55 protein-coding genes (1 of these 55 cut by a window edge) are annotated in these 55,738 nt (G+C 73.7%); 28 read left to right on the top strand and 27 right to left on the bottom strand.

Annotated features, from left to right (window positions below; translation table 11 throughout):
• On the bottom strand, nt 1–78 hold the start of the coding sequence (locus AMK11_RS33705; protein WP_073731925.1) for a DUF1707 and FHA domain-containing protein. It extends 474 nt beyond the left edge of the window; 78 of the gene's 552 nt are visible here — the first part of the coding sequence; the start codon lies at nt 76–78; the stop codon falls past the left edge of the window.
• 195 nt (nt 79–273) lie between these two features.
• On the opposite strand from AMK11_RS33705, the gene treZ reads away from it, so the two are divergent.
• Nucleotides 274–2,019: a malto-oligosyltrehalose trehalohydrolase gene (gene treZ, locus AMK11_RS33700; protein ID WP_073731924.1), complete on the top strand. Its 1,746-nt coding sequence runs from the start codon at nt 274–276 to the stop codon at nt 2,017–2,019.
• A gap of 212 nt (nt 2,020–2,231) precedes the next feature.
• Here treZ and AMK11_RS33695 read toward each other — a convergent pair whose 3' ends face one another.
• Complete coding sequence (locus tag AMK11_RS33695; RefSeq protein WP_073731923.1) at nt 2,232–3,185, bottom strand: aminoglycoside phosphotransferase family protein; 954 nt, start codon at nt 3,183–3,185, stop codon at nt 2,232–2,234.
• A gap of 79 nt (nt 3,186–3,264) precedes the next feature.
• The gene (locus tag AMK11_RS33690; RefSeq protein WP_073731922.1) at nt 3,265–4,395 is read right to left on the bottom strand and encodes an aminopeptidase P family protein; all 1,131 of its coding nucleotides are present in this window, start codon (nt 4,393–4,395) and stop codon (nt 3,265–3,267) included.
• Nucleotides 4,396–4,580: 185 nt separating this feature from the next.
• On the opposite strand from AMK11_RS33690, the gene AMK11_RS33685 reads away from it, so the two are divergent.
• The gene (locus AMK11_RS33685; RefSeq protein ID WP_198941523.1) at nt 4,581–5,336 is read left to right on the top strand and encodes a metallophosphoesterase; all 756 of its coding nucleotides are present in this window, start codon (nt 4,581–4,583) and stop codon (nt 5,334–5,336) included.
• 10 nt (nt 5,337–5,346) lie between these two features.
• Here AMK11_RS33685 and AMK11_RS33680 read toward each other — a convergent pair whose 3' ends face one another.
• The 5 genes from AMK11_RS33680 to AMK11_RS33660 form a co-directional block, all read right to left on the bottom strand.
• Nucleotides 5,347–5,949, bottom strand: coding sequence for a PDZ domain-containing protein (locus AMK11_RS33680; protein WP_073731920.1), 603 nt, complete (start codon nt 5,947–5,949; stop codon nt 5,347–5,349).
• A 75-nt stretch (nt 5,950–6,024) separates the two neighbouring features.
• Nucleotides 6,025–8,205 (bottom strand): germacradienol/geosmin synthase Cyc2, encoded by a 2,181-nt coding sequence (gene cyc2 / locus AMK11_RS33675; RefSeq protein ID WP_073731919.1) that lies wholly within the window; start codon nt 8,203–8,205, stop codon nt 6,025–6,027.
• A gap of 101 nt (nt 8,206–8,306) precedes the next feature.
• On the bottom strand, nt 8,307–9,512 hold the full coding sequence (locus AMK11_RS33670) for a damage-control phosphatase ARMT1 family protein (RefSeq protein ID WP_073731918.1): 1,206 nt from the start codon (nt 9,510–9,512) through the stop codon (nt 8,307–8,309).
• A 152-nt stretch (nt 9,513–9,664) separates the two neighbouring features.
• Nucleotides 9,665–10,303, bottom strand: coding sequence for a ScbR family autoregulator-binding transcription factor (locus tag AMK11_RS33665; protein ID WP_073731917.1), 639 nt, complete (start codon nt 10,301–10,303; stop codon nt 9,665–9,667).
• 150 nt (nt 10,304–10,453) lie between these two features.
• A complete protein-coding gene (locus tag AMK11_RS33660; RefSeq protein WP_073731916.1) occupies nt 10,454–11,125 on the bottom strand; it encodes a Tat pathway signal sequence domain protein in 672 nt (223 codons plus the stop codon).
• 583 nt (nt 11,126–11,708) lie between these two features.
• On the opposite strand from AMK11_RS33660, the gene AMK11_RS33655 reads away from it, so the two are divergent.
• The 7 genes from AMK11_RS33655 to AMK11_RS33625 all read left to right on the top strand — a co-directional run bounded on the left by AMK11_RS33655 (nt 11,709) and on the right by AMK11_RS33625 (nt 18,058).
• A complete protein-coding gene (locus tag AMK11_RS33655) occupies nt 11,709–12,410 on the top strand; it encodes a DUF6230 family protein (RefSeq protein WP_073731915.1) in 702 nt (233 codons plus the stop codon).
• The gene (locus AMK11_RS33650; RefSeq protein ID WP_073731914.1) at nt 12,410–12,868 is read left to right on the top strand and encodes a DUF6114 domain-containing protein; all 459 of its coding nucleotides are present in this window, start codon (nt 12,410–12,412) and stop codon (nt 12,866–12,868) included. The genes AMK11_RS33655 and AMK11_RS33650 overlap by 1 nt, the downstream gene beginning before the upstream one ends.
• Nucleotides 12,869–13,222: 354 nt before the next feature.
• A complete protein-coding gene (locus AMK11_RS33645) occupies nt 13,223–14,236 on the top strand; it encodes a substrate-binding domain-containing protein (RefSeq protein ID WP_073731913.1) in 1,014 nt (337 codons plus the stop codon).
• 65 nt (nt 14,237–14,301) lie between these two features.
• Nucleotides 14,302–16,680, top strand: coding sequence for a sensor histidine kinase (locus AMK11_RS33640; protein WP_073731912.1), 2,379 nt, complete (start codon nt 14,302–14,304; stop codon nt 16,678–16,680).
• Nucleotides 16,677–17,096, top strand: coding sequence for a roadblock/LC7 domain-containing protein (locus tag AMK11_RS33635; RefSeq protein WP_073731911.1), 420 nt, complete (start codon nt 16,677–16,679; stop codon nt 17,094–17,096). Before AMK11_RS33640 ends, AMK11_RS33635 begins: the two co-directional genes overlap by 4 nt.
• Nucleotide 17,097: 1 nt before the next feature.
• Nucleotides 17,098–17,457 (top strand): DUF742 domain-containing protein, encoded by a 360-nt coding sequence (locus AMK11_RS33630; protein WP_073731910.1) that lies wholly within the window; start codon nt 17,098–17,100, stop codon nt 17,455–17,457.
• Nucleotides 17,444–18,058 (top strand): GTP-binding protein, encoded by a 615-nt coding sequence (locus AMK11_RS33625; protein ID WP_073731909.1) that lies wholly within the window; start codon nt 17,444–17,446, stop codon nt 18,056–18,058. The genes AMK11_RS33630 and AMK11_RS33625 overlap by 14 nt, the downstream gene beginning before the upstream one ends.
• Before the next feature lie 15 nt (nt 18,059–18,073).
• Here the strand turns inward: AMK11_RS33625 and AMK11_RS33620 are convergent, their stop codons facing one another.
• From AMK11_RS33620 to AMK11_RS33605, 4 genes are all read right to left on the bottom strand, one after another.
• A complete protein-coding gene (locus AMK11_RS33620; protein ID WP_073731908.1) occupies nt 18,074–19,033 on the bottom strand; it encodes an ABC transporter substrate-binding protein in 960 nt (319 codons plus the stop codon).
• An 82-nt stretch (nt 19,034–19,115) separates the two neighbouring features.
• A complete protein-coding gene (locus AMK11_RS33615) occupies nt 19,116–19,781 on the bottom strand; it encodes an ABC transporter permease (RefSeq protein ID WP_073731907.1) in 666 nt (221 codons plus the stop codon).
• Nucleotides 19,778–20,482 carry an ABC transporter permease gene (locus tag AMK11_RS33610; protein WP_073731906.1) on the bottom strand — a complete coding sequence of 235 codons (705 nt, stop codon included), beginning with the start codon at nt 20,480–20,482 and terminating at the stop codon, nt 19,778–19,780. Before AMK11_RS33610 ends, AMK11_RS33615 begins: the two co-directional genes overlap by 4 nt.
• Complete coding sequence (locus tag AMK11_RS33605; RefSeq protein WP_241847135.1) at nt 20,479–21,636, bottom strand: ABC transporter ATP-binding protein; 1,158 nt, start codon at nt 21,634–21,636, stop codon at nt 20,479–20,481. The genes AMK11_RS33610 and AMK11_RS33605 overlap by 4 nt, the downstream gene beginning before the upstream one ends.
• A 123-nt stretch (nt 21,637–21,759) precedes the next feature.
• Between AMK11_RS33605 and AMK11_RS33600 the strand changes: the two genes are divergently transcribed.
• A complete protein-coding gene (locus AMK11_RS33600) occupies nt 21,760–22,503 on the top strand; it encodes a response regulator transcription factor (RefSeq protein WP_073731904.1) in 744 nt (247 codons plus the stop codon).
• Complete coding sequence (locus tag AMK11_RS33595; protein WP_073731903.1) at nt 22,500–23,933, top strand: sensor histidine kinase; 1,434 nt, start codon at nt 22,500–22,502, stop codon at nt 23,931–23,933. Before AMK11_RS33600 ends, AMK11_RS33595 begins: the two co-directional genes overlap by 4 nt.
• A gap of 9 nt (nt 23,934–23,942) precedes the next feature.
• On the opposite strand, the gene msrB is transcribed toward AMK11_RS33595, so the two are convergent.
• The 4 genes from msrB to AMK11_RS33575 all read right to left on the bottom strand — a co-directional run bounded on the left by msrB (nt 23,943) and on the right by AMK11_RS33575 (nt 27,364).
• On the bottom strand, nt 23,943–24,350 hold the full coding sequence (msrB, locus tag AMK11_RS33590; RefSeq protein ID WP_073731902.1) for a peptide-methionine (R)-S-oxide reductase MsrB: 408 nt from the start codon (nt 24,348–24,350) through the stop codon (nt 23,943–23,945).
• Between the two features lie 14 nt (nt 24,351–24,364).
• Nucleotides 24,365–25,762, bottom strand: coding sequence for a UDP-N-acetylmuramate--L-alanine ligase (gene murC / locus AMK11_RS33585; protein WP_073731901.1), 1,398 nt, complete (start codon nt 25,760–25,762; stop codon nt 24,365–24,367).
• 104 nt (nt 25,763–25,866) lie between these two features.
• Complete coding sequence (locus tag AMK11_RS33580) at nt 25,867–26,340, bottom strand: indole-3-glycerol phosphate synthase (RefSeq protein WP_198941522.1); 474 nt, start codon at nt 26,338–26,340, stop codon at nt 25,867–25,869.
• A gap of 217 nt (nt 26,341–26,557) precedes the next feature.
• Nucleotides 26,558–27,364: a pyrimidine reductase family protein gene (locus tag AMK11_RS33575; RefSeq protein ID WP_073731899.1), complete on the bottom strand. Its 807-nt coding sequence runs from the start codon at nt 27,362–27,364 to the stop codon at nt 26,558–26,560.
• A 162-nt stretch (nt 27,365–27,526) separates the two neighbouring features.
• On the opposite strand from AMK11_RS33575, the gene zapE reads away from it, so the two are divergent.
• From zapE to AMK11_RS33530, 9 genes are all read left to right on the top strand, one after another.
• On the top strand, nt 27,527–28,651 hold the full coding sequence (zapE, locus tag AMK11_RS33570; RefSeq protein ID WP_073731898.1) for a cell division protein ZapE: 1,125 nt from the start codon (nt 27,527–27,529) through the stop codon (nt 28,649–28,651).
• A gap of 195 nt (nt 28,652–28,846) precedes the next feature.
• Entirely contained in the window at nt 28,847–29,248 is a 402-nt protein-coding gene (locus AMK11_RS33565) for a hypothetical protein (protein ID WP_073731897.1), read from the top strand.
• 80 nt (nt 29,249–29,328) lie between these two features.
• Nucleotides 29,329–29,910, top strand: coding sequence for a carbonic anhydrase (locus tag AMK11_RS33560; RefSeq protein ID WP_073731896.1), 582 nt, complete (start codon nt 29,329–29,331; stop codon nt 29,908–29,910).
• 8 nt (nt 29,911–29,918) lie between these two features.
• Complete coding sequence (locus AMK11_RS33555; RefSeq protein ID WP_073732009.1) at nt 29,919–31,400, top strand: SulP family inorganic anion transporter; 1,482 nt, start codon at nt 29,919–29,921, stop codon at nt 31,398–31,400.
• Between the two features lie 116 nt (nt 31,401–31,516).
• Nucleotides 31,517–32,317 carry a slipin family protein gene (locus tag AMK11_RS33550; RefSeq protein ID WP_073731895.1) on the top strand — a complete coding sequence of 267 codons (801 nt, stop codon included), beginning with the start codon at nt 31,517–31,519 and terminating at the stop codon, nt 32,315–32,317.
• Nucleotides 32,318–32,405: 88 nt separating this feature from the next.
• Entirely contained in the window at nt 32,406–33,800 is a 1,395-nt protein-coding gene (locus AMK11_RS33545; RefSeq protein ID WP_073731894.1) for a PhoX family protein, read from the top strand.
• A 57-nt stretch (nt 33,801–33,857) separates the two neighbouring features.
• Nucleotides 33,858–35,381: an FAD-dependent oxidoreductase gene (locus tag AMK11_RS33540; RefSeq protein WP_073731893.1), complete on the top strand. Its 1,524-nt coding sequence runs from the start codon at nt 33,858–33,860 to the stop codon at nt 35,379–35,381.
• 96 nt (nt 35,382–35,477) lie between these two features.
• Complete coding sequence (locus tag AMK11_RS33535; protein WP_073731892.1) at nt 35,478–36,344, top strand: polysaccharide deacetylase family protein; 867 nt, start codon at nt 35,478–35,480, stop codon at nt 36,342–36,344.
• A gap of 18 nt (nt 36,345–36,362) precedes the next feature.
• Nucleotides 36,363–36,560, top strand: a complete 198-nt coding sequence (locus tag AMK11_RS33530) for a hypothetical protein (RefSeq protein WP_073731891.1) — start codon at nt 36,363–36,365, stop codon at nt 36,558–36,560.
• On the opposite strand, the gene AMK11_RS33525 is transcribed toward AMK11_RS33530, so the two are convergent.
• Nucleotides 36,552–37,223 (bottom strand): ABC transporter, encoded by a 672-nt coding sequence (locus tag AMK11_RS33525; RefSeq protein ID WP_073731890.1) that lies wholly within the window; start codon nt 37,221–37,223, stop codon nt 36,552–36,554. The two genes, AMK11_RS33530 and AMK11_RS33525, sit on opposite strands and share 9 nt — an antisense overlap.
• On the bottom strand, nt 37,220–38,098 hold the full coding sequence (locus AMK11_RS33520) for an ABC transporter ATP-binding protein (protein WP_073731889.1): 879 nt from the start codon (nt 38,096–38,098) through the stop codon (nt 37,220–37,222). Before AMK11_RS33520 ends, AMK11_RS33525 begins: the two co-directional genes overlap by 4 nt.
• Nucleotides 38,099–38,141: 43 nt before the next feature.
• Between AMK11_RS33520 and AMK11_RS33515 the strand changes: the two genes are divergently transcribed.
• The 6 genes from AMK11_RS33515 (at nt 38,142) to AMK11_RS33490 (ending at nt 43,886) form a co-directional block, all read left to right on the top strand.
• Nucleotides 38,142–38,861 (top strand): peptidyl-tRNA hydrolase, encoded by a 720-nt coding sequence (locus AMK11_RS33515; protein WP_073732008.1) that lies wholly within the window; start codon nt 38,142–38,144, stop codon nt 38,859–38,861.
• Nucleotides 38,862–38,925: 64 nt separating this feature from the next.
• A complete protein-coding gene (locus AMK11_RS33510) occupies nt 38,926–39,207 on the top strand; it encodes a hypothetical protein (protein ID WP_073731888.1) in 282 nt (93 codons plus the stop codon).
• Between the two features lie 70 nt (nt 39,208–39,277).
• The gene (locus AMK11_RS33505) at nt 39,278–39,850 is read left to right on the top strand and encodes a GNAT family N-acetyltransferase (RefSeq protein ID WP_073731887.1); all 573 of its coding nucleotides are present in this window, start codon (nt 39,278–39,280) and stop codon (nt 39,848–39,850) included.
• Between the two features lie 113 nt (nt 39,851–39,963).
• Entirely contained in the window at nt 39,964–41,301 is a 1,338-nt protein-coding gene (locus AMK11_RS33500; protein WP_073731886.1) for a DUF692 domain-containing protein, read from the top strand.
• 95 nt (nt 41,302–41,396) lie between these two features.
• Entirely contained in the window at nt 41,397–42,191 is a 795-nt protein-coding gene (locus tag AMK11_RS33495) for a TIGR04222 domain-containing membrane protein (RefSeq protein WP_073731885.1), read from the top strand.
• 114 nt (nt 42,192–42,305) lie between these two features.
• Entirely contained in the window at nt 42,306–43,886 is a 1,581-nt protein-coding gene (locus tag AMK11_RS33490) for an alpha/beta hydrolase (RefSeq protein ID WP_073731884.1), read from the top strand.
• 109 nt (nt 43,887–43,995) lie between these two features.
• Here the strand turns inward: AMK11_RS33490 and hemQ are convergent, their stop codons facing one another.
• Complete coding sequence (hemQ, locus tag AMK11_RS33485) at nt 43,996–44,727, bottom strand: hydrogen peroxide-dependent heme synthase (protein ID WP_073731883.1); 732 nt, start codon at nt 44,725–44,727, stop codon at nt 43,996–43,998.
• A 4-nt stretch (nt 44,728–44,731) separates the two neighbouring features.
• A complete protein-coding gene (gene hemG / locus AMK11_RS33480; RefSeq protein WP_073731882.1) occupies nt 44,732–46,210 on the bottom strand; it encodes a protoporphyrinogen oxidase in 1,479 nt (492 codons plus the stop codon).
• A 342-nt stretch (nt 46,211–46,552) separates the two neighbouring features.
• Between hemG and AMK11_RS33475 the strand changes: the two genes are divergently transcribed.
• Entirely contained in the window at nt 46,553–47,548 is a 996-nt protein-coding gene (locus tag AMK11_RS33475) for a DUF4349 domain-containing protein (RefSeq protein WP_073731881.1), read from the top strand.
• 27 nt (nt 47,549–47,575) lie between these two features.
• A complete protein-coding gene (locus AMK11_RS33470; RefSeq protein WP_073731880.1) occupies nt 47,576–48,973 on the top strand; it encodes an FAD-dependent oxidoreductase in 1,398 nt (465 codons plus the stop codon).
• Nucleotides 48,974–48,995: 22 nt separating this feature from the next.
• Here the strand turns inward: AMK11_RS33470 and AMK11_RS38280 are convergent, their stop codons facing one another.
• From AMK11_RS38280 to AMK11_RS33435, 7 genes are all read right to left on the bottom strand, one after another.
• Nucleotides 48,996–49,340 (bottom strand): hypothetical protein, encoded by a 345-nt coding sequence (locus AMK11_RS38280; protein ID WP_073731879.1) that lies wholly within the window; start codon nt 49,338–49,340, stop codon nt 48,996–48,998.
• An 86-nt stretch (nt 49,341–49,426) separates the two neighbouring features.
• Nucleotides 49,427–49,963: an AAA family ATPase gene (locus tag AMK11_RS33460; RefSeq protein ID WP_073731878.1), complete on the bottom strand. Its 537-nt coding sequence runs from the start codon at nt 49,961–49,963 to the stop codon at nt 49,427–49,429.
• 53 nt (nt 49,964–50,016) lie between these two features.
• A complete protein-coding gene (locus AMK11_RS33455) occupies nt 50,017–51,228 on the bottom strand; it encodes an MFS transporter (protein ID WP_241847134.1) in 1,212 nt (403 codons plus the stop codon).
• 5 nt (nt 51,229–51,233) lie between these two features.
• Nucleotides 51,234–51,776, bottom strand: coding sequence for a GNAT family N-acetyltransferase (locus tag AMK11_RS33450; RefSeq protein ID WP_079187850.1), 543 nt, complete (start codon nt 51,774–51,776; stop codon nt 51,234–51,236).
• Nucleotides 51,769–52,968 (bottom strand): type III PLP-dependent enzyme, encoded by a 1,200-nt coding sequence (locus AMK11_RS33445; protein WP_073731876.1) that lies wholly within the window; start codon nt 52,966–52,968, stop codon nt 51,769–51,771. The genes AMK11_RS33450 and AMK11_RS33445 overlap by 8 nt, the downstream gene beginning before the upstream one ends.
• Complete coding sequence (locus tag AMK11_RS33440; protein ID WP_073731875.1) at nt 52,965–54,299, bottom strand: DUF6271 family protein; 1,335 nt, start codon at nt 54,297–54,299, stop codon at nt 52,965–52,967. The genes AMK11_RS33445 and AMK11_RS33440 overlap by 4 nt, the downstream gene beginning before the upstream one ends.
• A complete protein-coding gene (locus AMK11_RS33435) occupies nt 54,281–55,336 on the bottom strand; it encodes a phytanoyl-CoA dioxygenase family protein (protein ID WP_073731874.1) in 1,056 nt (351 codons plus the stop codon). Before AMK11_RS33435 ends, AMK11_RS33440 begins: the two co-directional genes overlap by 19 nt.
• Between the last annotated feature and the right edge of the window lie 402 nt (nt 55,337–55,738).

The following is a 55,738-nucleotide window of genomic DNA, read 5'->3' as shown; positions in this document are numbered from 1 at the left end:
GAGCACCCGCAGCGCCTTGTCGCGCTCCGCGTCGGACAACCGCGCGGGGTACGTGTTGAACTCGAAGGACGACGTCACACAGGTGATTGTCGGTCAGCCGGGGTGGAGTGTCCAGAAAACGGGGAACGGCGGCCGCGCGCGCGGGTGCGCCCCGGTCACCGTCACGTGCACCACGACACCGGCCGCGAACGGGGGTTTTCGCCAGCGCGGAGATCGCTTTTGCAGCACGATGGACGGGCTACATCACGGTGAGCAGACGAAGGGGAACCGTCCGTGCAGTTCGAGGTGTGGGCACCGGAGGCCGGTCGGGTGACGCTGGAGTGCGACGGCGTCACGCGCGCGTTGGAGCGCGACGGGGAGCGGCCGGGGTGGTGGTGTGCCGAGGCCGGGGCGCGGGACGGCTCGCGGTACGGCTTCGCGGTCGACGACGGGCCGGTGCTGCCGGACCCGCGCTCGCGCAGGCAGCCGGACGGGCCGGACGGGCTCAGCGCGGTCGTCGACCACGGGACGTACGCGTGGCGCACCGAGTGGGCCGGGCGCCCGCTGCCCGGCGCCGTCCTGTACGAGCTGCACGTGGGCACGTACACGCCTGAGGGCACGCTCGACGCCGCCGCCGGACGGCTCGGCCACCTGGCCGCGCTGGGCGTCACCCACGTGGAGTTGATGCCGCTGTGCCCGTTCCCGGGCCGGCACGGCTGGGGGTACGAGGGTGTCTCGCTGTGGGCGGTGCACGAGCCGTACGGCGGGCCCGAGGCGCTGAAACGGTTCGTCGACCGGGCCCACGAACTGGGCCTGGGCGTGGTCCTGGACGTGGTGCACAACCACCTGGGCCCCTCCGGCAACTACCTGCCCGCCTTCGGCCCGTACTTCACCGACACCCACCACACGCCCTGGGGCGTCGCCGTCAACCTCGACGCCCCCGGTTCGGACGAGGTGCGGGCCTTTCTCGTCGAGAGCGCGCTGGCCTGGCTGCGGGACTACCGGATCGACGGGCTGCGCCTGGACGCGGTGCACGCCCTGGCCGACACGCGCGCGTGCCACTTCCTGGAGGAGCTGTCGACCGCGGTGGACGGCCTCGCCGCCGACCTGGAGCGTCCGCTGTTCCTCATCGCCGAGTCCGACCTCAACGACCCGCGGATCATCACCCCGCGCGCGGAGGGCGGTTTCGGTGTGCACGCGCAGTGGAACGACGACTTCCACCACGCCCTGCACACCGCCCTGACCGGGGAGTCGCAGGGCTACTACGCCGACTTCGCGCGCGATCCGCTCGCGGCGCTCGCCAAGACGCTGACCCGGGGCTACTTCCACGACGGCACCTTCTCCAGCTTCCGGGGCCGCGGTCACGGACGCCCGCTGGACCGGGCCAGGGTCGCCGCACACCGGCTGACCGGCTACAGCCAGACCCACGACCAGGTGGGCAACCGCGCCCGGGGCGACCGTCTGGCCTCGCTGGTCTCCCCCGGCCTGGCCGCCTGCGCGGCCACGCTGACCCTGACGGCGCCGTTCACGCCGATGCTGTTCATGGGCGAGGAGTGGGCGGCGGGCACCCCGTGGCAGTTCTTCACCGACCACACCGACCCGGAGCTCGCCGAGGCGGTGCGGAGCGGCAGGCGGCGGGAGTTCGCCGCGCACGGCTGGAAGGCGGAGGACGTGCCCGATCCGCAGGACCCGGCGACGCGCGAGCGCTCCTGCCTCGACTGGACCGAGCCGGAACGCGAGCCGCACGCGCGCGTACTGGACTGGTACCGGCGGCTGATCGCCCTGCGCGCCGAGCAGCCGGACCTGACCGACCCCGACCTCGCCGACACCAGGGTGGCGTACGACGGCAAGGCGCGCTGGCTGGCCTTCCGGCGCGGAGACATCCGGGTGGTCGTCAACCTCGGCGCCGAGCCGGCGGCGATTCCGCTGGGCGGCCGGCCCGCGCGGGTGCTCGCCGCGTGGGAGCCGGTTCAGGCCCCGGGGGCGGACGGGGTGCTCCGGGTGCCGGGTGAGTCGAGCGTGGTGCTCGTACAGGAGTGACGGGACGCCGTACGTGCGGAGAACTGGGCGATGCCCGTACGTGAACCCGTGGCCCGGCACGAGGCCGCTGGGGCGACGGACCGCGCACGCCGGAGTGGTGGACCGGACGCGCACGGAACGCGTACCCGACCGGCAGGCCGCCGCGCGGGGCGTTGGAATGCCCCCGGTGGTCGCCGGGGCGGCTCGTGCGCCGGGTTGCGGCACGGGCGCGCTCAGGTCGGCGCGCCGTCGTCCGTGCCGTCCTCGCGCAGCTCCGTCACCCGTTCCAGGAGGATGGGCTCCCAGGCACGGCGCAGCCGGGTCCGCAGCACGGGCAGGGGCGCGGGCGCCGGTGCGGGCGGGCGGCCGGCGAGGGCGTCGGCGAGGTGGACGAGGGTGTCGCAGCGGGCCAGCCACAGGCCGCGCAGGCAGGGCCGGGCTCCGTAGCCGGCGAGGGTGGCAGCGCGGACGGCGGCGGGTGAACCGACCGAGCGCGCGAGGGCGGCGATGTCCTCGGCCGGGTCGCCGAGTGCCGCGTCGGTCCAGCCGAGGACACCGCGCACCCGCCCGTCGGCGCCGACGACGAGGTGTTCCCCGGCCAGCCCGTGGTGCACGAGGACCGGCGCCGCCCCGGGCTGGACGCCGAGCTGGGCCGTCGCCGCGCGGGTGAGCCGCTCCGGCCGCGCGGGGTCGAACTCGTCGGCCTCGGCGAGGTGCCGGCCGGCCCGCTCGGCGGACTCCCGCAGGGCCTCCAGCGACCGCGGGGCGGCCCGGGGCACGCCGATCGTCTCGGCCTGGCGGACCGGCACCTCGCGCAGGCCGGTGAGCAGCGCGGCGAGGTCCGCCTCGCCCAGCGCCGACACGTCGTGCTCCTCGCCGGACCCGCCGGGCACCTTGGCGTCCAGCGTGTAGGTCAGACCCGGCGCCCACTCGCCGTGCGCCACGCTGGTCGGCACCGTGACGGAGAGGTGGGGCCGGATCAGCTCCCGCAGCCGCAGTTCGCGCCGCTGCCGCAGGGCGGCCTCGCGGTCGGGGGCGAGGCGCAGCACGTGCCGGGTGCCGACCCACCAGGTGGCGGGCCCGGCGCCGGCCGCGGCGGGCCGGACGTCGGTCTCCGCGCTCTCGCCCAGCAGGGAACGGACCAGTCGGCGGACGCTGTCCGCGGTGGGTGTCGGTGCCTGGGTCATGGTCGCGCCGTCGTCTTCCGGGTCTGCCGGGTCGTTCTGGTTCCGCCGGGGCGTTCGAGGTCCGTCGTCTTCGTCTCGTTCAGTTCACCACGACCAGCTCCCGGGTGGTGTCGTTGAGGCGCCGGCCGCCGTCCTCGGTGACCGTGACGATGTCCTCGATGCGTACCCCGAACCGGCCGGGGAGGTAGACGCCGGGCTCGACGGAGAAGCACATGCCGGGCACCAGGGGCTGCTCCTCGCCCTCGATCATGTACGGCGGCTCGTGCGTGGTGACGCCGATGCCGTGCCCGGTGCGGTGGATGAAGTACTCGCCGTACCCGGCGCCGGCGATGACCGCGCGGGCGGCCCGGTCGACCTCCTGGCAGGCGACGCCGGGCCGCACCGCCCGGAAACCGGCCTCCTGGGCCTCACGGACGAGGTCGTGCACCCGGCGCTCCTCGTCCATGGGCTCGCCCACGTGGACGGTGCGGGAGGTGTCGGAGCCGTAGCCGTCCTTCAGGCCGCCGAAGTCGAGGACGACCATGTCGCCGTCGCCGATGACGCGGTCGCCGACCTCGTGGTGCGGGTTGGCGCCGTTCGGGCCGGAGGCGACGATGGTGAAGTCGACCTGGGAGTGGCCGAAGCGCCGCAGCAGGTCCGCGAGGTCGGCGGCGACGTCGGACTCGCGGCGCCCGCCGAAGCGCACCTTGCGGATCTCCTCGAAGGCGGCGTCCGCGGCCGCGCCCGCCGCCGTCAGGAGTTCCAGCTCGGCCGCGTCCTTGACGGCGCGCAGCATGGGCAGCGCCTCGGTGAGGGAGGCGTACGAGGTGCCGGGCAGGGCCCGCTGGAGGGCCAGCAGGTGCATCGCCCAGGCGTTGTCGCTGATGCCGAACCGGCCGGCGCCGTCGAGGAGGGCGGCGGTGGCGGCGTAGGGGTCCTTGCCGTCGGTCCAGTCGCGCAGGGTCAGGGCGGGCGCTCCGGCGGCCTTCTCGGCGTCGGGGGCCTCCAGCGTCGGGACGACGAGGACGGGATCGCGGCCGGGCGCCAGGACGAGCAGGGTGAGCCGCTCGGTGGCCGCGGTGGGGGCGTAGCCGGTGAGCCACACGAGGTCCGGCCCCGGTGCCACCAGCAGCCCGGCCAGTCCGGCGTCGGCGGCCGCCCGCGCGGCGCGCTCCATGCGCGCCCGGTAGTCGTCGGCGGTGAAGGGAGCAGCGGGCGCGCTGCCGGTCATCCGGGCCTCCTGGGCAACGTGGGTGAAGGGACTACGAGCAGCATCCTGCCCGCAGCGAGGGGGCGGCGCGAGCCGATTGCCATTGATCAGCCGTCGTGGGTAATGGTTAGATTCGGTTCAAGCATTAGATACGTCAGCGACGTCTACGGGGCCCGGTGTCCGAGCGCCCCAAGGAGGCCGGAACCGTGCTCGTACTCGCGCACATCAGCGACCTGCACCTCGACGGGAGCGCGCGGGCCACCGCGCGCGCCGAGCGGGTGCGCGACCGGCTGTGGGAACTGCCCGGGCGGGTGGACGCCCTGCTCGTGACCGGGGACATCGCCGACCACGGCACGGAGGCGGAGTACGAGGAGGCCGCCCGCATCCTGGGGCTGCGGGACGGCGACGCGCCGTTTCCCGTGCTCACCTGCCCCGGCAACCACGACAGCCGCGCGCCCTACCGCAAGGCCCTGCTGGGCCGGCCCGCCGCCGACGGACCGGTCAACGGCGCGCACGTCTTCGACGGTGGCGCGGTGCTGATGTGCGACTCGAGCGTCCCGGGCAGCGACGAGGGGGAGCTGGACGAGGAGACGTACGGCTGGATCGAGTCCGCCCTTGACGGGCTCGGCGGCGACCGCCCGGTCGTCCTCGCCTTCCACCACCCGCCCGCTCCCCTGCACCACCCCCTGCCCGACTCCTACCCCTTGCGCCGCCCCGAGCGCCTCGCGGCGCTGCTGGAACGCCGCCCGGAGGTGGCCGGCCTGATCACGGGGCACGCCCACACACCCGCCGCCACGGTGTTCGCCGGGCGGCCCCTGATGGTCGGGCCCGGGGTGACGTGGACCCTGCGGCTGCCCTGGGAGGGGGAACAGATCGCGGACCGGGACGCTCCGGTCGGGCTGGCCTACCACGTGCTGGACGACACCGGGCGGCTCACCAGCCACTTCCGTACGGTCACGTGACGACGCGGCGTCAGGTGACGACGCCCGGTACCGCCGTCAACTGCTGGTAGCCGCCGCTCTCGTGGCGGACCGTGACCTTGACCGCCTTGCCCGGCCGGGCACCGGCCACGGCCTCGGCGAGGTCGGCCGCCGAGTCGACGCGGGTCTTACCAAACGCGAGGAGCACGTCGCCCCTGACCAGCCCGGCCGCGTACCCGGGGCCGGGCACGTGGACGCCGACGACCAGCGCGCCCGGCTTCTCGTCGTCCACGGCCGCCACACCGAGGGTCGCGGCGGCCCGGGCCGGGGACGGGGAGGCGGACGGGGACGCGGCGGCCGACGGATGCACCGGGGCGGCCCGGCTCCCCGACGGTTTCTCCGCTCCCGGTCCCGGCGCGCCCGCCTGCCGTTGCAGTTCGGCGACTTTGCTCATGCCGATCACCGTGGCGCCCACCGTGCCGAGTCCCACGCCGGCCAGGAGCAGGACGGCGGCGGCCAGCACCCCGAGCAGCAGGGTGGTGAGCCGCCTCCGGCGCCGGTGTCCGCCGGGCTGGGGCCGGTCGCCGTCGGGCGTGGTGCCGCCCCCCGGTTCCTGACCGGGCATCGGCTTGGGTCGCAACGCTGTCTGTTCCATGGATCGCCTCCGGCAGGTGATCTACCCGGCGCACCGGCGCGTGACGAGCCACGAAAGAGTGAGACTGACCGACGGTCAGGGGGTCAGGACGGGGCTGCTCCTGGGGACGGGCACGGCAGGGACGCGGTCCGGGAGGAAGCCGTGGGTGCGGCCAGCCAGGTACTCGGCCTTGTAGCGCGGGACGTTGCGGTGCCAGTTGAGGATGCCCGCCATCCAGTTCTGCAGGTCGGTCACATAGCCCCGCATGATCTCCCGCGCCTCGTCGGTCAGCTGGAAGTCGTCGTAGACGACGGGCAGTTCGTGGGCGGCCACGTGCTCGAACTGCCGCATGCGCTGGTTCATCAGGTCCTGGACGACGCGGAGGGCGGCCGGGTAGTCGACGCCGAAGAAGTTCTGCACGACCAGGACCGCGTTGTGGATCTCTCCCTCGTACTCGATCTCCTTCTGGTACGAGAAGACGTCGTTGAGCAGGCAGGCGTAGTCGATCGCCGCGTTCTCCAGGGAGCGCACGGGCCCGCTGCGGTAGACGTCGGGCGGGACGGCCGGTCCGTGTCCGGCGCGGCACAGGCCGAGGGTCAGGTCGGATCCGAAGGTGGCGCGCCGCATCTCCAGGTAGTCCACCGGGTCGGGGACGCGGTTCTGGATCTGGTTGGCGAGCTCCCACACCCAGGCTTCGGTCATCGCGTCGACGGCCGCCTTCAGGGGGCGCCGCTCCTCGGGCGTCATGCCGGCCGTCGTGCGGACCCACAGGTCGGTCAGGGAGCGTTCCATGGCGTTGGCCGGCGGTGGGACCGGCTCGCCGTCGAGCGGCATGCAGGCGGACAGGCGGGCGGTGGTCAGCCGGGCGGCGGCCAGGTCGCGCCGGTGGCCGTAGACCAGCGGGTAGTAGTCGTCGCCGTAGGTGCCGAAGGCGAGCCAGCCGGAGGCGAGGTTCAACTGCTCCTGAGTCGCGTCCGGGTCGAGGCCCGCCGCACACAGCGGGAGGTCGCAGCTGGCGAGCTTGTCCTCGTCCCAGACGCCCTCGCTGAGGAAGCCGATCGCCTGCGACCACTCGGACAGGTACTGCCGGGCGCCGTCCAGGGCCGGGCTCAGCTCCAGCGGGAACGGCATGCGGATGTCGGGGATGACCGACGGGCCGACCTTCTGGTAGGGCACGTGCGTGTAGGCGCGGCCCCGCTCCGAGGCGGCCCGGGCGAGCAGCGCGCCGACGTCCGCGGCGGAGGTGCCGGGGCCGGCGAGCGCCGCCCAGGGGGTGCCGGGCCGTGCGCCCTCGTTCATGTACCGGCTGGAGCGCATGTGCCATTCGTGGCCGCCGGACTGCCAGTCCTGGAGACCCTTCGCGTACGCCCCGACGGCGGCGGCCTCGGCGGGGGTCAGTCCCTTCTCCAGGGCCACGGCGGGCACTTCGGTGAACGCGGTGTGCTCGAACTGGTGCAGCCGGGAGGTGAGGACGTCGTTGACCAGCTCGGCGGCCTCCTGGGTGGTGCAGTCGAAGAAGGTCTCCAGTACCAGCACGCCGTTGCTCAGCTCGCCCTCGTCCTCGACCTCCCGCTGGTAGGAGAAGAGGTCGTTGCGCAGGTGCACGGCGTCGGAGAAGGTCTCCATCAGCACCCTGAGCGGCCTGGTGCCCGCGACGGCGGCGGGCACCTCGGCGGTCGCGTACTCCACGAGCCCGGCCGACCAGGGGGCGCCGCCGACCTTGCGGCGCATCTCGATGTACTCGACGGGGTTGGCGATCCGCCCCTCGTTGATGTTGGACAGCTCCCACAGGGACTCGTTGAGCAGGTGCTCGGTGGCGACGGCGAAGCGGCGGCGCCAGTCGGCCGACATGGCCGGCACCGTGCGCCTCCACAGGTCGGCGAGGCCGGCCTCGACCGGGTTCTCCGGCTCGGGCATCGCGGCGTCGAGGTCGAGGGGCATGAACCGGGGGAGCCGGTCCAGGTGCGCCTTGCCGCCGACTCGGTCGTTGGTGCGCTTGAACTTCTCCAGGAAGTGGTCGTCGAAGAAGAAGACCCACACGTACCAGTCGGTGATCAGGGAGAGCGCCGGACCGTCGCAGTCGGGGTGGGTGTAGGCGCAGAGCAGGCCGTAGTCGTGTGCGTCAAGGTCGGCCCGGTCCCAGACCCCGGACCCCTCCAGCATGCCCATCTCGCGCGCCCACGTCGTCGAGTGGGCGCGGGCCTCGTCGAGATGCGGGTTCAGCCGCGCGGGGTGCGGCAGGTAGAAGTACGGGAGTTCGAAGGGCTGTTGCGTCATGGCCCGGCACTACCCAGGGCCCGGTGGGCGCATCCGCCCGGGGGGACATGATCACACCATCGCGTGAATCGGGGCGGAGAGGGAACTTCCGCCCGTGGCTCTCAGGGCCTGACCTGGATCAGCGCGTGCGTTCCGCTCGTCCGCCAGCGCGGCTCGCCGCTCGCCTCGAGGGCCTCCTCGGTCTTCGCGGTCAGGCCCGTGATCACGTCCGACTTCAGGGTGCGCAGCGCGGCGACCGGGCCCGGGAAGTACGAGGTGACGTCCGCGAAGGGGGTGGTCGCCGGCCACCGGCGGTCGCCCACCAGGCGGCGGTAGTTCAGGTCGCCCTTGAGCACGGTGACCGTGGCCGCGGCGAACTCCTCGCGCAGGTCGGCGGGCGCGTCGGAGTACGGCAGCGGCGCGCAGGAGAAGGGGTGGGCGCGGACGGTGACGCGGCCGTCGGCCAGCGCGGCCCACAGCCGGTCGCCGTACGCGGCCGCCGCGCCGCCGGCCGCGACGAGCCGCCGCAGCGCGTCGAGCACGTCGGCGTGGGTGGCGTCGGAGACGTAGTACGGGTACGGCTTGACGTGCAGGACCGCCCGGTCGACGCGGCCCTCGGCGAGGAGGTGCGCGACGAGGAGCAGGTCGGGGACGAGTTCCCGGCCGGCGTTGTCGGCGACGAGGCAGAGGGTGGCCGGGCCGCGGGCGCCGGTGCGCGTCGCCGGGAGCAGGGACCAGAGCGCGTCGCCGTCGTCGGCGACGAGCGCCGCCGCTTCGTCCCCGGCGCCGGTGCCGCTCTCGGAGAGGCGGAAGCCGAGGTCCGCGCGGTTGCCCCAGAGCGAGCCGTGCAGCAGCGCCCGGTCCCGCTCGTCGGCGGACAGCGCGTCGAGGCCGTCGAGCGCGGCCAGTTCCTCGTCGGTCTCGCGGGCGCCGAGCTCGGCGAGCTTGGCGGGGCGGAAGGGGTCGATGCCCTGCCAGGGGCCGGGACCGAAGTAGCCGACGGCGTCGAGGAGCCTGCGGTAGAAGTGGCTCTCGGCCCACAGCCAGGGCACGTCGAACCAGGAGCGGCCGGCGTACTCGCCCATGCCCCAGCCGGCCCAGCGGTCGTGGTCGCGGGCGTCGGCCCCGGCGGGCAGTGGCTCGATGACGCCGTCGGCGCAGCTCGCGAGCAGCGCGTCGAGGGCGCGTTCCTGTCCGGGGTCGTAGGGGAACGCCTCCCGGACCTGCCTGATGATGGCCGGGTGCCGCTCGGCCAGCACTCCGTGCGGGAAGGAACCGGGCTCGTCACCGCGGATGACGGGGGCGGACTCGGCGGGGGTGTCGGGCATGCGCCTCACCGTATCGCGCACCCCGGCGCGAGCGGCGAAGCCCGCGCCCCCACGGCAGTCGCGTTCCCCCGGGCGTTGAGGTGCGGCACCTCGTCGGCGCGGGTGAGCGGGGGCGATGGGGGTCCCCCGGCGCGAGCGCAGCCGGCCAGGCCCTACGTCTCGCGCTCCAGGCGGGCGGTCAGGGTGAGGTAGCGCGCGCGTCGGGTGACCGGGACCATGCCCCGGATGATGAGGTACCACATGCCGGCCAGGCGGCGCGGCTGGCGCGCGTCCGGTTCGAGGGTGCCGCTCACGAGGCGGGTGCCGACGATGGAGCAGACGAGGGTGTGGGCGACGGAGTCGACGTCGATGTCGGGGTGCACGTCGGCCTGCCGGACGGCGTCCAGCAGGCGGGACGAGGCGATCTCCCGCCACTCCGTGAAGGGGTGCGGCAGCGGCGGGCGTACCGGCACTCCCCCGGTGGCGAGCCGCAGCCCGGCGCGCAGGACCGGACCCTCCTCGCACAGCCGGGCCATGCCGAACGTGAGGCGCATCAGCGCCTCCAGCGAGGTGTAGCCCCGGCCGTCCAGGTCCGTCGCCAGCCGGCGCGAGGTCCTGGACTGCAACTCCATGATCGCGTGCGCGAGGTCCTCCTTCGCCGCGAAGTGGAAGTACAGGGCCCCCTTGGTGACACCGGCGTGGACGACGATCTCGCTCAGGGTGGTCGATTCGTAGCCCTGCCGGTCGAACAGGTCGGCGGCGGCCCCGAGAATCGTCGCGCGGGTCTGCTCGGCGCGTAGCTGCCTCGCCATCGGCTGAACTCTCCTGGGCTGGAACTCAACAGGCCGTGCCGCCTGTCTTAACCCCCTGTACACGATATCTCACCGTCGGATCAGCCGGCCTGCGGCCCCGCGGTCCTGGGCCCGGCCCGTGCCGTGGCGGCACGGGCCGGGCGGGGTGGTTCAGTTGACGTAGACCGTCTCCGTTCCGTCGGTCACGGGGGCGTAGGTGGCGGTGAAGTAGCCGTTGGCGAAGCAGAGTCCGGAGCCGGACACCTTGGTGAAGTGCTGGTCGGTGAAGGCGATCGAGTTGCCGTCGTTGCTCGCGGTACCGGCGAGGCCGGGTGCCTCGTAGACGCAGTTGATGCTGCCGAGGAGGGTACGCAGGGCGACCGTGGTCCGGACGGTGGAGCCGCTCGGCGGGGTGACGGCGACGGCGCCGTCGGAGGACACGGTGGTGGTGTAGGGCAGGTTCTGGACCGTGATGCCGTTGACGCCGAGGACGCCGGTGACGTTGCTGGTGCAGCTGGAGCTGTCGAAGGTGTGGGCGGTGAGCGTCTCGGTGGCCGTGCCGGGCGCGGTCGGGTTGTCGGTGACCGTGACCGTGAACTGCGAGGACGTGCAGGACACGCCGCTGCTGCCGGTGGCGCTGGAGTGGAACGTGGCGGCGGTGCCACTCGCCAGGGAGGCCGTGAGGACGTCCCCGACGGCGACCGGCGTGCCGCCGGCCGCGCCGGTGGTCAGGACGGGGGTGTCGGCCGCAGCGGCGGGGACCGCGACGGGGAGGGTCAGCGCGGCGACGGCTGCGGTGAGGGTGAGGAATCGGCGGGTGCGGGGAGCGGTACGAGTACGCATGCGGCTGCCTCTTCTCTGAAGTGGGGTTCGTGAAGCAGGGGTGGGCCGGCCGCGGGGAGGCGGCCGGGCCGATGCGACGGGTTTCCGGGCGGTGCCGGTGAGCGGTGGGCGCGTGCGTGGCCCCTGGGGTACGGGCCTTGCCCGGAAGGTGCCGTGTGCCCCGACGGGGGCGAGGTCCGGTGCTGTGAGGTCCTGTCCGGGGATCAGGACCGGGGCCGGGAACGCGGACGGGGCCGCGGAAACGGATCCGGCGCCACGGATCCGGGGAAACAGGGACCGTTGTAGACCTGACGGCCAGTCAACGTCAATGCCTCGGGCAGGAGTTGGCGCGAATCCTCGCACAGCGGCCGGTCCGCCGGGCCGGGGAAGCGGCAGGTGGCACACAACCCCCACTCTTTACTCACACCTTGCTTGACCCTGCGATGTAACCACCGGTAACTTCCCGATTGGCTACTGGTGCGTAACGTGAAAACCCTTGCACCCGCCGGGAGTTGCCGGGAGACGTGCGCATCAGCCGCTGTCCGCGCCAGGACAACGTGCCGCTGAAGCCCGATCCGCATTCACTATGCCTCTGGGAGCAGACATGGCCTCGTCCCCGGACGTCACCCCGTCCGCCGGCAACACCCCCGAGCCCGAGAGCGGCCCGGAAAGCGTTTCCCCGCCCGAAGCCACCGGCGCCGCCCCCGCGAGACGCGGTCGGGTCCGGCTGCGCCGGGCCGCGGTGCTGGCGGTGCCCGCCGCCGCGGTCACCGCGGGCCTGGCGATCCTCACCGCCCAGGGTGCCCTGGGTGTGCAGTTCGCGATCTCCGGCATGCCCTTCACCGTCACCGCGACGGAACTGGACGGCGAGGGTTTCGCCCAGTTCGGCGGCCTCGACAACATGGCCGAGGGCAGCCCCAACGCGGGGGACACCGGCGGGCAGGTACTGGTCGTCACCTCCGTGATCGAGGAGGCCAAACTCACCAAGCTGTGCCAGAGCGTCGACCTGGGCGGCACCAACCTGCTCATCACCGCGGGCGGCGGGGACACCCGGGTCTCGGCGAAGGACCTGACCACCGACTCCACCGAACTGTCGGGCGACGCCGCGTTCGACAACATCGAGATCGGCAACGACGCCAGCACGCTGGACAAGGCCGGTCCGAAGGGCCGCGGTCCGATCGGCGTCTTCAGCCAGCAGGCCGACACCGTGCACATCAAGAACCTGCGGCAGACCAACTACGCCACCACGGCCGGGGTGTTCAAGCTGCCCGGCCTGAAGATGCGCTTCAGCGGGTCGGGCTGCTGATGCCCGGCGACCGGCGCGGGGGCCCGCGCGCCGCCTTCCGGGACTGGCGGTCCGGCCGGCCGTTCTGGGGCGGGCTGCTGCTCGCCCTGGCCGGGGCCGAGGTGCTGCTCACGATGAAGGCGTCGCTGAAGGTCGTCCTGCACGTCGGCATGCAGGGCGTGGCCGGCTACCTGCTGCCGGTCGTCATGCTGCTGTGCGGACTGCTGGTTCTGGTCAACCCCTCCCAGCGGCTCTTCTACTCGCTCATCGGCGTCCTGGCCTCGCTGGGCACCTGGGTCACGTCCAATCTGGGCGGGTTCATCGTGGGGCTGCTCCTGGGCTGCGTCGGCAGCTGCCTGGTCTTCGGCTGGCTGCCCGACCAGGAGTCCCGCCGCGACCGCCGGCGCCGCAGGAAGGCGGCCCGGGCCGCGCGGACGGCTCCGCCACCGCTGGAGCGGAGGGCGGGCGAGCCCGCCTGACACCGGGGCCGTCCGGCATCCGTGCCCCCGGATGCCGCCGGCACGCACCCACTGACTTACGTACACCCACTGATCCACCCGGCGTCCGGCCCCGGCACGCACCCGGGGCCGGACGCCGGGACCACCGGCCCCGGACCGCCCGCGACACCTGCGCGCGGGCCCCACCGGCCCCGTTCATCACGATGCGGCACCGACAACTCACACCTGGTCGCCGGTCACTTGACTACCGGCGCTCACTCACGGTTTGCTCCGGCCAGGCGAGATTCACCCGGTTGGCGCACTGACCCCGCGGCTCCGGTCCCGTCCTCGCTCCGTTCCTCCTGCTCGGCCGTACAGCGAGGTGCCGCACCCCCCATGAGTACAACTCCTCCGTCCGCCCCCTCCCCCGGACGTGCCCGCGCCGCGGCGCTCGTCGCGGCCGCCTGCCTGCTCGCGGCCGGCTGCTCCGCGCCCGGCGGGGACGGGGACGGCTCGGCCCCGGACGCGGCGGGCGGACCCGGCGGCGACCGCATGAAGGTCGTCATGGTCACCCACGGCGGCGAGGGCGACGCCTTCTGGGACCGGGTGCGCAAGGGCGCCGAGGCCGCGGCCGCCAAGGACGGCATCGACCTGACGTACGCGGGGGACGCCGACGCCGCCGACCAGGCCGAACTGGTGCGGGACGCGGTCCGCGACAAGGTGGACGGCATCGCCGTCACCCTGGCCAAGCCGCAGGCGATGAAGGGGCCGGTCGCCGAGGCCCGCAAGGCCGGCATCCCGGTGGTCGGCCTCAACTCCGGCATGGACGCCTGGCGTTCCACGGGGCTCCTCGGGTACTTCGGACAGGACGAGAGCGTCGCGGGCCGTGCCGTCGGCGACAAGCTGAACGACCTCGAGGCGAAGCACGCCCTCTGCGTCATCCACGAGCGGGGCAACGTCGCCCTGGAGGCGCGCTGCGCCGGCGTGAAGAAGACCTTCGAGGGCGAGACCGAGATGCTCTACGTCGAGGGCACCGACATGAAGGCGGTGGGCGCCGCCGTCACCGCCCGGCTGCGGCAGGACTCCAGCATCGACGAAGTCGTCATGAACGGCGCGGCGTTCGCGCTGAAGGCGGTCGAGTCGGCCGACGAGGCGGGCAGCGACGCGCACGTCGCCACCTTCGATCTCGACGAGGAGCTGGTCGCCGCGGTCAAGCGCGGGGACGTGCGGTTCGCCGTGGACCAGCAGCCCTACCTCCAGGGCTACCTCGCGGTGGACGCGCTCTGGCTGTACCGCACCAACGGCAACGTCAGCGGCGGCTCAGTGGCACCGGTGCTGACCGGCCCGGCGTTCGTGACCCGGAGCAACGCCGACGCGGTCGCCGGGTTCGCCGCGGACGGCACCCGGTGACCGCACCCCGCGGGCACGCTCCCCGTACACCCGCCACCCTCCCCCACTGATCGCCTAGGACGACGATGTCTGCACGGAAAGGTGCCCGGCGCCGCCTCGGCTCCATACGTCTCTCCCTGATCCTCCTCGCCCTGGTCCCCGGCGTCACCCTCGCCGCCGTGTGGGGGGTGACCACGATCCAGATGTTCTCGGAGGGCCTGCGGCTGCGCGCGCAGACGGAGCTGAGCCGTTCCACCGGCGTCATGGGCACCGAGGCGGCCCTCGCGCTGCAGCAGGAGCGCAGCCTGTCGGCGGCCTGGCTGGCCGGCCCGGGCGGCTCCCGCGCCGCCCTGGACGCCCAGCGCGAGCGGACGGACGCGGCGGTCGCCCAGCTCGTCGGCCAGTCCGACGCGATCGAGCGCGCGCCCGACCGGGTCTCGGACCGGATGTACTCGGTACTCGGCTCGGTGGGCAGCCTCGAGTACTACCGCAGCCAGGTGGACAACCCCGACGACATCACCCCCGAGCAGGTGCTCGGCCAGTACACGTCGATCATCGACGAGCAGATCCACGCCTTCCAGGAACTGTCCCAGGTCGACGACGGCGACCTCACCTCGCAGGCCGGGCCGCTGGTCGCCCTGGAGCACGCGGCCGAGCTGATGTCCCAGGAGGACGCCCGGCTCACCCTGTCCTGGCCGTCCGGCCGGATGGACGAGGAGGAGTGGGCGCAGTTCGCCCAGCTCGTCCACACCCGGCGCTGGCTCGTGCGGGACCAGGTCGTCCCCTCCCTGAGCGGCGACGCCAAGACGCAGACCGAGCGGATCCTCACGAGCCCCGAGTGGCAGACCCTGGAGTCCGTCGAGGACGAGGTGCTGGCGGCCCGCGCGGCGGGCGAGGGCGGCCGGATCGACCTGCCGGACGCGCAGCGCCGGTGGACCGGGGCACTGGCGAAGGTGTCCGACCAGTACGCGGAGCTGATCCGGCAGCAGACGGGCGGACTGCTCGACCGCAGTGCCGAGAACGCGCAAGGGCTGCTGGTCAAGGCGGCGGCCCTGAGCGCGGGCGGTCTGGTCGCCCTGCTGCTGTGCGTCGGCATGTCCTGGCGCATCACCCGCTCGCTGTCCCGGCGGCTGCGCGGGCTGCGGCTGGCGACCCTGAGCCTGGCCGAGGAGCGGCTGCCGGACGTGGTGGCCCGGCTGGAGCGGGGCGAGAAGGTCGACGTGGAGTCGGCGACCCCGCCCCTGGACTACGGCCGCGACGAGCTCGGGCAGGTGGCCCAGGCGTTCAACACCGCGCAGCGCACCGCCGTGCACACGGCCGTCGAACTCGCCGACACCCGGCGCGGCTTCCAGAAGGTGATCCTCGGCATCGCCCGGCAGAGCCAGAACCTCGTCAACATGCAACTCGGCAGACTGGACGCGCTGGAACGCGAGCACACCGACCCGGAGATCCTGAAGGGCCTGTACGAACTGGACTCCACGGCGAGCCAGTTGCGCCGCTACGAGGAGAACCTGGTCATCATCGCCGGTGAGCAGCCCCGGCGCACCTGGCGCGAGCCCGTCTCGCTGGTCGACATCATGCGCAGCGCCGTCGGCGAGGTCGCCCAGTACCAGCGGGTGGAGCTGCACACCGACGAGGAGGTGGCGCTCGCGCCGCCCGCGGTGGCCGACGTGATCCACCTGCTCGCCGAGCTGATCGACAACGCGACCGCGTACTCCCCGGCCCCCCACCCGGTCGGGGTGCGGGCCACGCTGGTCGCCAAGGGGCTGGCCGTCGAGATCGAGGACCGCGGTCTCGGGCTGTCGGAGGAGGACTACGCCTCGTTCAACGCCCAGTTGGCGGTGGTCCCGCAGTTCGACGTCGTCGCGCTCGCCGACGACCTCCGGCTCGGCATGTTCGTCGTCGCCCGGCTCGCGCACCGGCACGGCATCACCGTGACGCTGCGCCCCTCGCCGTACGGCGGAACCACGGCGATCGTGCTGATCCCGCACGACATCGTGGTGCGGGAGCCGGCCGACGGAACCGGCGGGGAAGACGCCTCCGCACCCGCCCCTGCTCCCGGCGCCCCGGCGAAACGGCCCGGCCGGCCCGTACGGCCGGCCCGGACCGCACCCGTGAGCCGTCCCGGCGCTCCCACCCCGGCCCAGGCCCAAGCGGCCCCCGCCGATCGGAACGGACTGGCGCCGCTGCCCCGCCGGGTGCCGCAGACCAGCCTGGCCGCCGAGCTGCGCGACGAGGCCCCCGACCCCGGCCAGGACGGTCCAGACGCCGAGCCCGACGCGTACGCCGACTTCACGGCCGAGCGCGCCGCCTCGTCCCTCGCCGGCTTCCAGCGGGGCACACTGCGGGCCCAGGCCGAGGACGCGGACGCCGAGCCCGACCCCGACGCGCGGGTCCTCTCCTCCTCACCCACGACCTCGACGCCGAACACCGACCGACGACCGCCGACGAAGGACACGCAATGACCCGACCCTCCCCCGCCACGCACACCGAGCTGGACCAGCTGCTCACCGGACTCGTGGAGCGGGTCGCCGACGTGAACCAGGCCGTGGTGCTCTCCGAGGACGGACTGGTCGTCAGCAAGTCCACCGGCTTCCTGCGCGACGACGCCGAGCGGCTGGCGGCGACCGCGTCGGGTCTGATGAGCCTCAGCAAGGGCGTCAGCATGGACTTCCGCGGCGGCCCGGTGCGGCAGGCGCTCATCGAGATGGCCAACAGCTACCTGATACTCACCTCGGCGGGGCCGGGCGCCCACCTGGTCGTGCTGACCGGTCCGGGCGCCGACGTGGGCGTGGTGGCGTATCAGATGAACATGCTGGTGAAGAAGATCGGCGAGCACCTGAGCGCGGCACCGCGGGCCACCGCCGGCCCCGGCGAGTGACGTGACCGGAGGCGACGCCGGGGGCCGGCTCGTGCGGCCGTTCACGCTGACCGGTGGCCGGACCCGGCCCAGCCGCGCCGACTTCACGCTCATCACGACGGTGACCGCCGCCGACCCGCAGCCCGCCCGTGCCGCACGGCCGCAGCCCGAACACCGGCGGATCCTCAGGCTGTGCGCCGAGCCGCTGGCCGTGGCGGAGATCGCGGCCCACCTCGACCTGCCGGTGAGCGTGGTCGTCATCCTGCTCTCGGACCTGCTGGAGGCCGGCCGGATCACCGCCCGGCCGCCGCACCCGGTCGACCGCGCCACCCCGGACCTGGACCTGCTGCAGAAAGTGAGGGACGGCCTTGGCCGGCTCTGACGGCGCCACCGAGGCGCCCACGGCACCCGCCTCCGCCCCGGCCGCGCCCGAGGCGGTGAAGATCCTGATCGCCGGCGGCTTCGGCGTCGGGAAGACCACCATGGTCGGCTCGGTGAGCGAGATCGCCCCGCTGCGCACCGAGGAGCCGCTGACGGCGGCGGGGCTGGACGTCGACGACCTCGCCGGGATCGAGGAGAAGCGGGCCACGACGGTCGCCCTGGACTTCGGGCGGATCACGATCGGCCGGGAGCTGGTGCTGTACCTGTTCGGCACGCCCGGTCAGCAGCGGTTCTGGTTCATGTGGAACGACCTGGCGATCGGGGCGCTGGGCGCGGTGGTGCTGGTCGACGTCCGCAGGCCCGAGTCGAGCTTCGCGGCGATCGACTTCTTCGAGCGGCGCGGCATTCCGTTCGTCGTCGGCGTGAACGGCTTCCACGGGCGGCATCCGTATCCGGCCGAGGAGATCCGGGAGGCGCTGGCGCTGCCGGAGCACGTGAAGGTGCTGCTGTGCGACGCGCGGGAGCGGGGCTCCAGCCGGGACGTCCTCATCGCCCTGGTCGACCAGCTGATCGACGCCGCGGCCGGGGCCACGGCGTCGTGACGGGGCGTACGGCGGTCAGCTCAGGCCGGCCGTCTCCAGCCACGCCTTGGCGACGTCCAGCGGGTCCTTCTTGTCCAGCTGCACCTGGGCGTCCAGGTCGAGGAGGGTTTCGGTGTCCAGCTTGGCGGAGACCGCGTTCAGCGTGTCGACGCCCTCCTGGGACAGGCCCTCCTTGTGGACGAGCGGGGTGACGTTCGCGTAGCCGAAAAGGTTCTCCGGGTCCTTCAGGACGACGAACTTCTCCTTGATGATGGTCGGGTCGGTGGTGAAGATGTCCGCCGCCTGCACGGTGTTCTTGGTCAGCGCCGACTGGGTCAGCGGGCCGCCGGCGTCGAGCGCCTTGAAGGACTTGAACTTCAGTCCGTACACGGACTCCAGGCCCTTGAGGCCCTGCTGCCGGGTCTGGAACTCGGGCGAGCCGCCGATGACCAACTCCGGCGCGATGTCCTTGAGGTCGGCGAGGGTCGACTCGGCGGTGAGGCCGTGCTTCTTCGCGGTCTCGGCGTTGACGCTGACCGAGTCCTTGTTCTCGGCCGGCGAGGACTCCAGCAGCGTCAGCTTCTTGTCGAGCTTGGCCTTCACCGCCTCGTTGACCGCCTCGGTGGACTGCTGCCCGGCCTCCGGGTCGAGGTAGGCGAGCAGTGCGCCGTTGTACTCGGGCAGGACGGTGACCGAGCCGTTCTTCATCAGGCCGTACGTCGTCTCCCGGCTGCCGATGTTGTGCTTGTAGGTGACCTTGAGGCCCTTGGCCTTGAGCGCCTCGCCGTAGATGTCGGCGAGCAGGGTGCTCTCGGCGAAGTTGTTCGAGCCGACGACGACGGTGCCGGCCTCCGCCTTCTCCCCTGCCAGGGGGTTGTCGGAGGTGTCGTCGGAGGAGGAACAGCCCGCGAGCAGCGCCGCCGCGGCGGTGAGCGCGACGGCCGCCGCGCCGGTGTGCCTCGTCCTGGACCTGCTGCTCTTCGCGGTAGAAGTCATCCGTCGATCCAAACGAGCCATTCACAGGGCAGTCAAGAACGGCCTGGTTACGGTTTGTTTCACATGGGTGTTCGAGGGGCTCTCACCGCCTGCGCACCCCCGGCGACACCGCCACTCGCCCCACCGCCCAGAACACCGCGAGCGTGACCAGTGCCAGCAGGGCCACCAGGGTCGCGCCGCCGACCACCTTCTCGTAGTTCCGCTGGTAGAGGCCGTCGATGATGTACCGGCCGATCCCGCCGAGACTGACGTACGCGGCGATGGTGGCCGTCGACACGACCTGGATGGCGGCCGAGCGCAGGCCGCTGAGCACCAGCGGCAGGGCGACGGGCAGTTCGACCCGGAAGAGGATGCCCGACTCGTGCATGCCCAGGCCCCGCGCGGCGTCCACCGGGGCGGGGTCGACGGAGCGGACCGCCTCGTAGGTGGTCACCAGGATCGGCGGGATCGCGAGCACGACCAGCGGGATCATCACCGGCAGCAGGCCGATGCCCACGGAGACGGCGATCAGCACCAGCAGGCCGAAGCTGGGCAGCGCGCGGGCGGCGGTGGCGACGAAGGCGACGGCGTTGCCGCCGCGTCCGGTGTGTCCGGTCAGCAGGCCGAGGGGCAGTCCGATCGCGGCGGCGATGCCGAGCGCCATCAGCGTGTACTGGACGTGCTCCAGCAGGCGTTGCGGTATCCCGTCGTACCCGTGCCAGTGGGCGCCGTCGCTGAAGAAGGCGTTGACGAAGTTGAGGACGTTCACCGGGCGGCCGCCTCCTGGGACTCGGGCCGCGCGGCGGCCCTCTTCGGGCGGCGCCCGCCCTTGCCGCGCGGCATCCACGGCGTCAGCAGGTTGCGGACCAGGACGAGGGCCGCGTCGCACAGGATCGCCAGTACGGCGGTGGTGAGGACGGAGTTGACCGCCAGTTCGGGCCGGCCGTACTTCTGCGCGTCCGCGAGCAGGTTGCCGAGGGCGCCCTGGTTGCCGATGAGGGCGCCGACGCTGACCAGGGAGATGCTGGCGGACACGGCCACCCGCAGCCCGGCGAGGATCGCGGGCACGGCGATCGGCAACTGCACCTGGAGGTAGCGCCGTACGGGCCCGAAGCCCATGGCGGTGGACGCGGCCAGCGTCTCCTCGGGCACCGACCGCACGCCGTCGACGATGGCCGGGACGAGCACCACCAGGCTGTAGACGGCCAGCGGGATCATCACCGTCAGCTCGGTCTGGCCGGTGTAGTCGATGAGGACGACGAAGACCGCCAGCGAGGGGATGGCGTAGAACACGGTGGTCACGCCGAGCACGGGCGGGTACAGCCAGCGGAACCGCACGCAGAGCTGGGCGATGGGCAGCGCGGCCAGCAGCCCGGCGAGGACCGGCAGCAGCGCCTCGCGCAGATGCAGCCCGATCAGGCCGAAGTAGGTGTTGTCGAGGTCGCTCGGGATGTCGAAGAAGCCGTTCACGGGGCGGCCTTCGCGACGTCGGCGGGCTCCGCACCAGCGGCCGGTGCGCCGCCGTCGGCCGCCGCGCCGTGGGCGGTGCGGATCGCCTCGCCGATGGTCTGCTGGGAGACGACGCCGGTCACCCGCCCGTCGGAATCCACGGCGACCGCCCAGCCGGTGGGCGAGAGCACCGCGCAGTCCAGGGCGGCCCGCAGCGAGTCGGTGCCGGGCACGAAGGGCCGCCCGTACGGCAGCAGCCCCTCGGCCGCGATGTCGCCGGCGGTCAGGTCCGTCGGCTCGGCCCAGCCCAGCGGACGGCCCTCCGCGTCGGTCACCAGCAGGTAGGGGGCGTCGGGCGCGGCCAGTTGTTCGGCCGTGGCGTCGACGCGCACGACCGGGCCCGTCGTCAGTTCCAGGCCCTCGGAGGCGAAGAAGGACAGCCGCCGGATGCCCCGGTCGGCGCCGAGGAAGTCCTCGACGAAGTCGTCCGCGGGGTTCGACAGCAGCTCGGCTGGCGGCGCGAACTGGGCGAGCCGGCCGCCGGTGCGCATCACCGCGACCATGGTGCCGAGCTTGATGGCCTCGTCGATGTCGTGGGTGACGAAGACGATCGTCTTGCCCAGCTCGTCCTGGATGCGCAGGAGTTCGTCCTGGAGGCCCTTGCGGACCACGGGGTCGACGGCCGAGAACGGCTCGTCCATGAGGAGCACGGGCGGGTCGGCGGCGAGCGCCCGCGCCACGCCGACCCGCTGCTGCTGGCCGCCGGAGAGCTGGTACGGGTACCGCTTGGCGAGCGAGGCGTCGAGCCCCACCCGCTCCATCAGTTCCGCCGCCCGCTCCCGGGACTTCTGCCTGCCCCAGCCGGTCATGCGGGGGACGGTGGCGATGTTGTCGAGGATCGTCCGGTGCTGGAAGAGACCGGCGTTCTGGATGACGTACCCCATCGACCGGCGCAGTGTGGTGACCGGCTGCCGCTGGAGGTCGGCGCCGTCGAGGGAGATGGTGCCCTCGGTGGGCTCGACCATCCTGTTGATCATCCGCAGGGTCGTCGTCTTGCCGCAGCCCGAGGGTCCGACGAGGACCGTGATCGAGCGGTCGGGTATCTCCAGCGACAACCGGTCGACCGCCACGGTGCCGTCCGGGTACCGCTTGGTGACTGAGTCCATCCGTATCAAAACGCCGAATACCCTTCGGGTGGGCGGAAAGTTCTGGCCAGGTCGCTACGGTTCGTTGCCGGGAGAGTCTAGACGTCCGGTGTCACGGAACCGTGGCGGTCATGCGGTGGCCGCCTCCTCGGTATGGGACGCGGGCGGCCGGTGACGCAGTATGGGCGGGTGGAAAAAGTACGGCTCCTCGTGGTGGACGACGACCCGCCCATCGCCGATCTCGTGGCCACGGTCGCCCGCTACGAGGGCTGGGAGGCGGTCACCGCGAACTCCGGCGAGCAGGCGCTGCGGCTGGCCGGTGAGTTCCGGCCGGACATCGTGGTGCTGGACCTGATGCTGCCGGACGTCGACGGCTTCGGCGTGCTGGACCGGCTGCGCCGCTCGGGCACGATGGTGCCGGTGGTGTTCCTCACCGCACGGGACGGGGTGGCCGACCGGGTGGCGGGGCTGACCCGGGGCGGTGACGACTACCTGGTCAAGCCGTTCGCGGTGGAGGAGCTGATGGCCCGGCTGCGGACCGTGCTGCGGCGCAGTGCCGGGCCGGACCTCCAGCGGTCGGTGCTGCGGGTGGCGGACCTGACGATGGACGAGGACACCCGTGAGGTGCGCCGGGGCGAGCGGCGGCTGGCGCTGACGCCGACCGAGTACGAGGTGCTGCGCTATCTGATGCGCAAGTCGCCGACCGTGCTGACCAAGGCGCAGATCCTCGACCACGTGTGGGAGTACGGCTTCGGCGGCCGCTCCAACGTCGTGGAGCTGGTCGTCAGCCGCCTGCGCCGCAAACTGGACGACGCCGCTCCCGACGCCGACGGCACCGAGCCGCTGATCCGGACCGTGCGGGGCTTCGGTTACGTGATCCGGCAGGCGGCCCGGTGATACGGCGCTGGTGGCGGGCCTACCGGGGGCTGCGGCTCGGGACCCGGCTGGCGCTGGGGCTGGGTGTGCTGTCGCTGGTGGTGTTCGCCGTGGTCGGCACGGTGCTGACCGCGTACATGCGGGACTATCTGGAGCGGCAGCTCGCCGACCAGATGAAGCTGGTGCAGGTTGTGCAGTCCAAGGACGCGGCGGCCCACGGCACGGTGCGACGCAAGCCGTACTACGGCTGGTACACCGCCGTGTACGACGTCTCCGGCGGCTCGGCGGACCTGCGCACGCCCGCCGAGGTGCCGGCGGACAGCCGTGCGCTCACCGCCCTCGCGCAGACGATGGCCCGCTCCGACGAGGACGTCACCCGCACCGTGCGGATCGACGGGCACGGCCCCTACCTGCTGCGCGCCTGCGAGGTGGAGCCCGGGGTCGTGCTGGTGAGCGCCGCTCCCATGGGGGACGTCGAGGACACCGTGGAGCAGCTGATCACGGTGCAGGTGATCGCCTTCGGTCTGGCGCTGCTGGCGCTGGTGGTGTCCGGGCGGCGGATGCTGCGGCGCGGGCTGAAGCCGCTGAGCGACATGGCGAGCACGGCGCACGGCATCGCCTCGCACGACCTGAGCGAGTCCGCCGCCCGGCTGCCGCTCAGGGTGGACGGGCGGGACGGCGGGCGGGAGGTGGCGGAGCTGCGGACGGCGTTCAACACGATGCTGGAGCACATCGACGACTCGCTCGCGGTGCGGGCCGAGGCCGAGCAGCGGCTGCGCCGGTTCGTCGCGGACGCCTCGCACGAGCTGCGCACGCCGCTGATGTCGGTACGGGGTTACGCCGACCTGTTCCAGTACGCGGCGGCCAACGAGCCCGCGGAACGGGAGCGGCACCTGGCCCGGCTGCGCGCCGAGGCGGCCCGGATGGGCGTGCTCCTCGACGACCTGCTGCTCCTCGCCCGGCTGGACGCGGCCGAGGTGGAGGCGCCGCTGCGCTGGGAGGACGCGGACCTCACGGAGCTGGTGCGGCAGGCGGCCGACGCCTTCCGCGCCGGTCACCCGGAGCATCCGCTGACGGTGACGGCCGGGCCGGCGGCGGTGAAGCTGCGCGTGGACCCGCAGCGGATCCGGCAGGTGCTCGACAACCTGCTGACCAACGCGGCCGTGCACACCCCGCCGGGCACGAAGGTGTCGGTCACGGTGGCGGCGGCGGACGACCTCGTGACGGTGGCCGTCGCGGACACGGGGCCGGGCGTCCCGGCCGCCGACCGGGAACGGATCTTCGACCGCTTCTACCGCGTCGACAAGGCCCGCAGCCGCGACCGGGGCGGCAGCGGGCTGGGACTCTCCGTCGCCGGGTCGCTGGTGCGGGCGCACGGCGGCACCATCGCACTGGGCGGCGAGCCGGGCACGACGGTGTTCACCGTGACGCTCCCGGCCGCCGCCGGCTGAGCGGAGGTATCAGCCCTCGGTGGGCTGGAGCCGCAGCGAGATGCTGTTGATGCAGTACCGCAGGTCCGTCGGGGTCGGGTAGCCCTCGCCCTTGAACACGTGCCCGAGGTGCGAACCGCACCGGGCGCACCGCACCTCCGTGCGCACCATGCCGTGCGACCGGTCCTCGATCAGCTCGACCGCGTCGGTGTCCTTCGGGTCGAAGAAGGACGGCCAGCCGCAGTGCGACTCGAACTTGGTCTGCGAGGTGAACAGGTCGGCGCCGCAGGCGCGGCAGGAGTAGACGCCCTCGGTCTTGGTGTCGGTGTACTCACCGGTGAAGGCGGGCTCGGTGCCGGCCTGGCGCAGCACGGCGTACTCGGCCGGTGCCAGCTCCGCGCGCCACTGCTCGTCCGGCTTCTCGACGTCGTACGACATGAGTCCTCAGCCCCTTACTTCGCCTTGCTCGACAGCTCGTCCAGGATGCGCGGTCCGAGGTCGGTGACGTCGCCCGCGCCCATGGTGAGAACGAGATCACCGGCCTTCGCCATTCCCGCCACCACCGCGGGCGACTCCGCCTTGTCGTGCACCGGCGTGACGTCGGCGCCCGCCGCGCGGGCCGCCTCGATGATCAGCTCGCTGGTGACGCCCGGGATCGGGTCCTCGCGCGCCGGGTAGATGTCGAGGACGACGGAGGCGTCCGCCAGCGCCAGCGCCTGGCCCATCTCCTTGCCCAGCTCCTGGGTGCGGGAGAACAGGTGCGGCTGGAAGAGGACCAGGATGCGGGCGTCGCCGACGGCGGCGCGCATGGCCTCCAGGTCGGCCGTCATCTCGGTGGGGTGGTGCGCGTAGGAGTCGACGACCTGGACGCCGGCCGCCTCGCCCTTGAGCTGGAGGCGCCGCTTGACACCCGTGTAGGCGGCCAGCGCGGGGGCCAGCTCGGCGGCGGGGACGCCGAGGGCCGCGCCCGCGGCGAGGGCGGCGACGGCGTTGTGGGCGTAGTGGCGGCCGGGGACGGAGACGGTGAAGGTCAGCTCGGCGCCGTCCAAGACGACGGTGACCTCGCTCTTCAGGCCCTGCGCGACGACCGACAGGATGCGGACGTCGGCGTCCTCGGACTCGCCGTACGTCACCGTCCGCACCTTGCCGGACAGGCGTCGGGTCAGCTCGCGGGAGCCCTCGTGGTCGGCGGCGATCACCAGGGTGCCGCCGGGGACGATCCGGCCGGCGAAGGTCTCGAAGGACTCGTAGATCTCGTCCATCGAGGCGTAGTTGGCGTGGTGGTCCAGCTCCACGTTGAGGACGATGGCGACCTCGGGGGCGTACTTGTGGAAGCTGCGGTCGCTTTCGTCGGCCTCGGCGACGAAGATCTCGCCGCCGCCGTGCAGGGCGTTGGAGCCGGGGGCGTCCAGGTCGCCGCCGATGGCGTACGACGGGTTCAGGCCCAGCTCGGACAGGGAGACCGCCAGCATCGAGGTGGTGGTGGTCTTGCCGTGGGTGCCGGCGACGGCGAGCGGGCGCGCGCCGTTCATCAGGGCGGCGAGGGCGTCGGAGCGGTGGACGACCGGGATGCCCAGCTCGGCGGCGCGGGCCAGCTCCGGGTTGTCCTCGCGGATCGCCGAGGAGACGACCACGCAGGTGGCGTCGTCGGCGAGGTGCGCGGCCGCGTGCCCGATGTGCACGGTCGCGCCCAGCGCGCGCAGGGCCTCGGCGGTCGCGGACTCCTTGGCGTCGCTGCCCACCACCGCGGCGCCCCGCTGGGCGAGGATCTTGGCGATGCCCGACATTCCGGCGCCGCCGATGCCGATGAAGTGCGGTCGGTCCATGGCGGTAGGAAGGCCGGGTGCCATGCGCTGTTCTCCCCAGAGGTGCGACGGGTGTCCGTGACGGGTGTCCGTGGGCGGTCTGCCGGTGGGCGCGCCCCCTTCCTTCTCCGCGGGAGCGCGGGCCAAGCCTATGCCTTGCTGTGGGAGAACAGTTTCAGGACCGGCACGCCGACCTTGTGGCGGGCCCGCGAGGCCCAGTCACGGTGGAAGAACTCCTCCACGTAGTGCGGGTCGGTCAGGACGATCACCTCGTCCGCTCCGATCTCCAGGACCAGCGACTTGAGCTCGTCCAGCGGGTGGTCCTCGATCAGGCGGCCCTCCGCCCGGGCGCCGGACGCGCGCAGGGCGGTGAGGGACACCTCCAGGGCCCGCTGCCCGACGCTCTGCGCCTCCTCGCCCTTCGGGGTCTCGCCCTCCCGGACGGCGTCGTCGAGCTCGCCGAGCGCGACGTCGTCGATGGCTCTCAGCAGCCGGTCCGCCTGGTCGCCGCGCGGCTGGAGCAGCACGTGGAAGGCGACCTCCTCGTCCCCGTGCAAGGTGGTGACGAACTCCACGTCGGCGGAGCTCATGGCCTTCTCGATCATCAAAACGCTGGTGAACACCAGGCGCCCCTTCTCCTCCGAGGGCCCGCGGGCCCGCCCTTCCGCAGGCCGAACCAGACCCTGCGGAAACCATCCTGCCCCGTGATCGCACGGGTACTGCCGGATTCAGTGTGCCCGTCGCGAGTTAACCGGAACGGGAGATTCCGCCGATTCCCGGAAGCGCGGTAACGACCGAACCGATGTCCGGTCGCCGTCGCCGGTCAGAGTGGGGATCGTCCTAGTCGCGCCGGTACCGACTGAAGAGGAAACCTTCCTCCTCCAACAGGGACTCCAGGACGAACCGCCGCGGCACCTCGACCGAGGGTCCGCCCGCGATCCGCTGCGCGTCACCCGCGGTGAGCGTCGGCGAGACGGTCAGGCACAGCTCGTCGAGCACCCCGCCCGTGACGAACTGCCCGAGCAGCCGCGGACCGCCCTCGGTCAGCAGCCGGGTGTACCCGAGCGCGACCAGCGCGTCGACGGCGCGGGCCGGGTCCACGCCGACGCCGTCACCGGCGGTCACCACCCGGGCTCCGGCCCGCTCGGCGGCCGCGATCCGGTCCGGGGCCGCGGCGGCGCCGGTCAGGATCAGGGTCGGCACCAGCGGCGAGGTGTACAGCGGCAGCGAGAAGTCCAGCTCCAGGCTCGCGCTGACCACGGCGATGGCCGGCACGGGGCGCTGCCCGGCCGCCTGGCGCAGCTCCGCGAAATCGGCGCGCGAGCGGGCCGGACGGTACCCCTCCTGGCGTACGGTCTCGGCGCCGGCGATCACGACGTCCGCCAGCGCGCGCAGGGTGCCGAAGATGCGCATGTCGGCGGCGCCGGAGATGGGCTGGGAGCGGCCGTCGTGCTGGGCCGCGCCGTCGAGGGTGGAGACCATGTTGGCCCGCAGCCAGGCGCCCGTCCCCGTCCGCCCGTCCGGCTCGGGATAGGCGTAGGCGGCCGCCAGCTCGGCCAGACTCCACTCCCGGTCGGTCCCGTCGGGCACGGGGCCGGATGTCTGATCGGTCACATCGGTCACGGGGGCGGGGAACAGGCGTCGCATGCGGTGCAGTGTTCCACGCGCGGGGTTGCCGAACCGCGGCCACCGCGCGGCGGAGTGACTGACCCCGCGGCCGCGCAGCCGGCCCGCGCACCGGGCGCTCCGACCGCGCCCCACCCCGCACGGCAGCCGGCCCCCTCCGAACAGGCCCTACCATGGACAACCGTGTCGCCCTCCTCCCCCTCCCCCGGCTCCCCCGCCCCCGGCTCCACCCCGATAGCCGGGACGGCCCCCGCGCCGCTCTCCCTGTGCGCCCGCGAGCCCCACGTCCCCGCGGAGCGCCTGGTCGCCGAGATGGTGCCCCCGCCCCGCTTCGACTCGGTCCGCTTCGGCACGTACATCCCGGACCCGAACCAGCCCAGCCAGAGCGAGGCCGTCCGGGTCCTGGAGGACTTCGCGGCCGGACTGGGCGCGAGCCCCGCCGCCACCGGCCGGCGCGGCTTCTTCGGCTTCGGCCGCGGCAAGGCGCCGAAGGCCCCCGCCGGCCCCCGCGGCGTCTACCTCGACGGCGGCTACGGCGTCGGCAAGACCCACCTGCTGGCCTCGCTGTGGCACGCCACCCCGGCGGAGCCGGAGCGCAAGGCGTTCGGCACCTTCGTGGAGCTGACCAACCTCGTCGGCGCCCTCGGCTTCCAGCAGACCGTGCGGACCCTCTCCGACCACCGTCTCCTGTGCATCGACGAGTTCGAACTGGACGACCCCGGTGACACCGTCCTGGTCTCCAGCCTGCTCGGCCGGCTCGTGGAGGCGGGCGTCGCGCTGGCCGCCACCTCCAACACGCTGCCGGGCAAGCTCGGCGAGGGCCGCTTCGCCGCCGCCGACTTCCTGCGCGAGATCCAGGGCCTGTCCGCCCACTTCCGCGCCCTGCGCATCGACGGCGAGGACTACCGTCACCGCGGCCTGCCCGAGGCGCCGGCGCCTTACTCCGACGAGCAGGTCACCCGCGCGGCGCGGGCCACCGAGGGCGCCTCGCTGGACGACTTCGCCGCCCTCCTCGACCACCTCGCCCGCGTCCACCCCAGCCGCTACGGCGCCCTGACCGACGGTGTCGCGGCCGTCTGCCTGACCGGGGTGCGCCCGGTGCCCGACCAGTCGACCGCGCTGCGCCTGGTCGTGCTGGCCGACCGGCTGTACGACCGCGAGGTGCCCGTACTGGCCTCCGGGCTGCCCTTCGACCGGCTCTTCGGCGAGGAGATGCTCAAGGGCGGGTACCGGAAGAAGTACTTCCGGGCGATCTCCCGGCTCACCGCGCTGGCCCGGGACGCGGCGCGCCTGGTCGACACGCGCTGAGGGCCTGCGGAACAGCCGGTTCCCGCCAAACCAGCCGCCATTTTCGGGCTCTCTGCAACCCGTAACTCCCTGTTAACCCTGCAAAGCTCTTTGCAGGGTTAACGTGTTTCTTGCCCGCGCATTGACCATGCGTTTGCCGGGCATTGACCTTGCCCCGGCATATACCAGCGGCAGGAACTGCCTGGAAGGGGGCGCATGTTCCGAGGCACGACGGCCCGGACCGTGGTTCCGATCCTCGCCGCCGTCCTGTTCGCGCTCCAGTTCTTCGCTCCCACCGCTTCCTTCGCATCCGCGCATACGAGCAGTGAAGCCGTGGCCCACGCCCGCGCCGGAACCACTGCCTCCGGCGCGACGGCGTACGACGAAACCGTCACCTGCCACGAGGCCGGCCGCCCGGGCGGGCCGACCACCGCCCCGCGCGTCCGCGACCGCCACCGCGGCACCGCCGCGCCCCAGCCCGACACCCCTCAGCGTCCGCTGCTGCGGCACGCCACCCCGGGGGTGCCCGAACCCGTCGTCTCTGGCCACGGGGCCGAGCACCGCCCCAGATCCGCGACGGACCACTCCCCCGCGGCGCTGCAGGTCTTCCGCTGCTGAGGGACCGGTCGGCGCATCCCCCACCTCTGTCCTGACCGTCCGACGCGCCCCCACGGCGCGCCAGGAGGAACAACCGCATCATGCAGCCCCTCATCGACAACGCCCGCACGTTCGGACAGCGCCCTGAGGAGTTCGCCGGGCACGCCGAAGGCCAGTCGCCCGAAGTCCTGTTCATCACCTGTTCCGACTCCCGGGTCGTACCGGCCCTGATCACCGGAGCCCGGCCCGGCCAGCTCTTCGAGCTGCGCACCGCCGGCAACATCGTCCCGCCGTACGGTGCCGGGCACCCCTCCGGCGAGGCGGCCACCGTCGAGTACGCCGTCGAGGTCCTCGGCGTCTCGGACATCGTGGTCTGCGGCCACTCGCACTGCGGCGCCGTCGGTGCCCTGGTGCGCGGGGACGACCTGACCGCCGTACCCGCCGTCCGCGACTGGCTGGCCGAGGCCGCGGACGAACCGAAGCCCTGCGATCCCGCCGACCCGACGGTCGCCGAGGCCGTCCAGCACCACGTCCTGTCGCAGCTGCTGCGCCTGCGGTCCTACCCGTGCGTCGAACGGCGGCTGACGGAGGGCCGGCTGCGGATGCACGGCTGGTACTACGAGGTCCACACCGGGGTCGTACGCGAACACCGGGCGGACACCGACGCGTTCGAGACGCTGTGAGCGCCGCCATGTCCTCCATATCCCACAAGTTCCCGCATCTGCGGCAGGACTTCACCGCCTCGCTCGTCGTCTTCCTGGTCGCCCTCCCACTGTGCGTGGGCGTGGCCGTCGCTTCCGGCGTCCCGGCCGAACTCGGCCTGGTCACCGGGATCGTGGGCGGTCTGGTCACCGGATTCCTGCCGGGCAGCAGCCTCCAGGTGTCCGGTCCGGCCGCGGGCCTGACCGTGCTGGTCTTCGGCGCGGTCGACTCGTACGGACTGGCCGCCCTCGGCGTGATCGTGCTGGCCACCGGGCTGATCCAGCTCGCGATGGGCGCCCTGAAACTCGGGCGCTGGTTCCGGGCGATCTCCCTGTCGGTCGTCGAGGGCATGCTGGCCGGCATCGGCCTCGTGCTCATCGCGGGCCAGCTGTACTCGGCGGCCGGGCTGGATGCGCCTTCCTCCGGCATCGACAAGCTCACCGGGCTGCCCGGGGCCGCCGCCGACGCGCTGGGCAGCACCGAGGCGCTGACCTCGCTCGCCCTCGGCGCGGGCACGGTCGCGGTGATGGTGCTGTGGAAGCGGCTGCCGAAGCGGGCGCAGACCGTGCCGGGCGCGCTGGCCGCCGTCGGCCTGGCTACGGCGGTCACGGCGGTGTTCGGGCTGTCGGTCGCGACCGTCGAGGTCAGCGGCCTGCTGGACGTGATCCAGCCGCCCGGCGCCGACGCCTTCGGCGAGCTGGCGAGTGTGGGCCTGCTCGGCACGATCGTCGCCTTCACGCTGATCGCCTCGGCGGAGAGCCTGTTCAGCGCCGCGGCGGTGGACCGGCTCCACAAGGGCCCGCGCACCGAGTACAACAAGGAGCTGATGGCGCAGGGCGCGGGCAACACCGTGTGCGGCGTCCTCGGCGCCCTGCCGATGACCGCGGTCATCGTGCGCAGCTCCGCCAACGTGAGCGCGGGCGCGCGCACCAAGGCGTCCCGGGTGCTGCACGGCGTGTGGCTGCTGCTGTTCGCGGCGCTGCTGCCGTCCGTGCTGGCCCTGATCCCGCTGCCCGCGCTGGCGGGCATCCTGGTCCACGCGGGCTGGAAGCTGATCCCGTTCCGCGGCATCGTGCCGCTGTGGCGTGCTCACCGGGGCGAGGCGCTGATCCTCGTGGTCACGGCGGTGTCCATCGTCGCGGTGAACATGTTCGAGGGCGTGCTGATCGGTCTGGCCCTGTCCGTGGTCAAGACCGCCTGGGAGGCCTCGCACCTCAAGCTGGAGGTCGTCGACAAGGGCGCCGGTCCGGTGCAGGCGCACCTGACGGGCAACGCGACCTTCCTCAGGCTGCCGAAGATCCTGGAGAGCCTGGAGGCGCTGCCGCAGGACCGGCCGGTCGAGCTGGACCTGTCCGGGCTGCACCACCTGGACCACGCCTGCCGCACCGCGCTGGAGAACTGGGCCGAGCGGCACAGCTCCACGGGTACGGACCCGGTGAAGGTCACCAAGCCGGCGACGGCGGCCGTGTAGTCCCGTCGACAGCCGTCGGCATGCGGGAGGCCCGGTCCGGGGCATGGCCTCGGATCGGGTCTCCGGCATATCGTGACAGACATAGGCGAAACGATCCTCTGAGCGGGGAGGCCGCCATGCTCCAGGAACTGCTGACCGCGGCTGCCGCCACCGGGGGCGCCGGGGTACTGTACATCGCGTCGGCGGCGCGGATCGTCAAGCAGTACGAGCGCGGGGTCGTCCTCCGGCTCGGCCGGCTCGCCGGTGAGGTGCGGCAGCCCGGCTTCACCCTGATCGTCCCGGTGGTGGACCGGCTGCACAAGGTCAACATGCAGATCGTGACGCTGCCGGTGCCCGCCCAGGAAGGCATCACCCGGGACAACGTGACCGTCCGCGTGGACGCGGTCGTCTACTTCAAGGTGGTCGACGCCGCCTACGCGCTCATCCGCGTCGAGGACTACAAGTTCGCGGTCTCCCAGATGGCGCAGACGTCGCTGCGGTCCATCATCGGCAAGAGCGACCTGGACGACCTGCTGTCCAACCGGGAGAAGCTGAACCAGGGCCTGGAGCTGATGATCGACAGCCCGGCCGTCGGCTGGGGCGTGCAGATCGACCGCGTCGAGATCAAGGACGTGTCGCTGCCCGAGACCATGAAGCGCTCGATGGCCCGGCAGGCCGAGGCCGACCGCGAGCGGCGGGCCCGGGTCATCAACGCCGACGCCGAGCGCCAGGCCTCCAAGGTGCTCGCCGAGGCGGCGCGGGAGATGTCGGAGACCCCGTCCGCGCTGCAACTGCGGCTGCTGCAGACGGTGGTGGCGGTGGCCGCGGAGAAGAACTCGACGCTGGTGCTGCCGTTCCCGGTGGAGCTGCTGCGGTTCCTGGAGAACCCGCAGCGGGTGCCGCCCGGCCACACCCCGGAGCAGCCGGCCGGCACGTGACGCGTGTAGCGCGCGTGGTTCCCGGGAAACGTGCCAGGTGATAGACACAGCGGGTCACAGTCCTGTCCGCCAGCAGGAAGGTCACCCCATGTCCATTTCCAGCCGTCCGGCGACTCGACGCCAGGTGCTCGCCCGCAGCGGGGCCCTCGGCGCAGGCATCGCCTTCACCGGCGCCCTCTCCGAACTCTTCGCCGGCACCGCCGCCGCCCACTCCCCGGGCCACACCGGCTACGGTCCTCTGATCCCCGACCCCGACGGCCTGCTCGACCTGCCCAGAGGATTCCGCTACCGGGTCCTGTCCCGCGAGGGCGACGAGCTGCGCTCCGGCGAGGGCCCGGTCCCGTCCAACCACGACGGCATGGCGGCCTTCGCCGCGCGTTCCCGGGGCCGCCACGGCGGCGTCCACCTCGTCCGCAACCACGAGAACCGCGCCGACGGCCGGGTTCCCGTGCCCACGGTGCAGGACCTGACGTACGACCCGGAGGGCAAGGGCGGCTGCACCGCCCTCACCCTGGACCACCGCAACCACGTCCGTGACGAACGGGTCGCGATCGCCGGCACGGCCGTCAACTGCGCGGGCGGCCCCACCCCGTGGCACACCTGGCTGACCTGCGAGGAGACCGAGGACAGGGCCGGCACCAACGGCTACACCAAGGACCACGGCTTCATCTTCGAGGTCGACCCGGCGGACCCGCACCGCACCGGCGCGGTGCCGCTGACCGCGATGGGCCGGTTCCAGCACGAGGCGGTCGCCGTGGACCCGCGCCGGGGCGTCGTCTACGAGACGGAGGACGCCTTCGAGCGGCCGTTCGGCCTCTTCTACCGGTTCCTGCCCGAGAAGCCGCTGGGCGGGACGGGCTCGCTGCGGGCGGGCGGCCGGCTCCAGGCGATGCGCGTGCCCGGCGTGCCCGACCTGTCCTCGATCCAGGAGACCGGCGCCTGCTTCGACGGCGTCGAGTGGGTCGACGTACCCGACCCACTGGCCGCCGGGACCCCGATCCGGCACCAGGACTTCGGCCGGGGCGGCATCACCCACGCGCAGAAGCTGGAGGGGTGCTACTGGGGCGGGCGCAGCGTCTACTTCGTGTCGTCCTTCGCCCGCAGCGCGGAGGGCTCGGCCGCCGACCACTACGGGCAGATCTGGCGCTACGACCCCGAGCGGCGCCGGCTCACCCTGGTGATCGTCTTCGGCCCGGACACCGACGTGCAGCTGCCCGGCGAGTCCCCGGACAACATCTGCCTGGCCCCCAGCGGCGGCCTCATGGTCTGCGAGGACGGCAACGGCGCCCAGCACGTCTACGGCGTGACCCGGCGCGGTGACGTCTACGCCATGGCCCGCGGCGCCCAGAACATCGGGTCGGAGGAGGAGCCCGAGTGGGGTGAGTTCGCGGGGGTGACCTTCTCGCCCGACGGGGACACGATGTACGTCAACTGCTACACGCCCGGGACCACGTTCGCCGTGACGGGTCCCTGGCGCAGGTAGCCCCGCCGTCGCGCCGCCCGGTCACTGAAGCCCCGGCCTGTGGGTACTCGGCCCCGCATGACGGAGAACGCGCAGGTCAACGACTCCTACTGGCTTCGGACGGCACCGGGCGGCGCACCGCGCCCCGCCCTCGCGGAGGATCTCGACGTGGATGTCGCCGTGATCGGCGCGGGCGTCGCCGGGCTCAGTACGGCCTGGGAGCTGGCGCGGGCGGGGCGCAGTGTGGCGGTGCTGGAGGCCGGGCGGGTCGCCGCCGGCGTCACCGGGTACACCAGCGCCAAGCTGACCGCCCTGCACACGCTGATCTACGACAAGCTGCGCCGCACCCGTGGCCCCGAGGGCGCCCGGCTGTACGCCCGCTCCCAGTCGGAGGCGATCGAGCACGCCGCCCGGGTCGTGGCCGAGCTGGGCATCGACTGCGACTGGGAGGCGCGGGACGCGTTCACGTACGTCGGCGACGCCGAGCGAGTGGACGAGGTGCGGGCCGAGGCGGCCGCCGCGAAGGAGGCGGGGCTGCCGGCGTCGTTCGTGACGGAGACGGGGCTGCCGTTCCCGGTCGCGGGCGCGGTCAAGGTCACCGGGCAGGTGCAGTTCCACCCGCGCAAGTACCTGCTGGCCCTCGCCGAGGACCTGGAGGCGCACGGCGGGCGGATCTTCGAGGGCACCACCGTGCACGGCCTGGACGAGGGCGGTCCGTGCCGTGTGTCGACCCAGTCGGGGGCGACGGTGACCGCCCGGGACGTCGTGGTCGCCACGCACTACCCGATCTTCGACCGGGCCCTGCTCTTCGCCCGCCTCTCCCCGCGCCGCGAGCTGGTCGTCGCCGGGAGCATCGAGGCGGACCGCGACGTGGACGGCATGTACATCACGCCGGACGAGAACACCCGCTCGGTCCGCACGGCGCCGCTGGACGAGGCGGGCCGCCGGCTGCTCATCGTCACCGGCGAGCACTTCACCCCCGGCACGGGCGACACCCGGGAACGCTTCGACCTCCTGTCCGCCTGGGCCCGCGAGCACTTCCCGGGCGTCGACCTCACCTACGCGTGGGCCACCCAGGACATCGACCCGACGGACACCGTGCCGATGGTGGGGCCGCTGCATCCGGGCGCGAAGCACACGTACGTCGCCACCGGCTTCGGCGGGTGGGGGCTGAGCGGCGGCATGGTGGCGGGCCGGCTGCTCACCGCGCAGATCACCGGCGAGGAGTGCGCGTGGAGCGCCCTGTACGACCCGCGGCGGCTGCGCACGGCGGTGCGCGAGGCCCCGGCGCTGCTCAAGACGCAGGCCGAGGTGGCCCGGCACTTCGTCGGCGACCGCCTGCGGCCCGCCCCGCCCGTGGACGCCCTGCCGCCCGGCGAGGGTGCCCTGGTCCGGGCGGGCGGCGACCGGCTGGCGGTCTACCGGGACGAGGCGGGCGCGCTGCACGCCGTGTCCTCGCGCTGCACCCACCTCGGCTGCCTGGTCGCCTTCAACGCGGCCGAGAAGGCCTGGGAGTGCCCCTGCCACGGTTCCCGCTTCGACACGGACGGCAAGGTGATCCAGGGTCCGGCGACGAAACCGCTGGAGCGGCGGGACATCTGAGGCGGGCGGGCGGCGTCTGATCCGGGAGGGTGACCTCCCGGGCACGTCACCACACATAGTCATACAAACCGAACATCACGCTCGTACGTTCATGCGGTGACCACTCTCGTACGCCGCGCCGCCGCCTTCTGCGCCCTGGCCGCCTCCTCCGTCGCCCTCGCCGCCTGCGGCACCACCGAGCCGGGACAGACGCCCCGTCCGGCACCGTCCGCGCCCTCCGCCTCCGCTTCCGAGCCCGCCCCGGACCGGGCGCCCACCCTCGCACCCGGTCCGGCGGGGCTCACCCCCGTCTTCGAACACGGGCCGCGTGCCGGGGGCAGGACGATCGCCCTCACCTTCGACGCCGACATGACGGCCGACCAGGGACCGCGCGCCGCGGCCGGGGAACGGTTCGACAATCCGCGGCTGATCGCGACGCTGCGGGAGCTGGACGTACCGGCCACGGTGTTCATGACCGGGCGGTGGGCCGAGGAGTACCCCGACGCCGCCCGGTCCATCGGCCGGGACCCGCGGTTCGAGATCGCCAACCACTCCTACAGCCACTACGCCTACACCGACGACTGCTACGGCCTGCCGACCGTGTCCGAGGACCGGATGCGCTCCGACGTGGAACGGGCGTACGCGGCGTTCGAGAAGGCCGGGGTGCCGGACGCCATGCCGTACTTCCGTTTCCCCGGCGGCTGTTACGACGACGCGGCGCTCAAGGCGCTGTCGGCCACCGGCGTCACCGCCGTGCAGTGGGACGTGGTGAGCGGGGACGCGTTCGCGACCGACGCCGACGCGGTGGCCCGGCAGGTGCTGGACGGGGCGCGGCCGGGGTCGGTCGTCGTCATGCACTGCACCCGCAGCGCCGCCCCGGTCACCGAGGAGGCGGTGCGCAAGATCGTCCCCGAGCTGCGGAGGCAGGGCTACCGGTTCGTGAAGGTCTCGGAGCTGATCGGCGCCGCGAACGGCCGCCGCTGACGGGCCTACGCTGGAGGCATGAGCAGCGACGACGACCAACGCATCGACGACTACTGCCTGATCGACGCGACCCGGCCGCCCAAGGCCGACGGCCCGCCCTACGCCGAGTGCGTACTGTGCCGGGAGCCGACCGAGTACGCCGAGTCGTACAAGGGGATCACCATGTGCCCGCGCTGCGAGTGGCAGGAGGCCCAGCGGACGGCCTGCTCAGGCTGACCTGCGCGAGCTGAGCCGGCAGGCCGCCGCGGTCGCGGCCCCGGCGATCAGGACGGCCGCGCCCAGCGGGAGCAGGGGCAGCGGTACGGTGCCCGACCGCGAGCCGGTGACCAGCCCGCTGACCGCCGCGCGCGCCGGGGAACCGGTCGTCACCAGGGCGAACAGGGCCGCGAGCAGCAGCGCGGGGAGCGCGCGGCCGGGCGAGCGGAGCAGCGGCCAGGAGGTGAGCGCACCGACCGCCGTGCCGAGCAGCGCGCACACGAGCACGGCGAGCAGTCCCGAGCCGCCGGCCGCGAGCGGGGAGACGCGGGTGGCGCGGTCCGAGGCGGCCGGGTCGCTGATCACCGTCACCACGGCGGTCGCCGCCGCGCCCAGCACGACCGCGGCGGCCAGGGCGACCAGTACGCAGGCCAGGTGAGCCCGAGCGGGCCCCCGCGCCGCCGAGACGCAGCCGCGGGCGGCGGGCGGCTCGCCGGTGACGCAGATGCGCACCAGCCAGGCCGCGACCGGCAGCAGCGTGGCCGCCGCCCAGCCCAGCGAGTCGAGCACCGGCTGACCGCCCTGCACACCGACGGCCAGCACGGCGGCGTACAGGACGAGCGGCGGGAGCCAGCGCCGGGAGCGCAGCAGCAGGGCGCTCTGGTAGCGGAACAGGGCGGTCAACGCAGGCCCTCCTGAGCCGGTTCACGGGCGTCCTCCTCGGCGTGCACGCTCGCCACGTGCCAGGGCGGCTCGGCGGTCAGGAGCGCACGCAGCAGGACGTCGGAGCGGGAGGCGGGGACGGAGAGGGTGTACCGGCCGGGGCGCTCCTCCACGGCGCGGGCGGCGGTCCGCAGCGCCTCGGCGGGCGGGGTGCCGTCCCGCGGACCGTGCGCCCGGACGACGACGTGCGGCCCGTCCGCGACCGGGGCTGGCGCGGTACGGCGGTGCAGGGCGCCGTCGCGGACGGTGTACGTGGCGTCGGGCGCGCCGGCCAGGCGGCGCGGGTCGTGGTCGACGAAGACGACGGCGCCCCCCGCCGCCGTACGCTCCGCGACCGCCCGCTCCAGCTCCTCCCGGGCGTCGGCGTCCAGCCCGGTCCAGGCCTCGTCGAGGATCAGCAGGTCCGGTTCGGCGAGCAGGGCCTGTGCCACGGCCACCTTCTGGCTGCCGCCCTTGGACAGCCGCTCCAGCGGCGTGCCGGCGTGTCCGGCGGCGCCCAGGCGCTCCAGCCACCGCCCGGCCGCCGAGGCCGCCGCCCGGCGGGACAGCCCGTGGACGGTGCCGAGGTGGGTGAGGTAGGCGGCGGCGGTGAAGGGCAGGGCGGGCGGGAAGCGCTCGGGGACGTAGGCCGTGCGCGGCCGGCCGGTGATCCGGCCCTCGGAGGGGGCGTCGATGCCGGCGAGCAGGCGCAGCAGGGTCGACTTGCCGGTGCCGTTGGCGCCCTCGATCCGGACCAGGGTGCCGGGCGGCAGGCACAGGTCGACGCCGCGCAGCACCCAGGGCCCGCGCAGGCCGTAGCGGCGGCCCACCGCGTGCAGCCGTAGCTCGCTTCGCATGGGGTCATCCTCTCGCGCCCGCACGGCTTGGCAGACTGTGTTCGTGAGCAACGACGCGACGACGCCCGTCCCCGACAGCCCCTTCCGCCCCGAGCCCGGCGACCGCGACCTCGCGCCGCAGTTCGTCCTGCCGCTGGTCGTCCGCATCGAGCGGGCGGCACCGCCGCCGCGTACCGACGCGCTGGAGACGGCGGCCCGGGCGGTGCTGGTGATGCTGGGCGACGAGCGGTCCACCGGCGACGGCGAGTGGGCCCGCGCGATGCGGGACTGGCAGGACGCGCGCATCCGCAAGGTCGTGCGGCGGGCGCGCGGCGCCGAGTGGCGGCGGGCCGATGCGCTGCCCGGCATCACGGTCACCGGGAAGACGGCGGAGGTACGGGTCTTCCCGCCGGTCCCGCTGGACGGCTGGCCCAAGGACCTGGCCCGCCTCCAGGTCTCGGGCACCGACCTCGACGACCCGGAGCCGCCGGTCGACGCCGGCCTCTCCGCGCCGGTGCTGTGGATGAACCCGGACCTGGACATGTCGGCCGGCAAGGCGATGGCCCAGGCCGGGCACGGCGCGCAGCTCGCCTGGTGGGAGCTGGACGACGCCGGCCGGGCCGCCTGGCGGGACGCGGGCTACCCGCTGGCGGTGCGCACCCCGGGCCCGGACCGCTGGCGGACCCTCACGACGAGCGGTCTGCCGGTGGTCCGCGACGCCGGGTACACGGAGATCGCGCCGGGGTCGTGCACGGTGGTGGCGGACCACCCCGCGTTGCGGTAGGCGCGGGGCGGGCGGCGCCGGTCCGCCGGGAGCAGGGCGCGCGGCCTGGTCGTAATGTGGCGGTATGGCACTTCTTATGGAGATCGAGTATCCCGGCGTCACCGCCGAGCAGTACGACGAGGTCCAGGAGACCGCAGGCACTCGTTCCGGGCGTCCCGCCCCCGGCGGTCTGCTCGGCCACCTGGCCGTCGTCACGGCGGACGGCCTGCGCGTGGTGGACGTGTGGGAGTCCAGGGAGGCCCTGGAGGCCTATCTGCCGGTCATCCTCCCCGCCACGAAGGCGGCCGGCTTCCCGGACGCCGAACCGCGGCTGTCCGAACTCCACAACGCCGTCTTCCCCGGCTGACCTCCTTCCGTCCGGGCCGACGGCGGCCGGCGCCGGGGCATCGCACCGTGCGCCGTGGCATCGTGGTGCCATGACCATCGACGTCCGTCCGGCCTCGGTCTTCGAGGACGTCCGTGCGGTGCTCGGCCCGAAGTCGCCGCAGGCCAACGTCTGCTGGTGCCTGAGTTACCGCGTCCCCTCCAAGGTCAACAACGAGCTGCGCGGCCCGGCCCGCGGCGCCTACGTCGCCGAGCTGTGCCGCAAGGGGCCGCCTCCGGGCGTGCTCGCCCACGACGGTGACGAGCCGGTCGGATGGGCCGCCGTGGCGCCGCGCGCGGACACCTCCTTCGCCCGCAACCGCAAGATCCCGCACGTGGACGACCTGCCGGTCTGGTCGTTGTGGTGCGTGCGCGTGCGGCCCGGTCACCGCAAGCAGGGGATCTCGCACGCCCTCATCGCCGGGGCGGTCGACTTCGCCCGCTCCCGGGGCGCTCCGGCGGTCGAGGCGTATCCGCTGGACAACGGGGACGCCCGGGTCGACCTGACCATGGCGTACGCCGGGCTGCGGAAGAACTTCGAGCGCGCCGGGTTCGTCCACGCCGCCGACACCACCTCGGTGCTGGCCGGCCACCCCCGGGTCCTGATGCGGCTCGACCTGCGCTGACGCCCGGCGCCCCGGCCGAACCTCAGATGTTGCTCTGAACATGCCCCCCACGGGGTTCGGGCCGGGTACGCCGGGCGATACCTCCGGCATACCGGCAGGAGGGGGGCTGAACCATGGAGCGAACGGCACGGCTGGGCACCGGTGTCGGATGGCGTCCGGAGATCGCCGGCGCCGTCGAGGCGATGCCCGGCATCGACTGGGTCGAGGCCGTGTCCGAGAACCTCTGCCCCGGGCACCTGCCCGAGTCCCTGGTCCGGCTGCGCGAACGCGGGGTGACCGTGGTGCCGCACGGGGTCTCACTCGGGCTCGGCGGGGCCGAACGGCCGGACCCGGGACGGCTCGCGGCGCTGGCCGAACGGGCCGGGGCACTGGGGTCGCCGCTGGTGACCGAGCACATCGCGTTCGTCCGGGCGGGCGGCCCCCTGACCGCCTCGCAGCGGCTGGAGGCGGGGCACCTGCTGCCCGTGCCGCGCACCCGCGACGCCCTCGACGTGCTGTGCGAGAACGTGCGCGTCGCGCAGGACGCGCTGCCGGTGCCGCTCGCCGTGGAGAACATCGCCGCGCTCATCTCCTGGCCCGGCGAGGAGATGACGGAGGGCCAGTTCCTGTACGAGCTGGCCGACCGGACGGGGGTGCGGCTGCTGATCGACGTGGCGAACCTGCACACCAACCACGTCAACCGCGGGGAGGACCCGGCCGAGGCGCTCGGCGAACTGCCCCTGGAGGCCATCGCGTACGTCCACGTCGCGGGCGGCTTCGAACGGGACGGCGTGTGGCACGACAGCCACGCCCACCCCGTCGCGCAACCGGTGCTCGACATCCTGACCGACCTCGCCTCGCGGATGGCGCCGCCGGGTGTCCTGCTGGAGCGCGACGAGAACTTCCCCGCGGCCGAGGAACTGGAGGGCGAGGTGGCGGCGGTGCGCGCCGCCGTGGAGAAGGGGCGTGCGGAGGCGGGCGCACCCGTCGTCGGGAGGCGGACCGCCGTCGTGCGGGACGCGGCCGGCGCCGGGGACGCCGTACGGCAGCGGCTGGCCCTCGCGCAGGCCGCGCTGCTGTCCGCGCTGGTCGCCGGGACGCCCGTGCCCGAGGGGTTCGACCGGGTGCGGCTGGGCGTGCAGGCGCGGGCGCTCGCCGGGAAGCGGGCGGACGTGGTCGCGAAGGTCGCGCCCGAACTGCCGGTGATCCTCGGCACGGGATACCGGCCGGCCTTCCTGTCCTACGCCCAGCGGCGGCCGATGACCGGGGGCTACCGCCGTGACGCCCTCGACTTCGCCGAACACCTGCTGCGGGACGGACTCCCGCAGGACGAGGCCGTGCGGCGGGAGTTGAGGGAGTGGTGGCTGGAGCGGGAGGGGCCGGTGCCGCGTCCGCGGCGTCCCGGGGCGCGGTGGGCACGTGCGACCGGGCGGGCGCTGCTGCGCCGCCGGACCGCCCCGGGCCGGACCTGACCTGGACAAACGGAACGTCACATACCCACAACACTGCGTCCCGAAATGTGAACAGGGCATGGCGCCGGCGAAAGCCTTTGGCATAGAAGTACGGCATGTTCTGGGTCCTTCTCCTCCTGCCGGCCTGGGCCGTCGCCGGCCTGGCGTGCCTGCGGCTGTGCCTGGCCGCCGTGCGCGCGGCGGCCGCCGCCCCGCACGCCGTCGACCGTGAGCACGCGCTGACGCTGTACGAGGCGGCGTTCCTGGCGGGCGGTCCCCGGAGGGTCGCCGACCTGACGCTGGTCTCCATGGCCCGCCAGCGGCGGCTGCTGCTCGCGCACACCGGCTGGGCGACCGTCGTCGACCCGTGCGGGCGGGACGAGATGGAGCGGTCGGTGATAGGGGCGATAGGGCCCGAGGGGCAGTCCCGGATAGCGCCGGTGCGGGCCACCGCTGCCGCCGCGGACGCGGTGCGGGGGCTGGCCGACCGGCTGGTCCGGGCGGGCCTCGCCGTGCCGGACGGTGCCCGCGGCGTCGCGGCCGGCGTCCAGCGGGTGCGGGTCGCCGCCGTCACCGTGGTCGCGCTGGGTGCCGCCGCGCTGGCCCTGCCGCTGCCCGTGGACCAGCCGCGCCCGCTGATCGCCCTGTGGTTCGCGCTGCCGCTCACCCTCACCCTGGGGTGCCTCGCCATCACGCGGATGGAGGTCCACCCGTACTCGCGCTGGGCGTCCCCGGCCGGGCAGCGGATGATCGGCGCCCTGGTCCGGAAGGCCGACGGTTCGGCGGACGACCGTACGTACCTGACCTCGGTCGCCGTGCGCGGCGTGCACGCGATCGGCGAACCGGACCTGCGCGCGGCCTTCGCCCATCGCGAGCGGCACGTCGAGGAGTACCGGGCGCGCCAGGACTGACGCGCCGGGGGCGTACGGAGGCACTGGGCGCCGACACCCGGGGGCGGTGCTTGCCTCGCCGGGGCGCCGTACCAAACATCCCTTGTGTCACGCCGTGCACCGAAGGGATACGCGATGCGAGCTGCCGCCCTCTACTCGGCCGCCGGGTCCTTGCTGCTGACCACCCTCGCCGCCGCTCCGGCTCAGGGGACGCCGGGCGCGCCCGGGACCGCCGAGGCGCGCGGCACCGCCGTGGCCGCCGGGCGCGCGGCGGCGGCCGGCGTCGAGTTCGGCAGGTGCCCGAAGGCGGAGGAACTGCCGGCCGCCATGCGCTGCGGCACGGTCTGGGTGCCCCTGGACTACGCGCACCCCGACGGCAAGCGGATCGAACTCACCGTCAGCCGGGTGCGGGCCACCCGCGAGGACCCGGACGACGAGGGGCGCGAGGTGCCCGGACAGGGCGCGCTCCTCTACAACCCCGGTGGCCCGGGCGCCTCGGGGCTGTACTTCCCGCTGGTCGGCATGGTGCCCGAATGGAAGCGGATCGCCGCCGCGTACGACCTCGTCGGTTACGCCCCGCGCGGGGTCGCGCCCTCCGCGCCGCTGTCGTGCCAGGACCCCGGGGACTTCTTCAAGGGACCCCGTCCGGCGCCGACGCAGCCCTCGGACGCGTACAAGGAGCAGCGCGCCGCCGAGGCCGAGGCGTACGCGCGCGGCTGCGCGGACCGGGCCGGGGACGCGCTGCGGCACTACCACTCCCTCAACAACGCCCGCGACCTGGAGGTCGTGCGGGCCGCGCTGGGCGAGGAGAAGCTGACGTTCATGGGGGCGTCGTACGGCACGTACCTCGGGGCGCTGTACGCCGAGCTGTTCCCCTCGCGGGTGCGGCGGATGGTGTTCGACTCGGTGGTGAACCCCGATCCCGAGGGGATCTGGTACCGCAACAACCTGGAGCAGTCGGAGGCGTTCGAGGACCGCTGGACGGACTTCAAGGAGTGGATCGCCGAGCACCACGCCGTGTACGGGCTCGGGGACTCGCCGAGGGAGGTCCAGAACAGCTACGACGAGGCGAGCGAGCGGCTCGCGTCGGAGCCCGCGGGCGGGACGGTGGGGCCCGCGCAGTTGCAGGGGGCGTTCCTGAAGGCCGGATACTACGACGACTACTGGCCGCACCGAGCCGAGGCGCTGTCGGCGTATCTGAAGGGCGACCCGCAGCCGCTGATCGACCAGGCGGGGACGCGGACCGAGGAGGGCGCGGCCGGGGCGGAGAACTCCAACGCCGTGTACACGGCCGTCGAGTGCAACGACGCGCCCTGGCCGACGGACTTCGAGGTCTGGGACCGGGACAACACGCGGCTGGCCCGCCGGGCGCCGTTCGAGACGTGGGACAACGTGTGGACGAACCTGCCGTGCGCCTACTGGCAGGCGCCCCGGCAGCGGCCCCTCGACGTGCGCACCGCCCCGGGTGAGCTGCCGCCGACGCTGATCCTGGCCGCCGAAGAGGACGCGGCGACCCCGTACGAGGGGGCGCTGGAGCTGCGCCGGCGGCTGTCGGGGTCGGTGCTGGTGACCGAGCGGGACGCCGGGACGCACGGCGTCGGCGGCGGGCCGAACGCCTGCGTCAACGGCCACCTGGAGGCGTACCTGCTGGACGGCCGCCTCCCGGCGCGGGACACGTCGTGCGCCCCGCGCCCGGAACCGGAACCGAGGTCCTGACTAGGCCGGCCCGGCCACCAGCTCACCGAGGTCCTTGCGCCGCCCCGTACTGCATCCCCCGGGGGACAACCCCCGGACCCCCGGCCGACCCGACAGCCACGCCGACCGATCAGGCCAGCCCGGCCACCAGCTCACCGAGGTCCTTGCGCCGCCCCGTGTAGAAGGGGATCTCCTCACGGACGTGCATGCGGGCCTCGGAGGCGCGCAGGTGGCGCATCAGGTCGACGATGCGGTGCAGCTCGTCGGCCTCGAAGGCGAGGATCCACTCGTAGTCGCCCAGCGAGAACGAGGCGACGGTGTTGGCGCGCACGTCCGGGTAGCCGCGGGCCATCTTGCCGTGGTCGGCGAGCATGCGGCGGCGGTCCTCGTCGGGCAGCAGGTACCAGTCGTAGGAGCGCACGAACGGGTAGACGCTGATGTAGTTCCGCGGCGTCTCGTCGGCCAGGAAGGCCGGGATGTGCGAGCGGTTGAACTCGGCGGGGCGGTGCAGCGCCATGTTCGACCAGACGGGCTCCAGCGCGCGGCCGAGCTTCGTGCGGCGGAAGACGTTGTACGCCTCCTGGAGCTGGTCGGCGGTCTCGGCGTGCCACCAGATCATGAGGTCGGCGTCCGCGCGCAGGCCGGACAGGTCGTAGGTGCCGCGGATCGTCACGTCCTTGGCGGCGAGCTGGTCGAACAGCTCCTGGACCTCGTCGGCGTACCCGGCCCGGTCCTCGGGGAGGGTGTCCTTCAGCTTGAAGACGGACCAGAGGGTGTAGCGGATGACCTCGTTGAGGTCCTTGGCCAGCTTGCCCTTGTTGGGGATCCGCTCGGCGGCGGGGGTGGAGGCGTCGTCACTCATGACCCTATTCTCCCGCTCCGCCGTGCAGGCTCTGCACCGGGTGGGCCGTGAGCCGCTGCACACCTCGCGGGTCGCCGTGGATCCGGTCGACGGCGGCGTAGGCGCTCGCGATGCTCGCCGGGATACCGACGCCGTCGTAGGCGGCTCCGCACACGGCGAGGCCCGGGAGCTTCGCGACGTGTTCGCGCACGCGGGCCACGCGCGCGTGGTGGCCGACGGGGTACTGGGGCAGGCCGTCCTGCCAGCGGGTGACGCGGGTGGCGACGGGCGCGGCGGTCAGACCGGTGGCCTGCTCCAGGTCGTGCCGGGAGACGTCGACCAGGCCGGCGTCGTCGCGGCCGAGGATCTCCGTCTCGCCGTACCGGCCCACGGAGGTGCGCAGGACGACCACGTCGGGGTCCTCGGCGTCGATCCAGCCCCACTTGCGGGAGGCGAAGGTGGACGCCTTGATGGTGCGGCCGTCGACCGGCGGCACCAGGAAACCGCTGCCCTCCGGTAGGGCGGCGGCGTCCGCGCGGCGGTACGCGAGGGTGATCAGGGCCATGGACGCGTACTCCACCCCGGCCAGCTCGGCCGCGGCGGCGGGGGCCTCGGCGCGCAGCAGCTCGGCGGCGGGGCGGGCGGGGAGGGCGACGACGACCGCGTCGGCGTGCCGCACCCGGTCGGCGGCGGTGATCCGCCAGCCGGCGTCGGCGGTGCGGCGCAGCTCCGTCACGGGCGCGCCGGTGACGATCTCGCCGCCCCGCGCGCGCACCGACTCCGCGACCGCGAGCGGGAGGGTGCCGATGCCGCCCTCGATGCCCATGAACACCGGGCCGGTCTGCGGCGCGGTGGCCGTCCGGCCCTGGATCGCGCGCACCGCCTCGGTCAGGGAGGTGTGGGTGCGGGCGGCCTCGAAGAGCTGGGGCACGGCCGAACGCAGGCTGATGCGGTAGGCGTCGCCCGCGTAGACGCCGCCCAGCAGCGGTTCGACGAGGCGGTCGACGACCTCGCGGCCCAGGCGTGCCGCGACGTACTCCCCCACCGCCACGTCGTCACCGACCTCGGTGCGGGGCAGCCCGGCGTCGCGCTCGATGCGGGCCAGGCCCTCCTCCGAGAGGACGCCGGACAGGGCGGCGGCGGTGCCGGGCACGCCCATGACGTGGCCCTTGGGCATGGGACGCAGAGCGCCTCGGGTCCACAGGGAGGCCGACGCGGTGGCCGGCGGCTGGAGGCGGTCGGCGAGTCCCACCTCGCGGGCCAGGCCGACGGCCTCGGGGCGGCGGGCCAGCATGGACTCGGCGCCGAGGTCGACGCGCACGCCGGCGATCTCGCCGGGCAGCAGCTTGCCGCCGACGCGGTCCGACGCCTCCAGCACGGTCACCCGCGCGCCCCGCTCCAGCAGCCGGTGGGCGGCGGCCAGCCCGGCGATCCCGCCTCCGATGACGACGACGTGCCCCGTGTCCACGGGTGTCTCGCCCGCGGAGGTCTCCCTTGCGCTCATGGCTCCAGCGTCTCAGACCTCACTGACAGCGCGGGGTGCGGGACGAGGCCGGCAGGGCGCGGGACCCGGCCGGGGACTGGAGCCGACACGGGGCGCGGCAGGCGTGGGAGGCGAAACCCGCCCATGGCGCGGAGCCGGACGCGGATCGCGAGCCCGGCGCGACGCGCGGGACAGCCGGCCCGGCGCGGTGTGCGGACGCAGGGACCGGCTCGGGGTCGGCCCGGGCCGGGCACGGCTCCGCGAGTCCGGACCGTGACCTGTTCGGGACCGTTTCGCGCCGACCCGGGGGACGGTTGCCGCGTCGTAGGAACGACAGTCGTACCGACGACCTCGGGGGTCCGCATGCGCGCCTCACGTTCCCTGCGTCCCGTTCCGGCCCTGGCCGCCGCCCTGCTGGCCGCCTCCCTCGCGCTCACCGGGTGCAGCGCGGGGGGTGACGACTCCAGCGGGAGCGGCGCGGGCAGCGCCGCCAAGGAGGCCGCCCCGTCCGGGGCGAGCGACCGGCAGGGCGCCGCGGGCGGCGACACGGCGGAAGGGACGAAGCCGCCGAAGGCCACCGCGAACCACGTCATCCGCACCGCCTCGCTGACCGTGCAGGTCGAGGACGTCCCCAAGGCCCTCGACGAGGCCCGCGCCACGACCGAGAACGCCGGCGGCTACGTGGGCGAGGAGACCACCCGCCGGGACGGGGACGGCCGCGAACGGACCCGGGTCGTGCTGCGCGTGCCCGTCGGCTCCTACCAGGACGTCCTGGACGACCTGGAGGGCACCGGGAAGCTGCTGAACCGCAGCGCGAAGGCGGAGGACGTCACCGATCAGGTCGTCGACGTGGAGAGCCGGATCAAGTCGCAGCGCGCCAGCGTGATCCGGGTGCGCGAGCTGATGGACCGGGCGACGAAGCTGAGCGACGTGGTGACGCTGGAGGGCGAGCTGAGCAGCCGTCAGGCGGAACTGGAGGCGCTGCTGGCCCAGCAGGCGTCCCTGAAGGACCGCACCAGCCTGGCCACCGTCACCCTCTCCCTGTCCGAGACGCCGGTCGAACGGGCGGAGGAGGACGACGACCCCGGGTTCACGGACGCGCTGGCCGGCGGCTGGGACGCCTTCGTGACGATGCTGCGCTGGCTGGCGGTGGCGGTGGGCGCGGTGCTGCCCTTCGCCGTGGTGGCGGCGGTGCTGGTGCTGGTGTGGCTGCGGGTGGTGCGGCCCCGGCTGCCGCGCCGGACGGCACCGGTGCCCGCGGCGCCCACGACCGCGCCCTCCGCCGCGTCGGCCCCGCTGCCGACGGCCCGGCCGGCCCCGGGGGCGACGCCGCGCGAGGAGCCCGGCGGGCGGGACTGAAATGCCCCGCCCCCGTAGCGTGTTCGCATGAACATGAGCGCTGCGGGCGGTACGAGAGAGCGACTGGTCGTGATCGGCGGTGACGCGGCGGGGATGTCCGCGGCGTCACAGGCCCGCCGGCTGAAGGGCCCGGACGAGCTGGAGATCGTGGCGTTCGAACGCGGCCACTTCAGTTCGTTCTCCGCGTGCGGCATCCCGTACTGGGTCGGCGGTGACGTGACCGACCGGGACGATCTGATCGCCCGGACGCCGAAGGAGCACCGCGCGCGGGACATCGACCTGCGGATGCGGACCGAGGTCACGGAGATCGACGTCGCGGGCGGGCGGGTGCGCGCGCGGGACGTCGATTCGGGGACGGAGTCCTGGACGTCGTACGACAAGCTCGTCATCGGCACCGGGGCGCGCCCGATCCGCCCCCGGATGCCGGGCGTCGACGCGCCCGGCGTGCACGGGGTGCAGACGCTGGACGACGGGCAGGCGCTGCTCGACACGCTGGCCCGCACGCGCGGCCGCCGCGCGGTGGTCGTCGGCGCCGGGTACATCGGCGTGGAGATGGCCGAGGCCCTCATCAACCGCGGCTACGAGGTCACGGTGGTCAACCGCGGCCGGGAGCCGATGTCGACCCTCGACCCCGACATGGGCCGCATGGTGCACGAGGCGATGGAGGGCCTCGGCATCACCATGGTGAACGGCGCCGAGGTCACCGAGGTGCTCACCGGGGACGACGGCCGGGTCCGGGCGGTGGCCACCGCGGACGCCGAGTACCCGGCGGACGTGGTGGTCCTCGGCATCGGCGTACGTCCCGAGACCTCGCTCGCCGAGGCCGCCGGGCTGCCGCTGGGCGCCCACGGCGGGCTGCTGACCGACCTGGCCATGCGGGTGCGCGGGTACGAGAACATCTGGGCCGGTGGCGACTGCGTGGAGGTCCTGGACCTGGTCTCCGGGCAGGAGCGGCACATCCCGCTCGGCACCCACGCCAACAAGCACGGCCAGGTGATCGGCACCAACGCGGGCGGCGGTTACGCCACCTTCCCGGGCGTGGTGGGCACCGCGGTCAGCAAGGTCTGCGACCTGGAGATCGCGCGGACCGGGCTGCGCGAGAAGGACGCGCTGCGGGCGGGACTGCGGTTCGTGACGGTCACCGTCGAGTCCACCAGTCGCGCTGGTTACTACCCGGGCGCCTCCCCCATGACGGTGAAGATGCTCGCCGAGCGGCGCACCGGGCGGCTGCTCGGCGTGCAGATCGTCGGCCGCGAGGGCGCGGGCAAGCGGGTCGACATCGCCGCGGTGGCCCTCACGGCCGGGATGACGGTGGAGCGGATGACGGCCCTGGACCTCGGCTACGCGCCGCCGTTCTCACCGGTGTGGGACCCGGTGCTGGTGGCCGCCCGCAAGGCGGCGCGGGCGGTGGAGCGACAGGGCTGACGCGAGGCGCGCAAGCGGCTCCTCACGCCGTTCCGTTGATCCGGTCGATGGCCTGCCGCGCCTGCTCGGCCGGGGGCCGCGAGGGCAGGGACGACACCGAGGCCGGGGCGGTCGTCGTGGCCGGGGCGCCCACCGCGGGCGGCTGCTCGCCGGCCGGCCTGGCATGCGCGGCACCCCGCGCGGAGCGCAGCCGGTGACTGACCGCCTCGTCCAGCGTCACCGGCCGCTGCATCTGCGCGGCCAGCCGCCCGGCCTCCTGCCCGAGCCGGGCGACGTCCTCCCACGGCAGCCGCAGCACGAGGGCGACCTCGGCCTCGCCGTCGGGCAGGGCGTGCATCACGGGAGCCGCTGTGACCCGTTCGTTCATCGCCTGTTCCTCACGTCGTCCCCGCGCCCCGCCTTCCCCGGGCCGCGGGCGGTTGAGGGGACATACGCACGGCGGGGCCGCGGCGTTCAACCGCTGCCCACCCTTTCGAGGATCTCGTCCGCGAGGACGCCGGCCGGCTTCTCCCCGTCGAGGCGCACCACTGATGCGGGCAGTTCGCGCGCCTTCCGGATGCAGGGCTGGATCTGCCGCTTGCACCAGGTCCGGCTCGCCGCTTCGGCCTCGGGGTCGTCCGGGTGCTCGGTCCGCCCGTCGATGCGTGCCGCCAGGACCTCCGCGGGGGCGTCGATGAAGAAGTGTTCGACACGGACGGCAGCCTTTTCGAGCAGGCCGAAGATCTCCGTCACGTACTCCTTCTCCACCAGCGTCATCGGCACGAGCAAGGGACGCCGGTACTGGAGCACCAAACCGGCGGCGATGGCCGCGACCTCGGTGCGCCACAGGGGGATGTCCTGGAAATCGCCCGACGTCGAGGTCACGATGCTGCCGAGCAGGTCCCCCACCGACTCGGGGTCGAACACCAGGGCCGTCGGCACGCGGGCGCGCAACTCGGCGACCAGGGTGGTCTTGCCGCTGCCGAAGGCCCCGTTGATCCAGATGATCATGGGGTGGCTCTCTCCTTGTCCGCCATCGGGCGGGACGACTCCAGGCACCGTACTCAGACCGGGGACGTCTCGCCCCGGACGGCCGGTGCCGGGGTCCAGCGGATGCGGGTGCTGCACAGGGAGACGGCGACCGCGGCGGCGGCCACGGCGCCCATGCCCCACGTCAGGCTGCTCGCGCCCGCGACGAAGCCGATGAGGGGCGGGCCGGCCAGCAGGCCGGTGGTTCCCATGGCGGCGACCAGGGTCAGCGCGTCCGAGCCCTGCCGGGCGGCGGCCGCGTAGACGCACGGGGTCACGGCCGCGATGCCCAGGCCCATGCAGGCGAAGCCGGCCAGGGCCGGGCCGACACCTCCGCTGACCAGAGCCACGGCGAGGCCGGTGCCGGCCACCGCGCTGCCCACCAGCACGACCCGTCCGTCGCCCCAGCGGCCCCGCCAGCCGTCGGCGAAGAGGCGGGCGACGACCATCATTCCCGATACGACCGCGATGCCGAGGGGTGTGAGTTCCGCGGAGGCCCGGGCGACGTCCTTCAGGTAGAGGGCTGACCAGTCGTTCATGGCGCCCTCGGCGACCGTGCCGAAGACCATGGCGCAGCACATCCACAGGGTGGGGCGGGACGGCAGGGTCCAGCGGCCGCTCCGGCGCTCCGGCTTCGGAGCGGCCGGTGCGCCGTCGTCGAGCAGTCCCGTACGCGCGGACGCGCCCAGCACGACGAGGAGGGCGGCGGCCACGCCGAAGTGCGCGGCGACCGACCCGGTGACGGCCGTCATGCCCGAGGCGACCAGGGCCGCGAGCAGGGACCCGGCGCTGAACGTCGCGTGCAGCTTCGCCATGGTGTTGCGCTCGTGCCGTGCCTCCAGAGCCGCACCCTGTGCGTTCATGGCCACGTTCAGGCAGCCCACCAGGACTCCGTCGGCGCACAGCACCAGCAGGGCCACCGGGTAGTTCGGGGCGGCGGCCAGCGCGAGCAGCAGCAGGGCCAGGCCGAGCTGGGACAGGAGGGCGAGCCGCCGGGAGCCGAGGCTCCGCATCAGCCAGGCGACGAGCGGGAAGGACACCGCCGCGCCGACCCCCGCGGCCATCAGGAGCACACCCACTTCGGCGGCGGTCAGCCCCAGGTCGGACTTGAGGGCCGGGATGCGTGCGGCCCAGGTGGCGTACTGGAAGCCGAGGGACAGGAACAGCGCGGCGATGGCCAGCCGGCCGCGCTGGAACGGGTCGCGGAGACGGGACTCGGGGAGTCGGGGCTCGCGGGGACGGGACACGCGCATCAGCTCACTTCGCGCAGGGACGGGAGGAGGGAGGGGGCGGCCGGGACCGGTCGGGACATGTAGACGGCGTCCGTGCCGTAGGCGCCGTCGGGCACGATCCCCGGATGCGGCACGAAGCCGTGTGCCGTCCAGAAGGGCCCGGTGCCGCCGACGGCGACCAGGGAGATCCGTTCGTCCCGGCGCGCCCGGGCGGTGCCGGTCAGGTGCCGCAGGAGGTGCCGGGCCAGGCCCCGGCGGCGCAGGTCCGGCGCCACGACGATGTCGTGCAGGTGAAGGTTGCCGGGGCCGGGCGCGGTCGCCGTTTCCTCGGCCCGTTCCAGGTCCGGGTAGCGGCGGAAGGGGTAGGGCAGGGCGAGCAGGTAGCCGGCCGTGCGGGCACCGACGTCCAGGACGAAGGAGGTGTCCGGCGACGCCGCCGCCCGGGACTGGAGCACCGCCCGGCCCTCCGAGAGCCCCAGTCCCGTGTAGGCGTCCCGCTCCAGTGAGACGACGGTGTCCCAGTCGCCGGCGCCGATGCGGCGTACGCGCACGGTGTCAGTCATCGGCGCCGGCCCCGTCCGGCCGGTCCGCCCAGGTGTGGGGAAGCGGGGCGAAGCCGTTGAAGCCCAGGGTCGTGTAGCTGGTCGCGTAGGCGCCGCTGGACAGTACCCAGACCGGGTCGCCCGAGGCCAGCGCCCTCGGCACCGGGACCAGTCCCGTCTCGTGGTCGTAGGCGTCGTCGCTGTCGCAGGTGGGTCCGGCGACGACGGCGGGGACGTACGGCCCCGTGGTGTGGCCCGGGAAGACCAGCGGGTACTGGAGGGCGTCCATCTCGTACAGGCCGTTGAACTTGCCGCAGCTCAGATAGAGCCAGTGCCGGCGCTCGCCGTCCGTCCCGCGGCGCTCGGCGAGGCGGGCGACGTGCGCGCGGATCGCACCGTGGTCGGCGACCAGGTGCCGTCCGGGCTCGATGACGAACCGCAGGGGGCCGCCGTGGACGCGGCGCAGCTCGTCCATGCCCTCCCGGATCACCGCGAAGATCTTGTCCAGCGGCGGTTCGAGCGGGGCGCCGTGCCGGTCCCGGTAGCCGAGCGCGGGCAGGCCGCCGCCGAGGTTGACGTGGTCGACGTGGATGCCCCGCAGGCCCAGGGCGTGCAGGACGGCGCCCAGGTCCTCCAGGGCCGTGTGCCACGCCTCGCCCGTCATCTGCTGGGAGCCGACGTGCACGGACAGCCCGGCCGGGACCAGCCCGAGGTCCCGGGCCCGTTCCATGATCCGTACGGCGTCGCCGGGCGGGCTTCCGAACTTGTGGCTCAGGCCCCACACGGCACCCGCTCCGCCGGTCGCCACCCGGCAGAAGACGCGGGCGCCGGGGGCGTGGACGGCGAGGGCGGCCACGTCCTGGAGGCTGTCGGTGGCGAAGGTGCGGACGCCGAGCCGGTGGGCGTCGGTGATGTTCCGGTCGGACTTGACGGTGTTTCCGTAGTGCGTCCGCTCGGCCGGCACCCCGGCCCGCAACGCCTGCGCCACCTCGCCGGGGCTCGCCGCGTCGACCCCCGCGCCCTTGCGCGCCAGGAGGCCGAGGACCTCGTCGAGCGGGCAGGCTTTCATCGCGAACCGGACCCGGACGTCCGGCAGTTCGCGGCGCAGGGCGTCGTAGCGCCGCTCGATGCCGGCCAGGTCGTAGACGATCCGGTCCCCGGGGGCGGCGGCGAGGGCCGCGGCCAGGGACTCGCTGAGGACGGCGGCCGTCACCGCGCCCGCCCCGGCTGTCCGGACGAGGGCGGAACGGGCGTGGCCCTGGCGGCGGCCACCAGCCCTCCCCAGGCCTCCGTCAGCAGCGCGAAGTCCGCCATGTCGCCGCGCGCCTCGTCCAGGAGGCGGTCGCGCCGGCCGGCGAGCAGACCGGCGAACTCGGCGTACCGGCCGCCGAGGCGCCGGTAGGCGGTGTCCAGGGTGTCGAGGCGGCGGACGTTCTGCGCGGGGTCCAGCTCCGTGCTCTCGCGGGCCAGGGCGGCGACGGCCGCGGGGCGGGGCCTGCCGTGCTCGTCCAGCAGGGCGTCGCCCTCCTCGGCCATCCGGTCGTAGAGGTGATGGAAGTGGAGCATCGACAGGAGGAACTTGGCGAAGCGCGTCTGGTAAGCGAGGAAGCCGGGCCCGGTCCTGCGCTCGCCGGTGTGGTAGTTGACGATGTGCCGGTTGTGCAGCACGCCGGGCAGCCGGGCGTCGTGCACCAGGTGGATGAGGAAGTAGTCGCTGCCGATGGTGTCCCTGGCGGGCGGCAGCGGCACCCGTTCGGTGACGCTTCCGGCGTGGAAGGCGATGTTGCACATGTCCACCCGCATCGGGTCGACGAGGGCGAGCAGCGAGTGGTCGCCCGTGAAGGGGTCGGTGCCGGCGCCCTTGAAGGACTCCTCGACCAGTTCCCGTTTCCGCTCGGCGGACCAGTGTCCGGGCGCCCAGAGGGCGACGACGTCGTGGTAGACCTCCGGGTCGGCGTCCCGCATCCGCGCGATGTCGACGGAGAGTTCGCCCACGAAGGAGCCGCCGACCATGGCCACCCGCCGGTCCAGGAGCGGGTCCGGCAGGGTGGACTCCGTGACGTGCGGCAGGGCGTCGGCCGCGCGCCCGCCGAGCGAGAGCAGTTCGTGGTGGACGGGGAAGACCGTACGGCCGTGCAGGCTCTGGTAGCGGCTGTCGGAGTCCCTGCGGTGGACGGAGTCGCAGCCGAGCGCCGCCGCGATCAGGAAGGCCCGGTCGGTGCAGGCGCCGTAGGAGACGCCGTCCGGGAGCAGCAGGTCGAGGAGCAGGTCGGGCTTGGCCTCGCCGGACCGGGCGGTGACCCGTCGCAGGAAGTCGCGCTGGGCGGCCTCGTCGAGGTGGTGCGCCGTGATCCGGGGGTGCGCGGGCAAGCGCCGTACGGCTTCGGCGTGTTCGGCGTGCACCGGTGGCGGGCAGGAGTCGAGGACCAGCAGCTGGACGTCGACGTCGAAGTGGCCGACGGCGTGGGCCGCTTCGGCGCCGAGGGCCGCGATGGTGTCCGGGCAGTGCCGGTTGGTGGGCAGGGTCAGGCAGATGCTGCGCATGCGGCTTCCCCGGTGGTGTCGTCGCCGTGCCAGGACTTGAGGCCCAGCAGCCTGGCGCCCAGGTCGTTCAGCTCGGCGGGGCCGTAGCGCTCGGCCTCGGGGCGGCGGGCGTCGCCGAGGAGCGTGGCGTTCCACTCGGGGGTGGCGAGGGTGCGCCACGAGTGGACGCGGGAGTCGCGCAGGGTCCGGTGGGTCTCCAGCGCGGGCATCATCGACAGGTACTGGACCGCGCGCACGCCGTCGCCGGAGACGTTGGGCGCCACGCCGTGGGCCAGCAGGCCGTTCCAGATGAGCAGGTCGCCGGCCTCCAGGTCGGGCCGCACGACGGGCATGTCCTCGCGGTCGATCGCGGGTCTGATCGGGTCGCGGCCGTCGGGCTGGAGCGCCTTCCAGCGGTCGAAGCGGCGGAAGAGTTCGGGGCAGCACTGGAAGCCGCCGTGGTCCGGCTCGGTGTCGTCGAGCGCGATGATGCCCTGCACACGCTGGGGCAGGACGCCGAGGGAAGTGTCGACGTCCCAGTGCAGTTCGATGTCGAAACCCCGGTCCGGCTTGTCGATGAGGGCGCGGTCGCGGTTGCCGGTGTTGGGCGGGTTGAGGTTGAGGCGGTCCAGGGTGACCCAGAGCTCCTCGCAGTCCCACACGTCCACGAAGGCGTCGTAGACGCGCCGCGTCTGGCGGCTGTCCCACAGGAGCTGGTGGTGGTACGCCTCGACGAAGCCGTAGATGTGCAGCTCACGGTCGAGGTCGGAGCGGTACTCGCGGTCCTGGTACCAGGTGTCGGGGCGGCCGGGGTCGAGTCCCTGGAACTCCCAGGCGAAGTCGAGGAGCCGGCGCGCGGAGCCGGCGGGTATCGCCTCCTTCACCACGACGTATCCGTAGGTCTGCCAGTGGGCGAAGTCCTTCTCGGACAGCACCCGCAGGGGGCGTGTCTTGTCAAGGTCGCGCAACTGGGTGCGGGCCAGGTAGGTGTCGGCGTCCGCGCTGAAGTAGGGGATGGCCGACGGGGCTCGGTGGAGGAAGGAATCGGGCGTCGCCATGGGTGCTCCAGATCCTCGCCGTCGCCTGGTCAAGGGCGTCGGCGGAGTGCGCGACGGAGGTCGGGCCGTCACGCGTGAGGTCGGTGGGCAGCGGGGCCCGCTCGCGCCCGGTGCGGAGCGGGGCGGGGCGACGAGGGCGGCTCGGAGGGACGGGGTCTCCCTGGTCGGGGGGACCCGGTCCGCGCCCCCGTCCGGGTGGTCGTCTCGTCCGGGGTGGTCGTCACGGAGGTCGTCACGGAAGTCGTCGCCGCGGGAGCGGCCTTGACGGCCGGCCGTGGCAGAGCGCCGGCGGGAGGACGCTCGTGCCACATGCGTCCCTCGCCGAACTTGCGCCTCACAATGGACTAGATGTGTTGACCGGACAGGTTGGTGACACGGCTGGCTGGTGTCTGGCCGCTGATG

Origin of the sequence: Streptomyces sp. CB02414 (assembly GCF_001905385.1) — a bacterium.
Taxonomy (GTDB): Bacteria; Actinomycetota; Actinomycetes; order Streptomycetales; family Streptomycetaceae; genus Streptomyces.
This window is presented reverse-complemented; position numbering and strand designations above follow the sequence as displayed.

Bases quoted from the DNA above. Each gene is read 5' to 3' on its own strand.
- AMK11_RS33695 (WP_073731923.1), bottom strand. From the start codon at position 3,185: ATGACCCAGGCACCGACACCCACCGCGGACAGCGTCCGCCGACTGGTC.
- AMK11_RS33690 (WP_073731922.1), bottom strand. From the start codon at position 4,395: ATGACCGGCAGCGCGCCCGCTGCTCCCTTCACCGCCGACGACTACCGG.
- AMK11_RS33680 (WP_073731920.1), bottom strand. From the start codon at position 5,949: ATGGAACAGACAGCGTTGCGACCCAAGCCGATGCCCGGTCAGGAACCG.
- cyc2 (WP_073731919.1), bottom strand. From the start codon at position 8,205: ATGACGCAACAGCCCTTCGAACTCCCGTACTTCTACCTGCCGCACCCC.
- AMK11_RS33670 (WP_073731918.1), bottom strand. From the start codon at position 9,512: ATGCCCGACACCCCCGCCGAGTCCGCCCCCGTCATCCGCGGTGACGAG.
- AMK11_RS33665 (WP_073731917.1), bottom strand. From the start codon at position 10,303: ATGGCGAGGCAGCTACGCGCCGAGCAGACCCGCGCGACGATTCTCGGG.
- AMK11_RS33660 (WP_073731916.1), bottom strand. From the start codon at position 11,125: ATGCGTACTCGTACCGCTCCCCGCACCCGCCGATTCCTCACCCTCACC.
- AMK11_RS33655 (WP_073731915.1), top strand. From the start codon at position 11,709: ATGGCCTCGTCCCCGGACGTCACCCCGTCCGCCGGCAACACCCCCGAG.
- AMK11_RS33650 (WP_073731914.1), top strand. From the start codon at position 12,410: ATGCCCGGCGACCGGCGCGGGGGCCCGCGCGCCGCCTTCCGGGACTGG.
- AMK11_RS33645 (WP_073731913.1), top strand. From the start codon at position 13,223: ATGAGTACAACTCCTCCGTCCGCCCCCTCCCCCGGACGTGCCCGCGCC.
- AMK11_RS33640 (WP_073731912.1), top strand. From the start codon at position 14,302: ATGTCTGCACGGAAAGGTGCCCGGCGCCGCCTCGGCTCCATACGTCTC.
- AMK11_RS33635 (WP_073731911.1), top strand. From the start codon at position 16,677: ATGACCCGACCCTCCCCCGCCACGCACACCGAGCTGGACCAGCTGCTC.
- AMK11_RS33620 (WP_073731908.1), bottom strand. From the start codon at position 19,033: ATGACTTCTACCGCGAAGAGCAGCAGGTCCAGGACGAGGCACACCGGC.
- AMK11_RS33600 (WP_073731904.1), top strand. From the start codon at position 21,760: ATGGGACGCGGGCGGCCGGTGACGCAGTATGGGCGGGTGGAAAAAGTA.
- msrB (WP_073731902.1), bottom strand. From the start codon at position 24,350: ATGTCGTACGACGTCGAGAAGCCGGACGAGCAGTGGCGCGCGGAGCTG.
- murC (WP_073731901.1), bottom strand. From the start codon at position 25,762: ATGGCACCCGGCCTTCCTACCGCCATGGACCGACCGCACTTCATCGGC.
- AMK11_RS33575 (WP_073731899.1), bottom strand. From the start codon at position 27,364: ATGCGACGCCTGTTCCCCGCCCCCGTGACCGATGTGACCGATCAGACA.
- AMK11_RS33565 (WP_073731897.1), top strand. From the start codon at position 28,847: ATGTTCCGAGGCACGACGGCCCGGACCGTGGTTCCGATCCTCGCCGCC.
- AMK11_RS33560 (WP_073731896.1), top strand. From the start codon at position 29,329: ATGCAGCCCCTCATCGACAACGCCCGCACGTTCGGACAGCGCCCTGAG.
- AMK11_RS33555 (WP_073732009.1), top strand. From the start codon at position 29,919: ATGTCCTCCATATCCCACAAGTTCCCGCATCTGCGGCAGGACTTCACC.
- AMK11_RS33550 (WP_073731895.1), top strand. From the start codon at position 31,517: ATGCTCCAGGAACTGCTGACCGCGGCTGCCGCCACCGGGGGCGCCGGG.
- AMK11_RS33545 (WP_073731894.1), top strand. From the start codon at position 32,406: ATGTCCATTTCCAGCCGTCCGGCGACTCGACGCCAGGTGCTCGCCCGC.
- AMK11_RS33540 (WP_073731893.1), top strand. From the start codon at position 33,858: ATGACGGAGAACGCGCAGGTCAACGACTCCTACTGGCTTCGGACGGCA.
- AMK11_RS33530 (WP_073731891.1), top strand. From the start codon at position 36,363: ATGAGCAGCGACGACGACCAACGCATCGACGACTACTGCCTGATCGAC.
- AMK11_RS33520 (WP_073731889.1), bottom strand. From the start codon at position 38,098: ATGCGAAGCGAGCTACGGCTGCACGCGGTGGGCCGCCGCTACGGCCTG.
- AMK11_RS33510 (WP_073731888.1), top strand. From the start codon at position 38,926: ATGGCACTTCTTATGGAGATCGAGTATCCCGGCGTCACCGCCGAGCAG.
- AMK11_RS33505 (WP_073731887.1), top strand. From the start codon at position 39,278: ATGACCATCGACGTCCGTCCGGCCTCGGTCTTCGAGGACGTCCGTGCG.
- AMK11_RS33500 (WP_073731886.1), top strand. From the start codon at position 39,964: ATGGAGCGAACGGCACGGCTGGGCACCGGTGTCGGATGGCGTCCGGAG.
- AMK11_RS33495 (WP_073731885.1), top strand. From the start codon at position 41,397: ATGTTCTGGGTCCTTCTCCTCCTGCCGGCCTGGGCCGTCGCCGGCCTG.
- AMK11_RS33490 (WP_073731884.1), top strand. From the start codon at position 42,306: ATGCGAGCTGCCGCCCTCTACTCGGCCGCCGGGTCCTTGCTGCTGACC.
- hemQ (WP_073731883.1), bottom strand. From the start codon at position 44,727: ATGAGTGACGACGCCTCCACCCCCGCCGCCGAGCGGATCCCCAACAAG.
- hemG (WP_073731882.1), bottom strand. From the start codon at position 46,210: ATGAGCGCAAGGGAGACCTCCGCGGGCGAGACACCCGTGGACACGGGG.
- AMK11_RS33475 (WP_073731881.1), top strand. From the start codon at position 46,553: ATGCGCGCCTCACGTTCCCTGCGTCCCGTTCCGGCCCTGGCCGCCGCC.
- AMK11_RS33470 (WP_073731880.1), top strand. From the start codon at position 47,576: ATGAACATGAGCGCTGCGGGCGGTACGAGAGAGCGACTGGTCGTGATC.
- AMK11_RS38280 (WP_073731879.1), bottom strand. From the start codon at position 49,340: ATGAACGAACGGGTCACAGCGGCTCCCGTGATGCACGCCCTGCCCGAC.
- AMK11_RS33460 (WP_073731878.1), bottom strand. From the start codon at position 49,963: ATGATCATCTGGATCAACGGGGCCTTCGGCAGCGGCAAGACCACCCTG.
- AMK11_RS33450 (WP_079187850.1), bottom strand. From the start codon at position 51,776: ATGACTGACACCGTGCGCGTACGCCGCATCGGCGCCGGCGACTGGGAC.
- AMK11_RS33440 (WP_073731875.1), bottom strand. From the start codon at position 54,299: ATGCGCAGCATCTGCCTGACCCTGCCCACCAACCGGCACTGCCCGGAC.
- AMK11_RS33435 (WP_073731874.1), bottom strand. From the start codon at position 55,336: ATGGCGACGCCCGATTCCTTCCTCCACCGAGCCCCGTCGGCCATCCCC.